Source organism: Flavobacterium salmonis (genome assembly GCF_903819435.1).
In the GTDB taxonomy this organism is placed as follows: domain Bacteria; phylum Bacteroidota; class Bacteroidia; order Flavobacteriales; family Flavobacteriaceae; genus Flavobacterium; species Flavobacterium chungangense.
Map to the genome: position 1 here is coordinate 1 of NZ_CAIJDP010000066.1, position 57671 is coordinate 57671.

Below are 57671 nucleotides of genomic sequence, written 5' to 3' on the forward strand. Positions count from 1 at the left end.
AAAAACAGACCGTATTAGAAAAAATTAATATTTAATGCAAATAAAAAGATTACCGTAGTTATAAATTAAAAATCATCAGTAATTATGAAAATAATAAAAAATGAAAGTTTAGGAAATATGGGTTACTTCTCAGACAAACATGGTTTATTAACGAATTTTATTTTTGAAATTCTGTCAGTCGAATACAGTGATAATCTGTATGGCTATTTCAGAATAAAGCTGACAAATGATAATTCAAAATTTGTGGTTATTAATAATCTTAGCATCTGTGGTTCATTTTCTGACACTTTTCCGGATCGGGTATTAGAAGAGGGTTTGTATTTATGCCATCCGGATTTAAACCATGAAATTGTGCTTGATATATTCAGCTTTGAATTTGATTTGTATAAAAGCAGATCCTTTAATTAAAACAAGAAAAGCAGATTTTTGGACTATCGCAAGATTTAATATATAAAAAAAGTTTATTTGATTTAACCCATGGTTCAATTAGCTTTTCCATAAGTGTGAAACCCTTTTTTTGGGGTAAGTATTGAGCTTTTTTTAATCTAAAAAAAAAATACGCGTTAATTTGTAATAATTGTGATCTGTTACTTAGGTACAGCATATTTAGAAAAAGAAACCCCGCCAAACTTAAAATGATTAAGTGAAGCGGTTCTGTACGATTTTAGTCGATAGGTACTATTATCGTCTTTTTCAGCATCTTTATTTTTTTAATGTTTGATAAAATGGATAATTATTTATTCAATCTGCATATATGGGCTTGTATAGTCATCCTCGGGTTTGTATTTTATCCCTTTATAAACTATTGTTTCTGTTTTTAGTGTTTTGTCGAGTTTATATAAAACCCCATCTTTGCGCAAATAATAATAAAAATCATTAGTAGCTTTTATTGCTCCTACAATCTCGTTGTTGAAAAGAAACTTTTTTCTTTTTAAATTACCATTGTTTGAGTCATATACCGCAATACAGGAAGAAGTATTTGCAACAACTTCTTCGTCTATTATTTGTAATGATTTCAGCACTCCCACTTGGTCATTCAATATACTATGGAGATCCTGATCTTCTCGTAAATTCTTTCTAACCTGAGCTACATCCTCTGGAGACTCCCAATTGATAATTGGTATGGTTGCTAACCATTTCATTTGTCCGGTTTTTTTATCAATACCAATAATATGTTCTGCATCTCCCAGTACAATTAGTTTTTCTCCTGCAGTAAGATTAGTTAAGGTGTTAATATTGGTATCTGTAGTCACATTAGTATTGGCGTTCTCATCGTATTGTGTGTCGGTTATATAATTATTTACTTCAAATTGCCACTTTGTGTTTAATTCCTGATCAAGACAAAAAGCATTTCCGTTTTCATCGATAACAAAAATTTCTCCATCACTTACCACTGGTTCATGCGGTAGCGGATGAACAAATTTCAGGTTGGTAATAAATTGCCCGTTTTTTGCATTTACAGCACAGAGATTATAGCCGGTGTTTACAATAATTTTATCTCCAATAGCAGTTGGCGATACAAACACTTTATTTTTTACATCATATACCCAATTTGGCTGCATTGTATTCGAATTAATAGATTTTACTTTTCCATTTAAATTAGAAAAAATAAAATTACTCTCATACACAAGTGGGTATTGCGAAAACATAAAAAGTGAGGGACTTTCAGGTATAGACTCATTTTCCTGATATTTTTTTATGATAGCACCTGTCTGTTTATTAAACACAATTATTTCTCCGTTTTCATAGGATTTTATTATGGTATTCTTGTCAATTTTAAAATAGGAGTCACTGCGGGTGTCTTCTATATTTTTTATGTTTTGCCAATTGCATTTTCCGGTTGCTAAATCTATGCTGTATAGGTTTCCGTTATTGGTTGTCAGAAATAATGTAGTGTTTTTTGAAACGTCTTTCTGTGTACAGGAAAACACAGACAGTGAAAGAATTATAAATATTGTTTTTAATAATAATTTGTTCATGATGTTTTAGGGGAATTAAAAATGATGTTTAAGTGTTTTTATAAATAAAAAGGGAAGAGATGTAATTTTCAAATATGTGTACAAAAAAATGGAAAGGATTATTAAAATCGAACAGTAATGTTGGTATTATTCTTCTGTACAAAAATGTACAATTAGATATGTGAGATAGTTTTTACTGCAGAATCATTAGGCATCTTCCCTGACTCTTTTATTAAACTTGTACAATTAATTACAATACGATAAAATCAAAAATTAACTTAGGATCATCTTCTATTTTTTATCCTGAGTTATACAATGATTTTTTATTATATCGTTAGTTACCTCTATATATTCTCCAATTCTCGCTGAGTTTTCATCAATTCCTAATCTTTTTTCATAGTTTTTAATTGCATTACTTAACATTTTATGATGTTCTTCAAAATATTCGGGAGAATAATTCCCAAGCCTTACCTCATATTTTTTATCTAATATCAATGTGCATGAATCAGAAAGAGCATAATGTGAATAGTTGAAATATTCACAAAACGAAATCTTTTTTTGATCTAAACTATCTAATAATGTATTAAAGACGACTAAAGTGTCTTTTTGTATGTGCACCTTAGAAAGTATTTCTTCTCTAAAAGCATCATTTACTTTGAATTCTTTTTTACAGCTTATTAATGCAAAAAAAGCAGCAAGTGCCAATAATTTATTTTTCATATCTATTCTAATAATTATATTACAGTTAATTTTTGTCCTTTTTCTTTTCTTTGAAAAAGAAAATCTAAATGTATATTTTCATCTGGATTGCTTTGTTTCGCATTCTAATAATTCCTTCTCGATCTGCTAAGTGTAGCAAAGTAACTAGTTTTCCGCATGCTTGATATTCCAATTTAAACGTTTCTTCAAACAAGAGCTCTATTTTCATAATCGTTATTATTAAGCCAATCTTCCGCCATTTTTATTTTTTCTTTATGGTTTTTTTCAGTAGATTACATTGTTTTTCCTATATTTTAATGTTAAATTGATCCATCTCTTTTATAAATTTCCTCTACAGTTCGATCATATCTATCATATAGAATTTTCCAAGGTAATCCCACGGATCTAATTGGTTTATAATACTCTTTTGTGATTGTTCTGTCTTCTTTTACCGTTACTTTTCTAGATATCAATTCTCCTTTGCTATTGTCTTCAGAATAGTTTATCTCTTCTTTTTTATGTAAATACTTTTCAACTAAATTAGGTAGCTCATAGAAATCTTTATTAACATCATCTCTTATCCGCTTTTTTTTATATTTTTTATAAGTTAAAAAAAATGTTATTCTCCCCAACCACCAAGCATTTGAGTTTAAACGCCATTCGGGAGCTTTGTTTAAATAAATAATCCATTGTGCAGAATCTTAATAATGATTATTTGGTGAAAAAATAATAGTTTCGATTGTTGACCACTTTATTAAGCAACTTGATTCTTGAGATGGATCTATAATTTTAAATCCTGTATAATCATGAGTAATTGTATCTTTACTTTTTTCGGAAATTAACATTAAAAATATATTTTATCTGATTTACTAATTGGTTTGTCTGGTTTTTCCATAAGGGTAAAATCTTTTTGAAACCTACGGATTGCTAAAAATAAACTCAAGATGATAAACGTAATAATACTTAATGCTGTCCATATCGAAACCACAATTAGCTTTATATAAATAAAATACAAACAAAACATTAAAAACAATTGCAGTAAAACAAAATGGGTCTTTAACATTATAAAAAATATTGCTTTTTTATTTTTCAATGGATATCCCAATGAATATGCTGTATATATTAATGAAGTAAAGCACAAAAATGTGGAAAATACAAATAAAATAAAGAAAATTAAATAATCAGAAAATTTATGTTCTTGCGTTCTTAATCCTCCTTTTGAGTACGAAATTTTCAATGTACTCCCAATAATTGGAACTGATGATGAAGTGTGGGCTGAAGACTCTACTCTAATTTTCTCATTATTAACAAAGAATTCAAACATAGGAACATTATAAGTAACCTCATATCGTCTTTTCATTCGAGAATCTGATTCTTGTTTCGTATAACTGCGATAAGAAACTATAGTTGCCTTATAAACATCTCCGTTATAATAATTTTTCACTATAGAAAAAATACCGAAAGTCATTCCTAATGTGAAAAGATACAGTATGAAACGACTAATAATTAAAAATAAGAATGCAATTAGTTTAGCTAGGAAATTACTTTCTTCTCTCAGGCTCTTAAATTGCGGAATTGACACAATAAAGCTAAACAATAAAATTCCTGAAAGAAAGTATTTGTCAGTAAAATCCATCTATCTAATTATTTCCAGTTCATCACTACCTTCATGCATATCTTTAATCTTTTTAGCAATCTTCGTATCAATTTTTAATGTTTCTAAATCTGTTTGAGAATTACATGATGTCATCACAAGGCTTATGATAATCAATAATATTAACCCCGTCATATTGCTTTTAAATAATTTCAGGTTCTGTTTTTCCTTTAGGAATATAAAACATTTGATCGATCATTAGTTCTTCTTTTGTTTCGTTATTATACAAATAAAAGGCAGGCTCTCCATTTAGTTTTTTGAATGTTGCTAATTTGCCATATCCATAAAATCTTAAGATTGTGTCTTTAGGAAAAGGCATTACTTTAAAACCATTTTTAGCATCGTCAATTAAACCATTAATTCGTGCATTAGATTCAGAACTGCTTAGATACATTGATGTTGCCATATTTTTTTCTCTAACCTTAATTTTTTCGGCAAATTCACTGTACTTTTCTTCTTTAAGAAGATCAGCCAATTTATCATATGCTGTAATAAGTTTTTCTTTAAAATCAGCTACATCTTCTAAATTTTCGCCATCAGTCCATTTGGTTAATGAGTATGTAATCTCAGCAGTAAATTCTGTTGAAGTGGTCAATAACGGAATTTTTTGATTTTCTTCCACTTTTTGAACCGCTGTTTCCGGCAAGTCTTTTATGTGTTTAAATTCATTATTTGCTACATCGTATAGCCTAACGTTAAATCTTAAAGAGGCTTCAGGATCTAGATTTTGTTGTCCGGAAAGAGGTTTTATAATCGCTTTTACAAATTGTTCTCCAGAATTATAAATAGCGTAATTTACCGGAACATTACTAGATATTTGACCTTCGGCTTCCATTGTTAGTACAGGAATATCGTTTATCAAAATTTCAAAATTTCAGGCTGCGACTGAAAAGTCTAAGGTGTAATAGGGCTCGTATATCATTTTTAGTTCAATTAATTGAAAACTTATTGTTTTTTATAGGGCTTAATTTGTCAGTTAATTATAACTGATTTTGTAGTTTGATTCCTCATGAGCATTTAATTTTTCTCTTTAGAAATTTTAAAATCTAATTTTTATAATACATATCCAAAGACCTGTATGAAACCCAATCTTTATATTTTTTATTGTCTTTGTCTATTGCGATTATTTGTAAACTACCTTCAACAGGTTTTGTGTCATAATTAACCTTATAAATGAGGAAAAAAGTAGCCTTTTCTTTTAAGTCTTCCCAGACTAAAATGCGTTGCTCCATTTTATCTTTTTTGAATTCTCCATTTTCATCTAAAAAAAGAGGATGCTCTTTTGTGGACAAAGAAATTTTTGAAAATGCAGGTTTTGCACCGTATTTGTTTTCAAAAATTTTAATTATTTTGAGCGCATCATCATTATCTAAAATATTTATTTCATAACACCAAACAAGCTTATCTTTTTTGTTATAAAAGAAGGAAGTTTCGTTTTTTTCAAAATCAATATTATTTCCAAATAAATTTATTTGACGAGGAGTAAATTTAAATTCGTCATAATCTCCTGAAATATTATATTCATTTAAAGCATTATCGTTTAATGTCAATCCAATTCTGCTTAGTATTTCGTCTATCCGGGTCTTAAATTTTAAATTTGTAAGATCAAGCAGTTTCTTAGAGTTATTTTTTTTTGTTTCCATTGGAGGTTTCGATATCAATGGTTTTTTCTCTTCTTCTTTTTTCGTAGTTTGTGAATTACAGCTTTGAATAAGAATGCAGAGAGTGATAAAAATTAATTTTCTCATAATTAAGCTAATTAATTGATTTAAGATTCCCACTATCAAAGCCTAATGATCCAATAAAATCTACCCATTCTTTATCATTTTTTTTGTAAACAAACAAGACCCTATAAAACTCATCATTATCTTTTGTAAAATAATAATAACAGATATTGTTATTTATCCATAGAGTAGTATTGATAGGACCTAGGCTATAAGTATTCTTTGGCTTTCCAAATAGCAGTTTAAGATTATTATATAGTTTATCAGATTCAATTTTTGTATATAAATTTATTTGGTACATTCCTAAAACATTATTTTTTTCATTGTTAAGGACTCCAATTTCGGGATCAATTTTACCGTAATGAAATATTATATTATTTATGTCTAAATTATTTTTCCCAGCAATTTTTATTTTATTGAAAACCAATAATTTTTCTGATGCAAATACAAGCTTTTCGTTACCTAATAAAGTAAGCTCATTATTTTTTATAGTATCTTTTTTTGAAAGATTTACAGATAACATGATATTTTCTATATCTTCCTTTAAAGTAAGATTTACTAAATCGAATGGCATTTGAATTTCTACTTTTTCTGATTTGTTTTTTGTTTGTGAATTGCAGCCTTGTATTACGATACACAGTAATGATAATATTATTGATCTGATATAACTAAGGTTTAACATATCTTTCAATATAATGCTCATCTCCTTCACTTTCCATAAGTTTTGCATATTGATAATAAGAAATTTGTTTACTCGTCTTATTTTTTTCTTCTAAATATTCCAAATAGTCACCATAATATTGGAAATTACCAGCTGATAACATTTGCTTTCGAATTGTTAAATCGGTTTTTTTAAAAGCGCTAAATTTAGAGTGATTTTGAGTAGCGCCAGTTAGAGTATAAAAACTCGTGTTATCTTCCCATAATAAAGCATCAGGATTAATGTTTTTTGGTTTAGATAAAAGCATTCTTATATAAACAGGTTTCCCTATTTTATTATTTAAGGTTTCAATTAATTGATTTATATTTTTAGTATAAAACAATTCTACAGAATAATAATTTAGTATTTTATCTTTTTTTGAAAATTCAAAACTTACATAATTAGTTCCAAATTCTCCTTTTTTATCACGATATCCACTTAAATCAACGCCGTTAAAATAAAGTGCTTTTTCGGATTCTGTATCGTAAACATTAAACAAATTAGAGTCTATTATGGAATTATTTTCCTTATATTCATTAGGTATATCACCAAAGAAAGTGTCGTATTTTTCAGTAAATGTGATTTTTGATAAATCTTTTTTTTGTGAATTACAGCCTTGTATTACAATACAAACGACTGCCAATAAAATTATTTTTTTCATATCGTTTTACGGTTTTCTATAATCATCGATATAGAAATTATTCCCTTCTTTTCTTTTGTAGTCAACAAAGTTTTTATAACTAAAAACGTTTTTTTGTAAATTGTTTTTTTCCAGATGATATAAATAATCACCATAATATTGAAAATTACCAGCTGATAACATTTTCTTTCGAATTGTTAAATCGGTTTTTTTAAAAACGATAAAATCAGCTTGATTTTGGGTAACTCCTGATAGAGTATAAAAACTCGTTTTGTCTTCCCACAAAAAAGCGTCTGGTAAAGTATCGCCTTCAGAAGGACTTGGGACATATGAAGGTTTGCCTACTTTTGAATTTATCGCTTCGATTAATTTGTTTATATTTTTATTGTGAAATAATGTAACATAGTAGTAAGTTAGTGTTCTGTCTTTTTTTGAAAATTCAAAACTTACAGAATTAGTACCAAATTCTCCTTTTTTATCACGGTAACCGCTTAAATCAACTCCATTAAAGTTAAGTGCTTTTTCAGATTCAGTATTATAGACATCATACAAATTATAATCTATCATAGAACTATTCTCGCTATATTCGTTAGGAATATCGCCAAAAAAAGTATCGTATTTTTCAGTAAATGTGATTTTTGATAAATCTTTTTTTTGTGAGTTACAGCTTTGTATTACAGTGCAAATGACTGCTAATAAAACTATTTTTTTCATATTAGTTTATGGTTTTCTATAATCTTCTATATAATGATTATTTCCTTCTTTAGTTTTGTAGTCTACAAAATTTTTATAAGTAAATTTTTCCTTTTTTAAACCTTTTTTATCTAAATAATCTAAATAGTCACCATAATATTGAAGATCTCCAGATATTTTTTGTTTACGAATTGTCGAATTATCTTTTTTGAACACGGCAAAATTTGGTGTGTTTTGATTTGCACCTGTCAACGAATAGTAATTTGTTTTATCTTCCCATAATAAAGAATATGGTATATCGTCGCTTTCATCAAGCATGGAAATATAAACGGGCTTTCCTATACTACGATTTAAATTACTAATTAATTCTTTCACATTCTTATTGTAGAATAATGTGATAGAGTAGAAATTTAGTATCTTATCTTTTTTTGAAAATTCAAAACTCGCAGTGTTAGTTCCAAATTCTCCTTTTTTATCACGGTATCCGCTTAAGTCTACTCCATTAAAGTTGAGTGCTTTTTCCGATTCTGTTTTGTAAACATCATATAATTTATAATCTATAATAGAACTATTTTCTCTAAATTCGTTAGGAATATTACCAAAAAAAGTATCGTATTTTTCAGTAAATGTGATTTTTGATAAATCTTTTTTTTGTGAATTACAGCTTTGCATTACAATACAAACGACTGTTAGTAAAATTGTTTTTTTCATGAATTAAATTAAATTTATATTGGCACTATATCCTGTTGTTTTTTCAATTTTTTTAATAACATCAAATCCTTCCCAAAATGTATAGGTATCATTAACGACAGTTGCATCATCTTTAAGATTTAGACCAAGTTTTTTTGAAGAAAGTCCAGCTTCTACTTTTATTAAAACTTTCCCTTCTACAGTATCAAACTTCATTTCTGGTCGGTAATATACACTTTTTGAGTTTTGGTTATAAGTTAAAGAATGTCCAAAAGTTATGGAAGCTTTAGCTATACCTGCTGCATAAGCAGTAACCTCAAGAAATACTGCTTTTGCTTTTAGTTCAACTTCTAGTTTTATTTCAGCAGAGAGTTTTGTTTTCAATTCTGCATTACCTTTATTATCATCAGATTCGGTATTAATAGTCATATCTGCACTGCCATCAATTTGTCCGGTTAATATTAAATCAAATAAAATTTTAAAAGTAATCCCAACCTTTCTGTCTTTTGCTGCCCACGCCTTAATTATATCTAATATTATTATTGCAACTTCATTACCGGCTGGACCTCCGGCAAGGGTACCTGCAGTTTGTACTGCCAAGTCAAGCAAGTCTATCGTTAGCACTAAGGCAATAAGGGGTTCAGCTTTAAAATAAAATTTATATTCCATGCCCAACACTTTAGTAGGAACTCCTTTTTTGGTTCCCCGTGCTAATTGCCATTCTGCACCTAAACAAAAATTAGGCGGTTTCATTTGAACATCGAAAGGTAAATTACTTTTTTTTGCAATTCCTTTTGTACCACCAGTAACTCCTTTTGAAAATTCTTTTAAGGATGAAAAGACAGAATATAATTGTTTAATTTTCGCTTCATGTTTGAAGGTAGCATCAAAATGACTACCATATTTATCGTCGGTAATTTTATTCCAATTTGCTTCTAAGACGACTCCAAAATCTATTTCTGTTTGTTTCCATCTTTTTTCCGCACCAATTTTACCCGCTTTACTTTGCATTTCTTTATGTTTTGCAGGAGATAAATTTTGCCATTTTACACTTGCCATATTACTGAGATTTAAAAAGAAATGAAAATCCCATTTGATATCAGGATAAGCTTTTACTTGTATAGTAGTATTAGCATCATTAGAAAAATAACGACAGGAATGCACATGAATATTATATTCGTTTGCAAAAACTTTTGACCAGATATATTGCATTGGCAAAGGATTCAGAACGGACAAATTAGATCTCACCGGAAAGTCTAATTTATCTGCAACCTGATTCTTAGTAGCAAACTCAGTTGATTTTATTGTAATATTTTTCTTGTGTACATTTTTACGACATGCCTTATTTTGATATTCTGTAATGTCTATTGTAAAATTCTCGTTTTTGCTGTAGTTTCATAAAGTATGATTCCCTCTTAAAATTTAATACATTAAAAAAGGTGTTAAAAAATCTCAAAATGAGTACTACCTTTTATACCGCAAAAGCGAACATCTAAAACGATTTCTTCATTTGTTTTAGAATTTTCTAAATACAAAGCCGGCATCCTATTTAATCTTTTTAAAGTTGCTAATCTGTTATATGCTGAATATTCAATATAAAAATTATTATCAATTGGCATTGCTTTGAAACCATCTTCCAGCTCGCCTAATATATTTGAGATTCTATTTTTAGATTCTTCTTGTGTTAAATACATTGCGATAGCATTATTTTTCTCTTTTTTTGAGAACTTATCTGTAAATAACTTATAATCTTTGTTATTCAACGCATTAATTATTTCTTCACATTCTTGAACTAAAGCTTTTTTTAAATCAAAGTTTACGTCTTTTAAGTCCACTCCATTTTGCCATGCATCTAACTTGTAGGAAACATCTGCCATAAAAACACTTTTATGTATAAGCAAAGGAATCTTTTCAACAGGAGCTGTTTGGAAATTTTCAAATTGCTGAACAAATTGAAAATCTCCAGAACTTACGTCATATTCTATAACTTTATATCTTACATAAGCTTCTTTATGAAGTTCTTTGCCTCCTGATAGAGGCAAGACTCTAATTTCTATATTTTGTTCGCCTTTTTCTAAAATCCCACTATTTATAGGAATATCCATTGATGCTTGTCCGTCTACATTTAAAGAAAAAACACAAACATCATTTATTAGTACTTCAAAATAACACATCAAAGCACTGCAGTCTAATTCGTAATATATCTGCTTCATAATTTTAATTAAAACGACTTTTTAATATCTCTAATACATCAAAAGCATTAGGATTCTCTTCTAATATTTTTTTTATTGTTTCAGGATTATTGCCCTGATCAGGATTTAGTTTAATTCCTTTTTTTAGAATAGTTACTTCTGTCGAAATGAATCTATTTTTATCATTATTGTAATATTCAGTATTTTGTGTTATGTAAACTAATTGATTCCCTTTTTTGTCATCCCACAAATATTGGGATTGAATATGATTGTCTTTATCATATATGTTTTCTAATAAAGGTTTCCCTAATTTAGTTTTTATATATTTTAATAAATTTCCCCCCTCATTTTCATTTTCAATTTTAATGATTAAGCCAGATAATTTATTGTTTTTAAAATTATCAACATAAAGGGACAAATTGCTAGTGTATTTGATTAAGCTATTTTTTGCATTATCTTTAATTGCTAATTTTGAGATATTTACATTGCCATATTTAAAATCATCAATATCTTTAGTTACATAAGCAACAAAACTATATCTGATGTTTTCATCTTTTTCAAATCTTGTTGTATCTTTAATTATTGATGAAATATCAGAACCGAATTTTAATGTTTCTAGATCCGTTTGAGAGTTGCAGGATGTGATCATTATAATAGTTGTAAGTAATAATATAAAATTTTTCATTGTTGTTTTAATTTTTAATTAATGGAATATTGGCACTTATATTAAATAATTCTTCTAATTCTTTTATGACATCAAACGGAGGAATAACATCTTTGATGGTTCCATCTGCGATGGTATATTCACCTTCTTTAGTTTCTTCAACAGACTTTTTGTCTTTGACGATTTTCATTGCAAGTGCGACACTTATTTTAACAATATATTTTGCATCCATTCCGTCAAAGCCTAATTTAGGTCTATAATAAAGTCCTTTATCATCATAAGTTATTCCGTGTCCAAAAGTTACAGATGCTTCCGCACTTGCAGAAGCCTCAAAGTAAGCTTTAACTTTAATGATTACAACAGCTGCTTCTCCTTTTATTTTTACACCTACTTTTAATTCTACCTTTAATTTATTTTCTGCCTTTAATTCAAATTTTGAATCTTTGGCTTTTCCTGCAGTATGAAATTTAAGATCAGCATCAATAGTAATGGTATTAGTGATTATTAAATCCATATAAATATCGACACTAGCACTTAATCCGTTTTTTTCATTACCTACTTTTATTCCTTCTTTTAGTTTACCTTGAATTGCATTATATAATTTAAGAACCCCAGGTCCTAAACCAAAAATCTCTCCTCCGATAAAAACAATTGCCCCCAATAAATCAATTGTAACTTCCAACCCAATAAGAGGTTTTGCGTGTAGTCCTATTGTTACATCTGTTCCTATTATTTTCTTGTTATCTTTAGGATGGCTTAAAAACCAGTTTCCTGTAAACGATAAATTGGGTGGTTTTACAATAAAACTTGCGGGAATACTCTTTGATACTTTATCGCTTATTGTGCCTTTTGTTTTATTGGTTATACCATCAGCTAGTGCACCTATAGAATTAAATACATCATAAAATTTTTTGAATTTAGTCTCGTATTTTTGTTTTAATTCTTTAGTTTGTTTGTCATTATCCCATTTTGCTTTTAAACTAAATCCAAAAGAAGCATCTTTTTGTTTCCATCTTCTTTCAGCACCTATTTTTCCTGATTTTTTTTGTAATTCTTTAACGTCAAATTCATTTTTTTTTTGCCATTTTACACTTAAATCATTAGTTAAATTTAAGAAAAATTCAAAAGTCCATTTTATATCCGGATATGCTTTTAATAGTATTGTGGTATTGGCATCATTTGAAAAATAGCGACAGGAATGAATATGAATAGAATAATTATTTGCTGAATCCATACTTTTTTCAGCACTTGTAATGTTAGTTAAATTGTACTTTGGCCAAATATATTGTAACGGAGCAGGGTTCAGCCACGATAAATCTGATTGAACAGGAAAATCCAATTTATTTGTAACTTTATTTACTGGGGTCCTGTACTCTGGGGAAGTTATTTTGATGTTTTTTTGATGTTTTACATGTTTAAGACATGCTTTGTTTTGATATTCTGTTATATCTATCGTAATATTTTGAGCATGACTTGGGGCAATAGTTTCATAAACTATGGTTTGGGCATCGTGCCCAATAGAGTCAAACGAAATATCCACGCGACGATTTTCAATATATTCTTTTTCGTTTTGGTGTTTTATATTATCACGTTCCTTTTTGTCATCTGTTGGATTTACTTCACCACGACCTCTAGATATTATTCGGCGCGAGTCTAAACCGCCATCAACAAAAATCTTTTTTACAGCATCGCTTCGCTGTTGTGATAATTTTTGGTTGTATTCTTCTTTACCAATTACGCAGGCATGACCATCAATTTTGATTGTTGAGTGCTCTGATCCTAATAAATATTGCAAAATATTATTGAGGGTAGTTTTGGCATCAGGAGTTATCTCATATTTTTCAAAGTCAAATAAAATAGTTTTATTAATTGGTGTTTTTGGGCTGGATACTATGCCTAGATTTTGACCATTATTAAAAAGCAGTGTTGTTTTAGTAGGCTCAGTTAAACTAATGGTTTCAAACTTGCACAATTCATGTCGTACTTTATTTGTTTCCGGCGCACCATTTTTTAAAGGAGATAAATTTGCAGGGGGTTTTACTTCATGAGAAACAGTTTGTTTCTTGATTCTTAAAAACGTAGCATGATCCTCAAGTTTTTTTTCATCGGTTATATAAACCTTTGCAACAGGGTCATAAATTTTCACATAAAATTGTTCTGTTTCTTTTATTCCTTTCATGGTTGTACTCCATGAATAGGTATTTTTAATTTCCAGATTTATTTCACCATCAATGACTTCTACCCCATGGATTGTACGTATTACAGGGTCAGTCTTGAAATCTACATGTCTGAAAATTTCAATTTTTATATTTTTATGTCCGTTGAGTCCTTCTGTATTAAGTTTAAGGAATACCTTTTCTCCGTATGAGAAAAAGTGTTTTTTGCGAACATCTTCCCCATCTTGTTTCTGAGACCATTTGCTCTCTACTAATTTTGCTGGCGTAGACCCCTGTATAAGCAGGCCAGTTACATTGTGAATATCTCTTTTTCCGGAAAGACTGGCTTCCAGATAATATTCAAACGGGCCACATAAATATTTTGGAATGTTTACCTCAAAAGGGGTATCGGCAGCCAAAGTCAACTGCCTCACAATTTTTTCTTTTTTTCGATCCTGAAGTATCCATGTCATACTCTTTTTTTTCTCTTCTTTCGTCGTGCCATCATGCCATAAATCTACTTCAAAGCTCACAACTCCATCAGGATGAACAGCTACTTTTTTATTAGGAACAGATTGGTCGCTTATTACTTTTCCTTTTCCTGTCCATTTTATTCTTTTAACACCTTTTGCCATTTAGTAAAAATTAATTGTTAAAAATTAGACCTTCATGTTTAGCCTCATTAGTATACATTTCCCTAACATCAACCATTGGGTTTACAAGATTGTGCACCATAGGCTCGGCATTTTTAAAATTTTGTTCGCCGGGCTCTGCTGTTTGTCCGTGGTCTGTAATTTCGATACAGTCCGGAGCTCCCATGGGGCAGGTTGCTTTGCTGTTTTCCAGGAGTATTTTGCCCTGATTGCTAAGGGTTACATTTTCATAAAAACCGCTCCATTTTGTTATTACAGCCTGACAAGGCAAAAAACTATTGCCCGCAGGTTGTTTTTTGCATTTTCCAAAGGTGTTTTTTTCTAAAGTCTGCCCAATTTCTTTAGTAGTAGCAATTAGTTTTTCTGATCCTTCCTTATCATTTCCAAAATGTTTTTTGTGTGATTTGACCTTAATTTTATCCGTTTTAGAAGGGTCTTCACTAAACTTGCATTTGCAGGTAGCCCCCTGGACTACAAAATGTTTTTCGCTCATAATTTAGGTTGTTTAAAATTGCCACCACTTTTTTTGAGGCTGGGTTTCTTCGATAAATAATTCCTGTTTCGGCGTTGCACTGATTTCTTTACGTTCGTTTAAGTTAGCAATCGAAACCGAGTATTTCTGCGGGACATCGAGTTCTAAATTGCAGGATATAAAAATGCTCTCGGGAATATAATCTTCAGGGTTTAAAAAATATTTTGCCCTGTAGCTGCCAACAGCTTGTTGCTCTGAATATTCTTTTACAGGTAAATTTAATTCGTTTTCAAAATCGGTTTTGGTTCGTTCATCATGAAGTTTTCCATTAACGTCGATCACTAAAAAATTATCAACATCCAGACGATCGTCTAATTTTTGATCGACCAGATATTTTATATTTTCAGTTTTGGCAATAAGAGGAAAATCAATTTCTTTCTGAATCGATAATGAAGGTGGGTATTCTGTATGGAGTCCGTTAAAAAAGGCATTTAAAAACCAGTCTTTTGAAAGGGAGAGATATAAGGTATCGCTGTCTTCTAAATTTCTGTCGTAAATAGAGAGGTATTTTTCGACATAATCTCCTTCATAATATTTGAGGATTTGTTTTTTGGTTTCCTGCCAGCGTTCTTCAATCTGGCTAAAGTTGTTAATGTAAACCCATTTTCCGTTTTGGTCCACTACAACCAATAAAGGGTATAGGGCAGCAGAAGCTTTTTCGGCAATTTCTTCGGCCATAGTGCTGGCGGCGGTATCGTTTATGTAGATATTTCCAATTCTGTCTACTTCAAAAAAATAAAAGCCATTTTCGTTTTTTGCTTTCCATTCAACGTTAATTTCCTGTTTTATAGTATGCGTTTCCGATCCGTTTTCTATGGTATACAATACACCATACGAGTTGCTGATTTGTGCATTATTCAAAGACATTTTGAAAGGAGCTTCATGAAAAACTACTTTTTTACGCTGTTTTTCTCTTTCTTCATCAGAAAGTTCTATTTCGGGAGGAGGTAAAATAAGGTATTCAAGCCGCGATGGAAAATCAGCTTCTATCAAATCCTGTAATGGGCAAAATCTATTATGATAAGCTCTAAGAGCATAAGTATCAAGGCCTAACTTATGAGCGACACTCACTAAGGTATCGCCTTTTTTAATGGTATAGGTTAAATAATCCTTATAAGAAGGCTCTGGAATATAGGACATATAGTTGTTGACATTTGGGTAGCCAAATATATGTTTTTTCTCTCAAATTATTTGCATGATGTAAAAAAAAGACTGCCTTTTAAAGGCAGTCTTTTTGGTAATTATTTAAACATGATTATTTTACCAGAACTTAACGTATAAAGCTACGATAACTAATAAAGTAATTACGATCAATACTGTAGTTTGTGGTTTTACAGAGAACATTCCAGGCTCTGTTTCGAAAGCTTTAGGGTTTACTTTTGGACCTGCAAAACTCATTGCTACCATTACAAGGGTTGTAAAGAAGAATGATAATCCCATACAGATGTGGAACGGAATTTCGTAGATACCTTTAGCATTTTTATAAGCTGTGTACAATAAAGTTTCGTTTCCAAACAATGCAGGAGCATATTCATTAAATAAAACAGATAATACAAATCCTAAAATTACACCTACAATAGCTGCCGCTCCTGTAGTTCTTTTCCAGAACATACCTAAAACGAACATTGCAAATACTCCAGGGCTAATGAATCCGGTATATTTTTGGATGTACGTGAATCCACCAACACCACCAATTCCAAGAACGTCATTCCATGTAAATAAAACAGCCAAGAGCATCGCTGCGAAAACGGCATATCTACCAATGTTTACCTGATGTCTGTCGCTGGCATTTTTTTGAATGTATTTTTTGTGAACGTCTAACGTATAAATTGTAGAAATACTGTTTACTTTTCCTGCTAACGAAGCAACGATAGCTGCTGTTAAAGCGGCAACAGATAATCCTTTAAGACCTGTTGGCAAGAATGTCAACATGGCTGAGTAAGCTCCGTCTTTTCCACCAACCAATTGTGGTAAATCACCATTTTGGTACAAAACATAAGCTGCAATACCCGGTAACATTACGATAACAGGCATTAATAATTTTAAGAAACCTGCGAACAAAATACCTGTACGGGCAGTTTGCAAATCAGCACCCAATGCTCTTTGCGTGATGTACTGGTTACATCCCCAATAGTTAAGGTTGATGATCCAGATACCTGCCAAATAGGACATCATTCCAGGGAAAGTCAGGTATTTGTCAATATCGTTTTGAGTAGAAGCAGCCGTTGGCTCAGGAATAATCATTTTGAAATGCTCAGGAGCTTTTTCCATCAATAAGTTGAAACCGGCAAGAGCGTCTTTTCCGAAACCAAAACTTTCTGCTACAACAGTCAAAGCAATATAAGAAGTAACCAAACCTCCAATAATTAAAACCGCTACCTGGATAACGTCTGTATAAGCTACCACTTTCATACCTCCCAAAGAGATAATTAAAGCAAAAACAGCCAAACCAATCATAATAGCATGCAGATATTCTCCACCTGCTAAACCGTTAATAGCAACGGCTCCTAAATATAAAATAGAAGTAAGGTTTACAAAAACATATAAAAACAACCAGAAAACGGCCATAATTAAAGCAGTAGATTCATTGTAACGTGTTTTTAAGAATTGTGGCATTGTATAGATCTTATTTTTCAGGTATACCGGGATAAACCAAACGGCAACAATAATAAGAGCAATAGCGGCAATCCACTCATAAGCAGCAACTGCAATCCCCAGAAAGAAACCCTCACCACTCATTCCGATAAATTGTTCTGCTGAAATGTTTGAAGCAATCAAAGAAGCTCCAATCGCCCACCATGTAAGAGTTCCTTCAGCAAGGAAGTAAGCCTTGGCATCGTGTTCGTTTTTTTCGCGTTTGCGATAGATGATGTATCCATAAATGGACACAACGAGAAAATAGATAATAAATACTGCATAATCTGCAAAAGCAAGTTTTGAGCTCATTTGTTAGTAATATTTGAAATTAATATAAAGTGATTTTTGATAGTTTTAAAGTTTGTTTTTAATGTGAAATGTCAAAAATAGTTTATTATACTTACGAAACTAATTAATTTATTCTTTTAATCCGAAAAAAATACGATATGTATTTTAATTTGGCGCTTTTTTTATAAAAATCGAAAATCAAAAGTAAAGTAAAAATAGTTACGGGCAACATAAATAAATGTGTTTTTTACATTTATAACAAAAAGATATAATATCGATTTTTATTTAAACTTTTTATTGTCTGATTTTTTGTTCCCATTTCCAGGCGCTGGCAATGGCATCATCAAGGCTCAATTGTGTTTTCCAGCCCAGAACATTATTGGCTTTGTCGGTATTGGCATACGCCTCGGTAACATCGCCTTCTCTTCTGTCTACAATTTTATAAGGCAATTTTTGACCGCTTGCTTTTTCGAATGCATGGATTACCTCAAGTACAGAGCTGCCTTTTCCGGTTCCTAAATTAAAAATCTCCAGTTTATCGGTATTCGTTTTGTTTACCAATCTTTGCATTGCAATTACGTGCGCCTTTGCCAGATCGACAACATGAATATAATCACGAACACAGGTTCCGTCTACAGTTGGATAATCGTTTCCGTAAACTGATAATTCTTTTCGTAAACCAGCTCCGGTTTGGGTAATAAACGGAACTAAATTTTGCGGAACGCCAAGTGGTAGTTCACCAATTTCGTTTGATTCATGTGCACCAACCGGATTAAAATAGCGCAATAAAATTGCATTCAGATTACTTACTTTAGTGACATCAGTAATAATTTCTTCGCCAATTTGTTTGGTGTTTCCGTATGGAGACATTGCCGGCTGGATTGCCGTAGATTCTGCAATTGGCATCTTTTCGGCCTGACCGTAAACGGTACAGGAAGAACTGAAAATAAAGTTTGCTTCGGGTTTTTTGTTTAATTCCTGCAGAATGTAAACCAGAGAATTGATATTGTTTTCATAATACAGCAATGGATTCTGAACACTTTCGCCAACAGCTTTTGAAGCTGCAAAATGAATAACGTCTGAAACATCATTATATTTTTTGAAGAAATCCTGAACGGCTGCTTTATCTCTTACATCAATTTGTTCAAAAAGTGGTTTTTTTCCTGTAATTCTTTCGATACCATCTAAAACTTCAATCGAAGAATTAGAAAGATTGTCTATAACAATTACTTCGAAATTTTCGTTTTGTAATTCTACAACTGTATGAGAACCAATAAAACCTAATCCTCCTGTAACAACTATTTTCATCTTATTTGTTTTTATAGTGTATATCTGATTGCTCTCTTAAAATGGCAGCACTTTTTTCAGGAGTGATATCTCGCTGAGATTCGCCTAACATTTCATATCCTACCATGAATTTTTTTACAGTTGCAGAACGCAATAATGGCGGATAAAAATGCATGTGAAATTGCCATTCTTCATGTTTTCCGCCGTCTGTAGGAGCCTGATGAATTCCTGAAGAATACGGGAATGAAGTGCTGAAAAGATTATCGTATTTTGTCGTAAGCTGTTTTAGGATAGTGGCATAAGCAGTAATTTCATCAGCTGTAAAATCAGTGATTTTGGTAATATGTCTTTTGCTGATAATCATCGTTTCGTATGGCCAGATTGCCCAAAACGGAACTAATGCTGCAAAATGATCATTTTCGATCACGATGCGTTCCTCTTTTTTTAATTCAGCCTGAAGATAATCCTGTAACAGGTTGCTATTGTTTTTAGTAAAATAACTTTTTAAATTATTCTGTGTTTTTTCAACCTGTGTTGGCAAAGACGACTGAGCCCAGATTTGTCCGTGTGGGTGCGGGTTGCTGCATCCCATAACGCTTCCTTTATTTTCAAAGATCTGAACGTGGTTGATATAGTCAATATTGCCTAAATCAGTATATTCTTTTTGCCACGTGCGGATAATATTTTCGATACCGGGAACTTCCATTTCAGGTAAAGTAAGGTCGTGTCTTGGTGAAAAACAAACTACTCTTGAAATTCCTCTTTCCGGCTGTGCTTTAAAAAAAGTTTGTCTGATGTCGTCTTCAAACATGATTTCGTCCTGCTTCATGGCTGCGAAATCATTTTCAAAAACAAACGAACTTTCATAATTTGGATTATTCACACCATTGGCGCGAATATTTCCGGGACATAAATAACAGGTTGGATCGTATTCCGGTAATTTTTCGGTAGAAATAGTTTCATTTTGACCCTGCCATGGTCTTTTTGCACGATGAGGTGAAACCAAAACCCATTCGTTTAGTAATGGATTGTAACGTCTGTGCGGATCTTCGTTAATATCAAAATTTCTCATTCTTAATTTGTGGTATAAAGTGATGTTCCGTTTGAGACCTTCACATCATAAATTTTTAAATCAATTCCAAATGTATCAAAATAAAGGCTTGTAAAAGCTTCTTTGACTCTGTTTTCATGTCCTTTTTTGATTAAAGTAATTGCACAGCCTCCAAAACCGCCTCCCATTAATCGGGAACCAACAACTGCGTCTTCTTTTTTGGCCTGTTCTACAATAAAATCCAGTTCGGCACAACTTACTTCATAATCCTTTGATAATCCGTCATGGGTATCAAAAAGCAATTGGCCTAAAAGCTCAATATTTCCGTTATCCAAAGCCTCGCAAGCCTCACTAACACGCAAAATTTCTTTAACTACAAAATGGACTCTTTTAAAAACCACTTCAGACATTTTATCCTTAAGGCTTAAAACCTGATCTTCAGTACAATCCCTAAACGTTTTGATTTCGGGAAAATGGTTTTTGATGATTGAAAGTCCTTCTTCACACTCCAGTCTTCTGTTGTTGTATTCAGATGTAAAAAGAGAGTGTTTTACATTACTGTCAAATAAAACCAGTGAATAATCTTTGAAATCAGCATTGTGATATTCAAATTCCAGCGTGTTGCAGTCTAATTTGATTACCTTATTTTCAAGTCCGTGAACGCTTGAAAACTGGTCCATAATACCACAATTAATACCTACCCAGTGCTCTGCTTTTTGTCCTAATAAGGCAATATCTACTTTCTCAATTTTTAAACCGAAAAGTTCTTTGATTCCGAAAATCATTCCGCATTCTAAAGCTGCAGATGACGATAATCCTGAACCAACCGGAATATTACTGCTGAAGACGCAGTTAAAACCTTCGAAAGAAAAACCATTATCCTGCAGTTGTTTGATAACGCCAAGGATATAATTGGTCCAGACAACATCACTTAATTCAATTTTTTGAGTTAGATCAACTTCAAATTCTTCATTTAAATCGATAGCGATAATTTTGGATGTTTTAGAATTGCTTTTTTCAAAAGCAAAACAGATAATTTTATCAATTGCTGCTGGTAAAACATAACCGTCATTATAATCGATATGTTCGCCGATAATATTGATTCTTCCCGGAGAAAGTACAATTTTTTGAGGGGCTGACCCGAATGATTTCTCAAAAAAAGCATTGGTATTCTGTATTAAAATCTCGTTCATTATTTTTAATTTTCTGAGTTGTTTTTGGTATAATTTCTACTTTATATTTTCAAATTTATAAATAGTTGTTTGCTGGTATTCGTCTCCCTTTTTTAAAACTGAATTAGGGAAATGATTGTGATTTGGAGCATCAGGGAAATTTTGGGTTTCAAAACAAATTCCGCTGACCGGAGTGTAATTTACGTTTTCTTTTCCTTTCAAAATATCAAAACAGTTTCCGCCTACATAAATATGAACGCTGGGCTGATCCGTATAAACGCTCATCTTTAAATTATTTTTTGGACTTAATAACTGAGCAGCAATTGCTACATCTGAATTAATAACAAACGAATTATCAATAGAAGCCGGACAGTTTTTTGCAGTTCTGAAATCGAAATCATGACCTTCAAGAGCAATGAATTTTCCGGTTGGAATACTCTCCTCATTTGTTTCCAGCATTTTATCTGCGTCAATAAACATTTCCTGATCCAGTACATCCGAATCATGTCCATTCAGATTAAAATAACTGTGATGGGTAAGATTTATAATGGTGTCTTCTGAAGAACTTGCTTTATATTCAAGTTGTAACTCATTTTCTTCCGTTAAAGTATAGGTTAAAAAAACCTGTAATTCTCCGGGATAATTTTCTTCTAAATTTTCGCTGATCAGATGAAAAGTAATCGACTGGTCTGTTAAATTCCTAACATCCCATATTTTTTGACCAAAACCGGTATTTCCTCCATGTAGAGCGTTTCCGTTATTGTTTCCCGCCAGTTCAAATGTTTTATTGTTTAAAGTAAAACATCCTTTATTTATACGCCCTGCATAACGTCCCACTGTTGTGCCAAAATAGGGCGCACTCGGTAAATTATACGATTCGATATAAGAATTAGCATTATCAAAACCCAAAACTACATCTGTCAGTTTTCCATCTAATGTAGGGACTTTTAGTGAAGTTACAGTTGCACCATAGTTGGTAAGCTGTACTTTCATTCCGTTTTTATTGGTCAGTTCAAAACAATGAATTTCTTCGTTATCGGAAGATAAACCAAATAATTTGCAATTAGAGTGATTATGGAAATGCGATATATGTTTTAATTTCATGTTATTTTTATCAAAAGTGAAAATTCAAAATTATATTTATTTTAGCTTCTTGTATACCAGTACCTACCAGTTTTTTGTATTATTGCAAAAAAAATATTTTTCATGAGTATAATTTCGATTCAAAATAATCTGGGTTTACCAAAATATAAACAGATAATTCTTTCAGTTGAAAAAGCAATTGATGAAGAGAAGCTAAAAAAAGGGGACAGGCTTCCTTCTGTCAACAAGGTCTGCCTAGCTTTTTCTTTATCGCGGGATACCGTGCTGCAGGCATATGATGAACTCAAAAAAAGAGGGATAATTTATGCAATTCCAGGCAAAGGCTATTACGTTAAAAGTGTTGAAACCAGTATCAAACAGAGGGTTTTTCTACTTTTTGACGAGCTTAATATATTCAAAGAAGACATCTATAATTCGTTTTTAAAAAATATTGGAAACAACGTTCAGGTCGATATTTTTTTCCATCATTTCAATGTTCCGGTCTTCAAAAAATTAATAAATGACGGAAACGGCAATTATACCAGATATATCATTATGCCCACCAATCTGACAGGGATAGTTGAGACCATAAAAACCCTACCAGTAAACGAAGTGATTATCCTGGATCAGACCAATCCGGATTTAAAATCGTATCCTGCCATTTATCAAAATCATCAAAAAGATATTTTTGAAGGACTTTTAAAAGGAAAATTACGACTGGGCAAATACAAAAAACTGATTTTAATTTTCCCTGGTTTCCGTGAGCCATTAGGAATGAAAACCGGATTTGAAAATTTTTGTACAGAACATCATTTTGATTACGAAATTATTACCCAGTTTACCGATCATGAAATCGCAATAGGAGATTTATATGTGATTCCAAATGATCGTGACCTGGTTGGGGTAATTGAAAATGCACGGAATCATAACCTTAAATTAGGAACTGATTTTGGAATTATTTCGTATAATGAAACTTCTTTGAAAAAAGTCGTTGCAAACGGAATTACCACCATTTCTACCCATTTTGAGGCCATGGGAAAAATACTGGCAGATATGGTTCTTAAAGGAAAAAACGAACAAATAGAAAACAAGTCTTCCCTAATTATGCGAAATTCACTTTAAGTTTTCAATCGATTTTGGATATATAGAATTTTTTAAATTATTGTACTCAATAATAGCTAGGAAAAAGACTAAAAATTAATATTTTTTATTGAATACAGACCCTAAACAAGACTTTAGTTAAGTTCAGAAAATAATCAAATTTTGTTTTTTACTATGATTGCTTTAGTTTTGGAAAAAAAACAATGAAAGTATTTGATGTAGCCATAATTGGAAGTGGTCCGGCCGGTGCTTCTGCTGCTTTTGAATTATCGAAAAGCGGAATTACGACTGTCATAATTGAGAAAGAAACGCTGCCAAGATATAAAACATGCGGTGGCGGTTTAGTTCACAGAGGAAGAAACAATATTCCTTTTGATATTTCATCTGTCATTGAAAAAGAATTCCATGAAGTCGATACTTATTTTTCAAATACAAACATCAAGCTTACAACAAAAAGAGACAGACCCATAATTAGCATGATTATGCGTGATGCTTTTGATAATCTGATAGTCGAAAAATCAAAAGAAAATGGTGTTACTCTTTTACAAAACCATAAAGTTACAGCTATTACTTTCGGTGAAATTCAAACCATTCATACTTCTGAAGGTGATGTACAGGCAAAATTTATTATTGCCGGAGATGGTGCATTAAGCCCGATAGCCAAAATGGCAGGATGGGAAGAAACCCGGACGGTTATCCCGGCTTTAGAATATGAGATTGAAGTTCCTTTGGCTGATTTTGAAAGATTATCAAAAAACGTCCGCTTTGACATAGATGCTATCCCGTATGGTTATGGATGGTGTTTTCCAAAAAAAAATCATTTATCTGTAGGGGTTTGTATTTTGACAAAAGCGAACCAGAAGATTGATTTGAAAAAATATTATGCAGACTATTTAAAAACATTAGGAATTACAGAAATTGTGAAAGAAGACGCCCACGGATTTGTCATTCCGGTTTCTCCACGAACAGATACTTTTGTTCGTAAAAATGTTTTTTTAATTGGCGACTCAGCAGGATTTGCAGACCCTGTACTTGCCGAAGGAATTTCAAACGCCATATTAAGCGGAGTTTTAGCAGCACAATCCATTATAGAAGGTAAACTTGATCCTGTAAAGTCATCAGAACTGTATCACGAAAAATTAAAAAATGGTATTTTACCCGAAATAAAAGCCGGAGTCACTTTGGCCAAAATTTTCTATGGCAAAAAAAGATTGCGCAATTTCGTTGCCAAAAATTATGGTGCTGTTCTATCCAATGCCATGACCGATATTTTTATGGGAGCCAGAACCTACCCTAAAGATTATAAAAAGACTATTCGGGAAAAAATTAAAGGGGCTATTTTTTAATTTAATATTTTTTATTTTTTCTCCAAAGTCATATGATTATATGTGGCTCCTGGAAATTCCATTCCAATAATCAATTTAATCGCATCATTGTATAATATTTTTATGGAATAAACATCGACATAATCGCTATCTTCTTTATCAACAATCTTTAAGACAGCAAGTTGCTTGTCGTTCGTGGTAGAAACAAAAATATTTTGGTAATTATTCGTCAATATTATTTCGTAATTATAATTTCCTTTCAAAATATTATTGTCAATGATTTCTAAAGTATTATTGGTTTTAAAATTATATAATATTTGTGATTTGCTATAATCTCCCGATTCAGCGTCGAAATTTAATTGAATCCATTCACCCAAAATCTTATTTGAGTATTCATTTTTATTAATTTCTTGTGCTGATATGTATGAAGAAAAGAAAAACACAATACATAATTTTATAAATATATTTTTCATTTTTGTTAGTTGTACTTTATTAAATTGCTCACACAAATTAAGATTGATAAAAGTCAAATGTAATGTTTTTCAAGATATAGATTATATTCAGCAAGTTTCATTAAATCAAATACTGACGTAAAGTATTTAAATTATTTTTTTGTTTAAAAGACAGCTTATTTCTTCAGTACTTAATAAATCCTCAAAAATTTAGTAAAAAAAATAAACAAAATATTTTTTGTTTTTGTGAAATTATTTTACATACATTTGTAAATGTAAATTTCACACTTATTATTTGATTTGTTTCTGCCCAATTATTTTTGAAATTATTTTGATTTCAAATCCGGTATTTGCAAGTCGAAAACTCTATTGAAAAAACCACAAAAACTTTACAAAAATAACCAAGAATGAACAACAAAATAGACCAGTTATCGGCAGATAATATACGTGCTTTAGCGATCTCAATGGTAGAAAAAGCAAATTCAGGCCATCCCGGAGGAGCTATGGGAGGTGCAGATTTTCTTCACATTTTATATACTGAATATTTAAAATACGATCCATTAGATATGCAATGGATTTTCAGGGACCGATTTTTTATGGATGCAGGACATCTTTCGGCTTTGATGTATGCACAGTACCATTTGCTGGGGAATTATGAAAAAACAGATTTAGAAAATTTCAGACAATGGGGATCTGTTACGCCTGGACATCCTGAAATTGATGTGAAACGTGGAATTGAAAATACTTCGGGACCTTTAGGACAGGGACATGTAATGGGAATAGGGGCAGCCATTGCAGCCAAATTTTTATCAGCACGATTTGATAATTTATTCGATCATAAAATATACGGATTCATCACTGACGGAGGTGTTCAGGAAGAAATTTCGCAAGGAGCAGGACGTATTGCAGGACATTTGGGATTGAACAATTTTATTATGTTTTATGACTCTAATGACGTACAGCTTTCGTCAATGACCGATGAGGTTACGACAGAAGATACAGCCATGAAATACGAATCATGGGGATGGAAGGTGACTACGATTGACGGACATGATCATGACCAGATTCGTAAAGCCCTGACAGATGCCACTAACGAAACTGAAAAACCAACCCTGATTATAGGAAGAACCATAATGGGTAAAGGATGTGTGACAGCAGACGGATCAATGTATGAAGGACAATGTGAACTGCACGGAAAACCAATTGGCGCCACAAAAGCTGATTTTAATAAAACACTACAGAATTTAGGTGCAAATATTGAAGATTCATTTGCGGTTTATGAAGAAGTTGCAGCACATTATTCTGCTATTTTAAAAAGTAAAACTACAGAATCAGCTGAAAGAAAATCAAAAATGGCAGCGTGGGAGAATCAAAATCCTGAACGGGCTCAAAAAATCCAACAGTTTTTCTCAGGAGATTTGCCAAATCTTGATTTTAGCAGTATTACCCAAAAAGCAAATGCAGCAACGCGTGATGCTTCTGCAGCAGTTTTGGGTTATCTGGCAGAAAACGTTGAGAATATGATTGTGTCTTCAGCAGATTTATCGAATAGTGACAAGACAGACGGTTTCTTAAAAAAATCATCGGTTTTGCAAAAGAATAATTTTCACGGAGGCTTTTTACAGGCTGGTGTTGCCGAATTAACAATGGCTGCAATTGCCAACGGAATCGCATTGCACGGAGGAGTAATTCCGGTTGTAGCTACATTTTTTGTGTTTTCAGATTATATGAAACCGGCAATTCGTCTGGCAGCGATTCAGGAATTACCGGTAAAATATGTTTGGACGCACGATTCTTTCCGCGTAGGCGAAGACGGGCCAACGCATCAGCCAATCGAACAGGAAGCACAAATTCGATTATTGGAAAAAATTAAAAACCATTCAGGAGATCAGAGTTTACTGGCTTTGCGTCCGGCAGATGCTGTTGAAACTTCTGTAGCCTGGCAAATGGCGTTGGAGAATAAAAAAACACCAACCGGTTTGATTCTTTCGAGACAGGATATTAAGGATCTTCCAACTAATGGAAATTCAAGATTTGAAGAAGCCTCTGAAGCCAAAAAAGGAGGTTATTTAGTAAAATCAGTTCAAAATCCGGATATCACTTTAATTGCTAATGGCTCAGAAGTGGCAACTTTAATTGATGCGGCATCTGAACTGGAAAGCACGATGCAGGTAAAAATAAATGTAGCCTCGATAATTTCTGAAGGATTATTCAGATCACAATCAAAAGAATATCAGGAAAGCGTGATTCCGAATGGTGGACTGGTATTCGGACTTACAGCAGGGCTTCCGGTTAATCTGGAAAATCTGGTTGGAAATAACGGAAGAGTATATGGCCTGGATCATTTCGGCTATTCTGCTCCTGCTTCAGTATTAGATCAGAAATTTGGATTTACTAGTAAAAATGCAGCAGAGGAAATCAGTAAATATTTAAAAGAAAACAATTTTTAATCCACTAAAAGCAAAAAGAAAACATGAAATTTTTTATAGATACAGCAAACTTAAAAGATATTAAAGAAGCCAATGATTTAGGAGTTTTGGATGGTGTTACCACGAATCCGTCATTGATGGCAAAAGAAGGAATCACCGGAGCTCAGAATATTCTGGACCATTATATAAAAATCTGCAAACTTGTTGACGGTGATGTAAGCGCCGAAGTAATTTCAACAGATTTTGAAGGAATGATTGCCGAGGGAGAAAAACTGGCAGCATTACACCCGCAAATCGTGGTGAAAATCCCAATGATAAAAGATGGTGTAAAAGCCATTAAATATTTTTCGAATAAAGGAATCAGAACCAATTGTACTCTTGTGTTTTCATCAGGACAGGCATTGCTGGCAGCAAAGGCCGGTGCAACTTATGTTTCTCCGTTTATTGGAAGGCTGGACGATGTTTCAACAGACGGTATGAATCTGATCGAAGAAATCAGGCTGATTTATGACAATTTTGGATTTGAGACCCAGATACTGGCAGCTTCTGTTCGAAATGTAATGCACATTATTAATTGTGCAAAAATAGGATCAGATGTTATCACAGGTCCTTTGAGCGCAATCGAAGGTTTATTGAAACATCCTTTAACCGATATTGGTTTAGCTACATTTCTGGCAGATTATCAAAAAGGTAATAGTTAAAAAAAGAGAATAATTAGTTTAGTTTTAATAGTAGTTTTATTTAATGCAAAACCCTGAAAGTTTGTGGGCTTTCAGGGTTTTATTTTTTTGATACTTGCGGTTTATGTAAAATTTGTGTTTCGTTTTTATAAATTTAAGACAAAATCGTTAAGTAATTTTTCTTCATATTTTTCTTTATTGAAAGTATACAAATAAGATCCTTTTCTGGAAGACTGCATGTCTTTTTCATCCAGTTTATTCAAAATTTCCAAAGAATTGATTTTACTGATAAAGTTACGTTTGTCGAGTTCTTTGCTTAAAATTGCTTCGTATAATTCTAATAATTGTCGCATGGTGAATTTTTCAGGAAGTAATTCAAATCCAATTGGTTTTATCGAAGTTCTGTAGCGCAATCTTCTAATGGCGTGTTGTACCATTTCATTGTGGTCAAAAATAAGATTTGGCGCATCAGCTATGCTAAACCATTCTGCATGATAATTTTTAATCAATTCCTCATTATGGTTTTCAATATTAATCAGGGCATAATAAGATACAGAAATAGTTCTGTCTACAGGGTCACGATCTATTTCACTATACGCGTGCAGCTGTTCCATATAAATATCGTGTAGTCCGGTATAGGTATTCAGAATTCTAATGGCTGCATTGTCTAATATCTCATCACGTTTTAAAAATCCTCCCATCAAGGACCACTTCCCCTTTTCAGGTTCAAAGTCTCTTTTAATCAAAAGTATTTTTAAACCCTGGTGGTCAAATCCAAAAATGATGCAATCTACTGCTAATAAAACCTTATCCGCAGAGCTATAACTGTTTAGCATATTTTATATTTTATCGGTAAATATATAAACTTCTCAATATGTTTCATAATTTATTAATGTCGATTTTACACTTAATAAAGTTATTTAGAAAATTTCTTGAAATTTTATGTTTAATTCAGATTAAAAATGTGTAAAAGTACAATTAAATCTATTTTGTACTAAAAAGAGATTGTTTTATTCCTTATAAAACACATTTTAAGTAAAAATTAACGCTATTAATTAAGTTTTTTATTACAAATATACTTGCTTAATTAATTTTTATTCTTTCAAAACACATTATTTATAACTTTTTCTTAACATCTGTTTTTTTGATTAAATGTTTGCTTTTTGATAAAAAGTGTAGTTTTTACACAAATAAAACGATTAAAAGACATTTTTTTTAAAAGACCATCAAATTTTAAATGTTGATTTAACACTTAAATTGCAATATGTATTTTTTTTATTCACTTTTTTTATTAGATTAATTTGTTTTTGCACTTTTTTTTTATTTAAATTTACAAATGTAAAATTAACACTTATAATTATACACTAACTAACTTAAAAACACCAGTATGATAACAAACAAAAAAATGTTTCTTTATTGCAATTTTTTATTGCCAAAAAGAGAATGGCTCGTAGCATTATTTATGCTAGTATTTTCTGTTAATCTTATGTCGGCTCAGGGCAAAGAGATTAGCGGGATTGTTACTTCAGGACAAGACAAATTGCCTTTGCCGGGAGTGAACATTATGATAAAAGGAACTCAAACATCAACCTCAACCGGATTTGATGGGCAGTACTCTATTAAAGCATCGCCAACTGATGTGTTGGTTTTTTCATTTATTGGATTTGAAAACCAACAAGTAACAGTAGGTAGTCAATCAAAAGTAAATATTGTATTAGGTGAAGATACCAATAAGTTAAATGAAGTAGTTGTAGTAGGATATGGTACTCAAAAGAAAGGAGACATTACAGGAGCCGTTGGTGTGGTAAATATGGAAAGCGCTAAAAAGGTAATAGCATATGATGTTGCTAAAGTTTTGCAAGGTCAGGTTGCGGGTGTTACAGTGCAGTCTTCTGGAGAACCTGGTAGTTTTGTAAATATAAAAATTAGAGGAATTGGTTCATTTACTAATAACAATCCTCTTTGGGTTATTGATGGAGTTATTGTTGATAGTCCTTATGATTTTGCGACAGGTGATATAGAGTCTATGCAAGTGCTTAAAGATGCCTCAACAGCTGCAATTTATGGAGTTCGAGGTGCAAATGGTGTAGTTATTATTACTACCAAAAAAGGAAAATCAGGAGCAATGAGCATCAAATACAAATCTATCCTGAGCATACAGGATATAACTAAAAGATGGTCGTTAACAGATAGAGTTGGATATCAGACTATTGCAAATGAAGCAGAAAAAAACAGAGATCTTCAAAATGGGGTGGCAATAAATATTGCACCTGGTAATGATCCAACTAGTCCCTATTATATAAATAATGTAGATACTAACTGGCAGGATGAAGCTTTTGATACAGGTGTAATTCAAAATCATTCAGTTGCAGTTTCGGGTGGAGCAGAGTCACTTTCATATAATCTGAATTTGGATTATTTTAAAAACGACAGCTATCTTAAATCTCCTCAGCAATACGAAAGATATGCTTATAATTTGAATTTAAGCGGTACAAAAGGAAAGTTTAAATATGGTACAAAAGTTAGTTATACACAGTCTGATAAAGAAAACTTCAACACTTATTTTGGTACAGCAGTATCCGGATTGGTAACAGCAATACCAACTATACCAGTATATGATGAAAATAGACTTGGAGGTTACGGAGGTGCAGACTCAAACACGCAGAGGGCAATTTCTTTAAACGTAATAGGATTTAATAATCTGTTGCAAAACGAAACCAGAAGAAATCGTTTTGTGGGAAATATTTGGGCACAATTAGAAATTCTTAAAGGTTTAAAATATAAAGTAAATGTAAGTGCAGACCGATTAGACTTCAAAAACAGATATTTTAATCCCCCAAGTGATTTAGGCTGGTATTTTGTTGTAAATGAGGAAAAAGCAATACTTGATGCCAGTAACGGTAGCGAAACCAGAACATTTTTGGATAATACACTTACATATGATTTAAACATAGATAAACATAAGATTGAGCTTTTAGCAGGTATAACACAGGAAAATTTTAACCATTACAATCATATCTCAAGTGGTTTAGGATTTGCAACAGGAGAGATTGTACATTTAGAAAATGCAGATGAGGTAACGACTCGTGAATATGAATCTAAAATAACAGCAAAATCGTACATAAGCAGAGTAAACTACAGTTATGATGATCGTTATTTTATTCAGGGTAATTTCAGACAGGATAAATCTTCTCTCTTTGCTGAAAAAAATAATACAGCAAATGCATATTCTTTTTCTGCTGGTTGGAAGTTAAGCAGTGAGAAATTTATAAAACTTCCTATTTGGGTAAATTTAGTTAAATTAAGAGGAGGTTATGGTATTTTAGGTAATAATACCCTTGGACCATATAGTTATGCTGAAACGGTTAATCCTTTTGTCCCTTATTCTTTTACTACCAGTGCAGGTGTTTCTACAATGGTACCAGGAACAACTGTTGTTTCGGCAAAGGATCCAAATATTAAATGGGAAACATCAAAATCCAGCTCTGTGGCTTTAGAATTAGGACTGTTTCAAAACAAATTACAATTCACAGGAGAATTTTATGAAAAAATAACATCTGATCTTTTAGCAGAAGGACCAACGCCTTTATCTTCAGGAACTTTCCCTGCATCTATTACAACAAACGTTGCGAAAGTAAAAAATTCAGGACTGGAGTTCTCTTTATCGTATGCTAATAATGATAATGTTTTCAAGTATAGTGTTGGAGCAAATTTTTCTACACTTAAAAATGAAGTACTGGAACTAAACAAAAACAATGATCCAATTTATGGCGCCGCTTCAAAGACAGTAGTAGGAAGATCAATAGGAGAATTATATGCTTTTGAAGCTATTGGTATTTTTCAGAGTGATGCAGAAGTTGCATCTTCTCCAACGCAAAATAATGCAAAAGCCGGCGATATTAAATTTAGAGATGTAGATGGAAACAACTTAATTACGAATGAAGACAGAACTTTTCAGGGATCTGCTATTCCAAAATATACTTATGGTTTAAATTTTAGCTGCTCTTACAAAAATTTCGATTTTTCTATGTTTTGGCAAGGTAACGCTGGAAATAAAATATTTAATTCAACATACCGTGACTTAATGGCTGGACAATATTCTAATGCCCATACCGATATGTTAAATTTTTGGACACCAACAAACACAGATACAAATGTACCAAGACCTATTATTGGTGATCCTAATTCTAACGGTAGAGATTCTAACCGATTTATCGAAAGCGGTGATTACATAAAACTGCAAAATTCTCAAATAGGATATAACATTTCTTTAGCAAATACTAAATTTATTAACAAAGCCAGAGTTTATCTTAGTGGTCAAAATTTATTAACTCTGACAAAATACAGAGGTTATGATCCGGATTTCATTAGTGACGGATTATTTTCCAGAGCCTACGAAGGAGGGTCGTTTCCAAACCCAAGAACAATTTCGATGGGTGTAGAGATTGAATTTTAATTTAGTTAATAAACAAAAATATAACAAGATGAAATATAAAATATTAAGTTACGCTACATTGTCACTTTCACTTTTTGTGTTGGCAACGAGTTGTGTAAACGACGAAGATTTAGTTCAGGCAGATCCTAATTTAGAAACAACAGGTTCATTTTGGAAAACAGATGCCGATGCAATGCAAGGTTTAAATGCAACTTATGCAGCTTTAGTTACAGATGGTGCGTATCAGCGAAGTACTCCATTATGTTTAGATCTTAAAGCAGATGATTCACGAAGTGAAAGTCCTTGGGGGGCAATGCTAAATGTAGGACGTTTTAATAGTGATGTTTATAATTTTGACATTTATGGATGGGCTTATGAAACTTATTATATAGGTATTAATCGTGCAAATCAAGTGCTCTCAAAAGTGCCTGGAATTGCAATGGAAGATGCTGAACTTAAAAAAAGAATACTGGGACAAGCTTATTTTTTGAGAGGATTATATTTGTTTCATGCAGTAAATATGTTTAAAAATGTACCTGTTCCAACAGAACCGGCCGCTTTTTATCCTCAAAAAACACAAGCAGAAGGCTGGGCACAAGTAATTGCCGATTTTAAAATGGCTACTGATTTATTGCCGACTTCATACAACAATGTAACAGGATTGGATGCAGGATTTAAAGGCCGTGCAACAAAAGGTGCTGCTTTAGGATATTTAGGAAAAGCTTATTTATTTACTAAAGATTTTGAAAATGCTAAAACAACTTTTAAGCAGGTAATAGATTTAGGTGTATATTCTTTAGTAGCAAACTATCGTGATAATTTTACCGAGGCTAACGAAAACAATTCTGAATCGTTATTTGAGGTTCAATTTGATTCTTCTTTAGGAGGGACAAATATTTTTCCTCACGGAGGTATACCTGGTCCTACATGGAATCTTGCAAGCGCAAGAGCTGTTACTTATGGTGCGAGAGGTTTTGGCTGGAGAGATGTTCAGCCTACCCGAACATTATTCAATGATTTTCAAATTGAAAAAACAGTTACCAATGAAGTAGATCCCCGCCTGATTGCCACAATAATGTATAATAAACCGGGTGGCGTTACATTGTACGGTGTTGATTTCGCTACTCATTATGCAAGTAGCCCAGGAGATTTAAATGATCTTTTTTGTAATAAATATGAAAACTCCGATACAAAAACAGATGAGTTTGGCTGGAAATCAGGAATTAATGAAAGAATATTACGATATGCAGATATTTTACTTATGTATGCAGAGTGTTTAAACGAAACAGGCGATACCCCTGGAGCCTATACTTATATTCAAAAAGTAAGAGATCGCGTTAATTTGCCAAATTTAGCAACTGCAAAACCAGGATTGACACAGACAACGATGAGAGAACAAATAGCTCATGAGCGTTTCTTGGAATTTGCTCTTGAAGGACACCGATTTGATGATATTCGTCGCTGGGGATGGTTAGAAGACCTTACAAAATTAGCATGGTTAAAATCCAGAGATGACGAATTCAATTCTTATGTAAAAGGAAGAGAATATTTTCCGATACCACAAAAAGAAAAAGATTACAATCCAGGGACTATCCAAAATGATGGTTATTAAATATTTATTGAATTAGTGAGATTACATAGTATCATATGGCAGCTTAAACTGCTATGTGATATTATGTTTTTTAAAAAGAATAGAATACCAGAGAAGTTAAATTCATTCAGTAACTAAATTATTATCACAATGAAAACAATTATAAGTTTGGTTTTATTAGCAATATTATTAGGAAGTTGTCAAAATGAAGACGTTGTTTCTCCAAACGAAGAAGCAGCTTCTGTGACTCAGGATTCTCAGATTACAAATTTAACAGCAAAAACAGTAGTAGGAAATGTTCCTTCACACGACCCAAGCACAATAGTAAAAAGCGGAGTTAATTATTATGTTTTTACGACAGGGGATAATATTCCGATGACATATTCAAGAGATTTGGCAAACTGGACATGGGGAACCTCTGTATTTACATCTACTCCAGGCTGGATAACAGGGTATGTACCTGGTTTTACCAAAACATTTTGGGCACCGGATGTTGCCTGGTTCAATAACAGATGGAACATGTATTACTCTTGTTCTACTTTCGGATCGGCTACTTCTGCTATTGGGTTAGTAACTGCTCCTTCAATTTCACAAAGTGGAGGGACAACGTGGACAGACAGAGGCGTTGTGGTTTCTTCTAATTCTTCATCAGATGTAAATGCAATTGATGCTTCTATTTTAGTTGATGGCAGTAATGTTTATATGGCCTATGGTTCCTGGCATGCCGGAATTGGGGTAGTTCAGATTAATCCTTCCACAGGAAAACCAACAGGAACAAGAACAGTTGTAGCAGGAGGAAACAATGCTTCATGGGAAGCACCTTGTTTAATTAAAGAAGGCAGCTATTACTATATGTTTGTAAACCGAGGTACTTGCTGCAATGGTGTAAACAGTACCTATTATATTGTTGTAGGCCGTTCAACAAGTCCGTTTGGAACTTTTGTTGACAAAAATGGGGTATCCCTAAAAAGCGGAGGGGGAACAACAGTTCTGGCTTCTCAGGGCGATTACATCGGACCAGGTCATTTATCCAGAATTACCGGAACCCAAAAAGGGGCTGTTCATTATTACAATAAAGCAGACAATGGAAATCCAAAAATGGAAATTGTATACTTTACATGGTCAGGAGGATGGCCAACGCTTTCGTATTAAAAAATTAATATAAAGAGGAAAATTGATTAATTTCCCTCTTTATAACTATCTATACCATAACATGAAAAAAACATTTTTAATTCTATTTGTATTTACATTTTGTAATCAAATTACTTTCGCACAAAAAGAAACTACGATTGTCACATTAAAAAATGATGACAAGGCTCCAACTATCAACAAAAATATCTACGGGCATTTTGCAGAACATTTAGGGCGCTGCATTTACGGAGGTTTTTTTGTGGGTGACACTTCAAAAATACCAAATACTAAAGGAGTTCGAAATGATATTATTGCGGCTTTAAAAGATTTGAAAATTCCAAATTTAAGATGGCCTGGCGGTTGTTTTGCCGATACTTACCACTGGAAAGACGGAATTGGACCTCAGGAACAAAGACCAACTATTGTAAACAAATGGTGGGGTGGAGTAACGGAAGACAACAGTTTTGGGACACATGATTTCTTAAATATGTGTGAGCTTTTAGGAACAGAGCCCTATTTATCAGGAAACGTGGGAAGCGGTACTGTTCAGGAATTAGCTGACTGGGTCCAGTACACCAACTTTAGCGGAAAAAGCCCTATGAGTGATTTGCGTAAAAAGAATGGCAGGATAGAACCATGGAAAGTTAAATTCTGGGGAATTGGTAATGAAGCATGGGGCTGCGGAGGAAATATGACTGCTGAATATTATGCCGGAGAATATAGAAAATTTGCAACTTTCATGTCGGACTGGGAAAATACTGGTGGAATCACACGCATCGCGTCAGGTTCAAACGGTGACGATTATAACTGGACAGAAGTTTTAATGAAAAACATTCCGCTTAATATGTTAGGCGGACTTGGTGTGCATCATTATGCGGTAATCAACTGGAATAAAAAAGGAGACGGAGTTGATTTTACAGAAGAACAATATTTCAAAACCATGCAATCTGCTCTAAAAATGGAAGAATTGGTTACCAAACACGGTGCTATAATGGATAAATATGATCCTGAGAAAAAAGTAGCCATGCTGGTTGACGAATGGGGAGGTTGGTATGAAGTAGAAAAAGGTACAAATCCGGGATTTTTATATCAGCAAAATACAATGCGTGACGCAGTTTTAGCTGGTTCAACATTGAATATTTTCAACAACCATGCAGACAGAGTTAAAATGGCAAACTTAGCGCAATGTGTAAATGTTTTGCAGGCTGTAATCTTAACTGACAAAGCAAAAATGATTACTACACCTACTTATCATGTAATGAAAATATACGCTGTTCATCAGGATGCAAAACTATTACCTGTAAGTTTTCAGTCGCCATTATATACGGTGAATGGAGAAACACTTCCTGCAGTATCGGCTTCGGCTTCAAAAGATAAAAATGGGGCAATTCATATTTCTTTAGTAAATGTGGATGCCAAAAATAAAAACAAAATTGAGATTGATGTTAAAGACCTTGGCGTAAAAAACTTCACTGGAACAATAATAACATCAGCAAAATTACAAGATTACAATTCATTCGATACACCTAATAAAATTGTACCAACAGTTTTTAAAGGTTTCGAAAATAAAAAAGGAAAATTAGAAATCATTATTCCTCCTTTCTCAGTAGTTGTTTTAGAAGGAAAATAAAAATACAAAAGATGAAAAAATCAAATTCCATTTTAAAAATGGCTTCGTACATCGGTTTTTTTTTGTTTGCTCTTGTTGTAGTAAGCTGCTCAAAAGATGACCCTGCAAATGAAGACACAGATCCGCCTGTAGTGGTAGATCCACCTGTGGTTACACCTACTTTTCCGGGGCCAACTTATGCTGACAATTATACTTCAATTTCTTCCTGGAATAGCAGAGCACAATGGAATTTAGCCAACGTTCACGATCCTTCAGTAGAAAAATCTGGAGAATATTATTATATGTACCAAACGGATGCTTCTTATGGAAATGCACACGAAGGAAACGGACATTTTTTCTACCGAAGATCAAAAGATTTGATCAATTGGGAATTCATGGGATCTTCAATGACTCAGGCTCCGGCATGGGTAAAAGATTCTTTGAACAACAAAAGAGCAAGAATGAATCCGGCTCTTCCTCCAATCACAAATCCGAGTTATGGATATTGGGCGCCTTGTGTTCGAAAAGTGGGAAATAAATTCAGAATGTATTACAGCATTGTCGTAACGAATCCAATTACAGGAACAGATACCAATACATCTTGGTCAGAACGTGCTTTTATCGGTCTAGCCGAAACAGATGATTTGGCTTCAAATAATTGGGTTGATAAAGGAATGGTAGTTTGCTCTGAACCAGATGGCGTAAAAAGTTACGTTCGAAACGGCGGAAACGATTGGGATGCTTATTTTAAATTCAACGCCATCGACCCGAGTTTTATTCAGACTCCAGAAGGCGATCAGTATTTAATTTATGGTTCTTGGCATTCTGGAATTGCAGCTTTAAAACTGGATCCGGCAACAGGAAAACCCTCTAAATTAAAAACCATTGACGATTACGGAGTAAGAATTGCAGGACGCGGAAATGTAAGTACAAATCGCTGGCAAGCACTCGAAGGCCCTGAAATTATCTACAATCCAGATACACAATATTATTATTTGTTCTTGGCATATGATGAATTGTCAGTTGCGTATAATACACGCGTGGCACGTTCTAAAAACATTTTAGGCCCGTATTTAACCATCAGCGGAAGCAGTATCACAACTGGAGCAGAATGTTATCCAATGGTTACGCATCCGTACCAATTTAAAAACCATACAGGCTGGGTTGGATTTTCGCATTGTGCTGTTTTTCAAAATCCAGATACGAAGCAATGGTATTATGCTTCTCAGGCGCGTTTGCCTGAAGGTGTTCCAGGAATTGCCGTTTCAAATGCCGTAATGATGGGACATGTTCGCGCCATTCAATGGACAGAAGACGGTTGGCCGGTTGTAGAAGCTGAACGTTATGCAGGAGTTCCGGCAACCACAATTACCGATGCAAATTTCGTGGGAACTTGGGAACAAATCACAATGAATTACCAATACAAAACCATGCAAAAAGCAGGAACAATTTATTTAACTGCCGATAAAAAAGTAAGCGGTGACGCAACAGGAACTTGGTCGTATGACAGCACTAAAAAAATCTTGACGGTAAACGGAGTAAAATGTAATGTATCCGATGCTTGGGATTGGGAACTAGCAACCAGAAAAGTGACTTTGAGTTATTCCGGATATACAGCTGCAGGATTACCTGTTTGGGGTAAAAAGATTAATTAGAAAATTAGAAAATTAGAAAATTAGAAAATTTCAATTTTTAAAATTCTAAAATAAGAATCTGCTCAATCTGCGAGAGAAAAAATAAGCCCCGGATTGCACAAATTTCCACAAATTAAAATTCGAGAAAATTTGTGCAATCTGGGGCAAAAAAAAACGATAATGAAAAATCTATTTACAAGCCTGTCGTTTTTAGCTTTAATTACGTCATGTAAAGTAGTTGCTCAAAGCGATCCATCAAAATTCAATAATCCAATTATAAAAGATCAATATACTGGTGATCCTGCAGCATTGGTTTACAAAGACAAAGTGTATTTATACGCCGGTCATGATGAAGCGCCAAACGATTTTAATTTTTATAAGATGAATGAATGGGTGGTGTATTCTTCTTCAGATATGAAAAAGTGGGAATCACATCAGGTGCCGTTAAAAGTGACTGATTTTGCTTGGGCAAAAGGAGATGCATGGGCTTCGCAGGTAATTGAAAGAAACGGAAAATTTTATTGGTATGTAACGGTAGAACACGGTTCAATACCCGGAAAATCGATTGGAGTAGCAGTTTCAGACAATCCAATTGGTCCTTTCAAAGATGCTTTAGGAAAAGCGCTAATTACAAATGATATGACAACGCACACCAAAATAAGCTGGGATGATATTGACCCGACAGTTTATATTGATGATGATGGCCAGGCTTATCTGATTTGGGGAAATACCGTTTGTCATTATGCTAAATTAAAAGCAAATATGATAGAATTAGACGGACCAATCCAAACAATCGATTTGCCAAGTTTCACCGAAGCGCCGTGGATTCACAAACATAAAAACTGGTATTATTTGTCGTATGCGTATCAGTTTCCGGAGAAAATCGCCTACGCCATGAGCAAATCAATTACAGGTCCTTGGGAATTTAAAGGAATTTTGAATGAATTAGCCGGAAACAGCAATACGAATCATCAGTCAATAATTGATTTTAAAGGACAATCGTATTTTATTTATCACAATGGAGCTTCCATTCCACACGGAGGAAGTTTCAGAAGATCAGTCTGCGTTGATAAATTATTTTATAACAAAGACGGAACAATGAAACGAGTTGTGATGACATCTGAAGGAATTCAGTAGTTTAGTCATTAGTGTTCAGGTTTTTAGTGTACAGTTTAGTTTTTCAGTTTTTATAGGCACTGCTTATATGATCTAACAAAGTTTACAGTTAACCAAAACTTAAATTTACTTATATCACATATATGGTTAACAAAAGAAATATTTTTAATAATTATATTTTAAACACATGGCTTTCTCCTATATTAAAGTGAGTTTGAAAAAAATAACGACTAAATCATTTTATTTAGTCGCAACTCTCTTAATTACTCTCCCTTCAATCGCACAGATGCAGGAATTTAAATTGCAAGAGATAAAACTAACTAGTGGTCCTTTCAAAAATGCACAAAACGTTGATCTTAAATATTTATTAGACCTAAATCCAGACCGACTACTAGCACCTTATTTGATAGCTGCCGGTTTACCTACAAAAGCGGATAGATATGGCAACTGGGAAAACATAGGTCTTGATGGACATATAGGAGGTCATTATTTAGCAGCATTATCAATGATGTATGCTTCTACGGGAAATAAAGAAATTAAAGACCGTTTGGATTATATGATTTCTGAATTGGATCGTTGCCAGCAAAAGGACGGAACTGGTTATGTTGGAGGTATTCCTGAAGGAAAAGTCTTTTGGGATAGAATTCATAAAGGAGATATAGACGGTAGTGGTTTTGGTTTAAATAATACCTGGGTTCCAATCTATAATATTCATAAACTTTTTGCAGGTTTAATTGATGCCTACAATTATACGGGTAATGAAAAGGCAAAAGAAATTGTAATAAAATTAGGAGATTGGTTTATCGAATTGATCCGACCTCTTTCTGATGAGCAAATTCAAAGAATCTTAAAAACAGAACATGGTGGTATAAACGAATCTTTTGCTGATTTATATAGCATTACAAAAAACAAAAAATATCTTGAAACGGCTGAAAAGCTTTCGCAAAAAGCCATTCTCGATCCATTAATTAAAAAGGAAGACAAACTAACGGGTTTACATGCTAATACACAAATACCAAAAGTTATTGGTTTTGAGAAAATTGGAAAGCTATCGGATAATAAACAATGGTCCGATGCCGCGCAGTTTTTTTGGAAAAATGTAACCGAAAAAAGAACTGTCGCTTTTGGAGGAAATAGTGTTGCGGAACATTTCAATCCTATAGATGATTTTAGCGGCATGCTAAAATCAAATCAAGGCCCCGAAACTTGTAATTCCTACAATATGGAACGTTTAAGTAAAGCGTTGTTTTTAGACAAAAACGATGTGAGTTACCTTGATTTTTATGAGCGTACACTTTACAATCACATTCTTTCCAGCCAGGAGCCTAACAGAGGTGGTTTTGTGTACTTTACTCCAATTCGGCCAAATCATTATCGCGTGTACTCGCAGCCAGAAACCAGTATGTGGTGTTGCGTTGGTACAGGTCTTGAAAATCATTCTAAATATGGAGAATTAATTTATAGCCATTCAGAGCATGATATTTTTGTAAATCTATTTATTCCATCCACTTTAAACTGGAAAGAAAAAGGAATAGAATTAGAGCAAACCACAAAATTTCCTTATAAAAATAACAGCGAGATTGTTTTAAAACTTAAGAATCCTAAATCTTTTGTTTTGAACATTCGTTATCCAAAATGGGCAACGAATTTCGAAATTTTAGTAAACGGGGAATTGCAAAAAATACAAGCCAAACCAGCTAATTATGTTAGTCTGGCAAGAAAATGGAAATCAGGAGATAAAATAACCATTGCATTTAAGACTTCAACGCATTTAGAAAAATTGCCAGATGGCTCCAATTGGGCAGCATTTGTAAATGGTCCTATTGTATTGGCCGCTAAAACTTCTACTGAAAATTTAGATGGCTTGTTCGCTGACGATAGCCGAATGGGGCATGTTGCTCAGGGAAAATACGTTTCGTTAGACAAAGCTTATGCACTGGTAGGAGACGAGGGAACTTATGTTTCAAAACTTAAAGATTTAGGCAATATGCGTTTTAAGTTAGATTCATTAGAATTACAACCCTTCTTTGAAATACACGATGCCCGTTATCAGATGTATTTTCAAACCTATAAACAAGAAGATTACAAAGAAAAGCAGGCATTGTTAAAGCAACAGGAAATCGAAGCTATGGCAATTGAAGCTAACACGGTCGATAAAATAAATTGTGGAGAACAACAGCCTGAGGTAGATCATCATTACAAAGGAGAAAAGAGTGACTCTGGTTATGAGGAAGATGGTTTTTGGAGAAATACCAGCTCGTATATTTCCTATCAAATGGTAAATAAAAATCTAGAGGGTAAATTTATTGAAATTAGTTTTTTAGGAGACTTTAAAACGGATAACCTCGATGTTTTTATTAATGAAAAACCTGCGGAGATTATCGCAAAAAAAGACAAAATACTTCAATTCAAATTAGACAATACTCAAATTATTAATTTAAAAATTAAGTCTAAAGACGGCAAAAAAACGTCTAAAATTTATCAAATAAGAATTGTAAAATAAAAAATAATCATGCAATTGTATACCAAAATAAAATCAATATTCACGCTCCTGTTTATTCTAATAGGATCCGCAGCAATAGCGCAAGACATTGTTGTTCACGATCCGGTTGTGATTAAACAAAAAGATACTTATTATTTATATTGTACCGGAAACGGAATTAGTGTCTTTAGTTCAAAAGATTTAAAAAAATGGGACAAACAGCCTCAGGTTTTCAAAGAAAAACCAGTTTGGGCAGACGGTGTTGCAGCCGATTTTAAAAACCATATCTGGGCACCGGACATCTCCTTTCATAACAATATGTACTACCTGTATTATTCGGTTTCGGCTTTCGCCAAAAATACTTCGGCGATTGGCGTTGCGACTAATACAACATTAGATCCATCTGATAAAAATTACAAATGGGTCGATCAGGGAATTGTAATTCAGTCACAGCCTAATCGTGACATGTGGAATGCCATTGATCCAAATTTGATTTTTGATAAAAATAATACACCCTGGCTTTCTTTTGGTTCTTTTTGGGAAGGACTGAAAATGGTAAAATTAAATCCAGATTTAAAATCAATTGCACAGCCTCAGGAATGGCATACCATTTCAAAGCGCAAAAGAACTTTTGAATTATCCGATTCTGATCCAGGCGACGGCGCGCTTGAAGCCCCGTTTATTTTTAAGAAAAACGGATATTATTATCAATTTCTTTCTTGGGATTTGTGTTGCCGCGGCGAAAAAAGCACTTATAAAGTTGTGGTTGGAAGATCTAAAAACGCAACCGGACCTTATGTCGATAAAGACGGAAAACCATTAAATGAAGGTGGAGGAAGTATTGTGGTTCAAGGCGATGAAAATTATTTTGGTGCTGGCCACAACAGCGCTTATACTTTTGATGGTAAAGATTATATTTTTTATCACGCTTACGAAAAGAAAACCAACGGAACACCAAGATTAGTTGTAAAAGAAATGAAATGGGACGCTGATTTATGGCCTCTTTTAAAATAGATAAATCAATTATAATTAAAATAAAGCCAAAGATTAAAGGAATAAAATCTGCTCCAATTTGCAATAATCTGCGGGAGAAAAAATTGAACACAAAGCGATGTATTTTTAGACAAATGAAATGCCTTTTTAATGAAAAGGAAACTATGAATCTATGTGTTAGAAAAATTAAATCAGCGCAAATTTGTTGAATCAGTAAAACTCATGGTTCAAAAACCGCAAAATATAAAATTAAAGACAATAAAAATGAACACTAAATTAATCACAAAAGCGACAATCTGCGGACTATTATTTAGCAGTATTCTCGCATCGGCACAAAAAAATAATCTTCAGGTAGATATTGCAAAAACAGTAACCAAAATTGAACCGACAATGTACGGTGTGTTTTTCGAAGACATCAACTTTGCTGCAGATGGAGGTTTATATGCAGAAATGATTAAAAACAGATCATTCGAATTCCTTTTTCCAATGATGGGATGGCAGGAACCGAACAGTGACCGTCATAAATTAAACCAACAATCCGGAATTGCAAATGTGATTCAGTATTCCCAAAAAGGAACCAACCATAATTATTGCCGCGTTACAATTAATGATGCAAATGGTTATGAACTGATTAACGAAGGTTTCAGAGGAATGGGAATCAAGAAAGATTTGAAATACAATCTTACTTTAAAAGCTTCAAAGATTTCAGGTACTATTTCGAAAATTAAATTCCAGTTTATTGACAAAAACAATAAAGTTTTAGGAGAAACTTCAATTGTTCCAACATCAAAAGACTGGTCAAATTATACGGCTCAATTAACATCAAATGCAACAGAAGCTAAAGCAAAATTAAAAATCACTTTTGAAGGAAACGGAGTAATTGATTTAGATAATATTTCATTATTTCCGGAAGATACCTGGGCGGGAAGAAAAAACGGACTTCGTAAAGATTTAGTACAATTATTATACGATTTGAAACCGGGATTTTTACGTTTCCCAGGAGGTTGTATTGTTGAAGGAAGAACTTTGGCAGAACGTTATCAATGGAAAAAATCGGTTGGAAAAATAGAAGACAGAGAAACGGCAGTAAACCGCTGGAACATGGAATTTGCGCACAGACCAGCACCGGATTATTTCCAAAGTTTTGGTTTAGGATTCTTTGAATATTTCCAGCTTTCAGAAGACATTGGTGCATCACCGCTTCCAATTTTGAGCTGTGGAATGGCTTGCCAGTTCAATACAGGACAATTAGTCCCGATGGATCAGATCGATCCGTATGTTCAGGATGCGTTAGATTTAATTGAATTTGCGAATGGCGGAACCGAAACCATTTGGGGAAAACTCAGGGCAGATATGGGACATCCAAAACCATTCAGTTTAAAATTCATCGGAGTTGGAAATGAGCAGTGGGGTCCGGATTATATTGAACGTTTCAAAGTGTTTCAAAAAGCGATTAAAGCCAAATATCCAAACATTACGATTGTTTCAGGAACAGGACCTTTCCCTGAAGGAGATTTCTTTGATTACGGCATGACCGAACTTAAAAAACTGAATGCTGAAATCGTTGACGAACACTATTACAAAGATCCGGCATGGTTCCGTAAAAATGTAACGCGTTATGATAGTTACGATCGAAAAGGACCAAAGATTTTTGCTGGAGAATATGCAGCACAAAGTGTTGCGATTGCGAGTCCGGACAATAAAAACAACTGGGAATGTGCTTTCTCTGAAGCAGCATTTATGACTGGAATGGAACGTAATGCTGAGGTCGTTCATTTAACTTCTTATGCACCTTTATTAGCACACGAAGAAGGGTGGCAGTGGACTCCGGACATGATTTGGTTCAACAATTTAGAATCATTTGGAACACCAAATTATTATGTTCAGAAATTGTTTTCTAACAATAAGGGAACCGATTTAATCAATATTACAAAAGATGGACAAGCCGTAACAGGTCAAAATGATTTGTTTGCATCGGCAGTGAAAGATGTGAATTTAAAAGAAGTAATTCTGAAAATAGTGAATACAGCTTCATCAGATCAAAATGCATCAATTGATTTAAAAGGAGCCAAATTAGATACAAAAGGAACAGCTGTAATTTTGAAAGGAGATGGGCTTAACGATGAGAACTCTTTTGCAGCGCCTACTAAAATTAGTCCTAAAGAGAGTGAATTTAAAGTAAAAGGAAACCAAATTCAATACAATTTTCCAGCGTATTCTGTAACTGTTTTGAAAATAAAGATGAAATAATCGCAACATAATAAATGTATAAGTTACGTTTGTTTTTTGTTTTAAACATAAATCATTGTTTTGATGCATTATCTGTAAAAAACAACAAGCTAATTTTTATTAAGTGTTTTTTGTACACTTATAAATTAATTATATTATATTTGTCATCATAAAATGAATTTCGAAATGAAAAATTACGTTATAGGATTAGATTACGGAACAGATTCTGTTCGTGCGGTGCTAATAGATACTGAAAATGGGCAGGAATTGGCATCCAATGTTTCTCATTACAAAAGATGGAAGAATAAGCAATATTGTGATGCATCGATTAATCAGTTCCGTCAGCATCCTTTGGATCATATTGAAGGATTGGAAATTACGATTCAAAATGTTGTTAAGGAAAGCAAAGTTGATCCTGCTGCAATAAAAGGAATCTGTATAGATACTACAGGATCTTCTCCTGTACCAGTTACAAAAGACGGAATTCCATTGGCTTTGACAAAAGGTTTTGAGGAGAATCCAAATGCGATGATGGTGTTATGGAAAGATCATACATCGATAAATGAAGCAAACGAAATCAACGAACTGGCAGTTAGCTGGGGCGGAGAGAACGTAACAAAATATGTAGGTGGAATTTATTCATCAGAATGGTTTTGGGCAAAAATCCTGCACATTGCGAGAGAAGATGAAGCCGTTCGAAATGCAGCGCACACCTGGATGGAACACTGCGATTTAATGACCTATTTGTTAATTGAAGACAAAGATTTAAAAACATTTAAAAGAAGCCGTTGTGCTGCGGGTCACAAAGCAATGTGGCACGAAGACTGGAACGGACTTCCTCCGGTTGAATTCTTAGAAAAATTACATCCGTATTTAGCACAGCTTCGTGGAAATTTATACGACGAAACCTATACTTCAGATTTAGTTGCCGGAAATTTAAGCAAAGGATGGGCAGATCGTTTAGGACTTTCTACAGATACAGTTGTAGCGGTAGGAACTTTCGATGCACATTCTGGAGCAGTTGGTGCAAAAATTGGCGAAAACACTTTGGTTCGTGTTATGGGAACTTCAACCTGCGATATTTTGGTGGGTTCTTATGAAGAAGTAGGTACCAAAACCGTTCGCGGAATCTGTGGTCAGGTTGACGGATCTGTGATTCCCGGATTTGTAGGTCTTGAAGCAGGACAATCTGCTTTTGGAGATTTACTGGCCTGGTACAAAGAATTATTAATGTGGCCAACAGAGCAATTATTAGCTTCTTCATCTCTTTTAAATGATGCCCAAAAAGAACAATTAAGAGAAGAATTCAGTGATAAATTAATTGTAGAATTAACCAAAGAAGCTGAAAAGATTCCATTGTCTGAAAGTGTACCAACCGCTTTAGACTGGATCAACGGACGCAGAACTCCGGATGCTAATCAGGAAGTAAAAAGCGCCATTTCAAACTTATCTTTAGGATCAAAAGCACCTCATATTTTTAAAGCTTTAGTAAACGCAATCTGTTTTGGATCTAAAAAAATCGTCGATCGTTTTGAAGAAGAAGGTTTAAAAATTGACAGCGTGATCGGTATCGGTGGTGTTGCCCGTAAATCGCCTTTTATCATGCAGACTTTGGCAAACGTTTTAAACAAGCCAATAAAAGTTGCTCTATCAGATCAGGCGCCTGCTTTGGGAGCTGCAATTTATGCTGCTGTAGCTTCAGGAATTTATCCAAATGTGATTGAAGCCAGTCAAAAAATGGGAAGCCCTTTTGAAAGTGAATACACGCCACAACTTGACAAAGTGGCTGCTTACAACAAATTACTTTTAGCTTACGACCAATTAAGTGCTTTTGCAGATCCATCTATTAAAATTACAGAAAATGAGTTCTCTCTATAAAGATTTAAAACAAGAATGTTACGAAGCCAACATGCAGTTAAATGCATTGAATTTGGTGGTTTATACTTTTGGAAATGTAAGCGCAGTCGACAGAAAAAATGGTGTTTTTGCCATTAAACCAAGCGGTGTTCCTTACGAAGATTTAAAACCCGAAGATATTGTTATTGTCGATTTTGACAATAATATTATCGAAGGAACTATGCGTCCGTCATCAGACACAAAAACGCATGCTTACTTATACAAAAACTGGCCGAATATTGGAGGTGTTGCGCATACACATGCGACCTATTCGGTGGCTTGGGCGCAGTCGCAACGTGATATTCCAATTTTTGGGACAACACATGCAGATCATTTAACGGCTGATATTCCGTGCGCCCCGCCAATGGCAGATTCGCTTATCGAAGGAAACTACGAACACAATACCGGAATTCAGATTTTGGATTGTTTCAAAGAAAAAAATCTTTCCTACGAAGAAGTAGAAATGGTTCTAATTGGAAACCACGGTCCGTTTGCCTGGGGAAAAAATGCAGCAAAAGCGGTTTACAATAGTAAAGTTTTAGAAGTCGTAGCCGAAATGGCGTACCTGACTTTACAAATAAATCCGAATGCGCCAAGATTGAAAGATTCCTTAATAAAGAAACATTACAATCGTAAACACGGAAAAGATTCGTATTACGGACAGTAAAAATTTAGTTTCAGGTTTCAGGTTTTTTTGTTTCAAGTTGTTGGAATGCTGAACTTGGAATCTGAAACTTAAAAGAAATAAAACAAATAATAAATAACAAAGATTTTCAGCATTTCAAAAACTTGAATAGAGAGTCCTGATCGAACAGGAGAAGCAAACTTGAAACCTGAAACTTGAAACAAAAAATAACAAAATGATTGACATTTCTCAAAAAGAAGTATGGTTTGTAGTAGGAAGCCAGGAATTATACGGTGAAGAAACATTAAGAAAAGTAGCAGAACATTCTCAGATAATTGCAAAAGGGTTAGGAGAATCGTCTCAAATTCCTGTAAAAGTAGTTTATAAGGATGTGGTAAAATCTCCAGCTCAGATTTTAGATGTATGTCTGGCAGCAAACACTACTAAAAACTGTATCGGATTGATTACCTGGATGCATACTTTCTCACCTGCAAAAATGTGGATTGGCGGATTAAGCATCTTGAAAAAACCATTATGCCACTTGCATACCCAATACAATGCTGAAATTCCGTGGGGATCTATCGACATGGATTTCATGAATCTTAATCAATCAGCTCATGGAGATCGTGAATTTGGTTTTATCATGTCCAGAATGCGTAAAAAACGCAAAGTGGTTGTAGGACACTGGGAAGACGAAAGAGTTCAGAAAAAATTAGGAATCTGGACAAGAGTAGCTTTAGGATGGGACGAACTTCAAAACCTGAAAGTAGCCCGTATTGGAGACAATATGCGTGAAGTTGCCGTTACGGAAGGTGATAAAGTTGAAGCTCAAATCCGTTTCGGAATGTCGGTTAACGGTTTTGATTCTTCTGATGTGACCAAACATATCGAGAAAGTTACAGAGCAGCAATTAAACGATTTATTAGCGGTTTATGAAGCTTCTTATAATTTGACTGATTCTTTAAAAGAAGGCGGAGCACAAAGAAGTTCATTAGTAGAGGCAGCAAAAATTGAATTAGGTTTAAGAGCTTTCCTTGAAGAAGGAGGTTTTGGAGCTTTTACAGATACATTTGAAAATCTGGGAGCATGGAAACAATTACCGGGAATCGCTACACAAAGATTAATGGCCGATGGTTATGGTTTTGGTGGAGAAGGCGACTGGAAAACAGCTGCAATGGTTCGTGCATTAAAAGTAATGAACATTGGTCTTGAAGGAGGAACTTCGTTCATGGAAGATTACACATACCACTTTACACCACAAAAATCATACGTTTTAGGATCACATATGTTGGAAATCTGTCCATCTATCGCTGACGGAAAAGCTTCCTGCGAGGTTCACCCGTTAGGGATTGGCGGAAAAGAAGATCCAGCACGTTTGGTATTCAACTCACCTGCAGGAGAAGCAATCAATGTTTCATTAGTGGATATGGGGAACCGTTTCCGTTTAATCGTAAACGAAGTTGTTGCGGTTAAACCAATGGCTGAATTGCCAAAATTACCGGTTGCAAGAGTTTTATGGGATTGTAAACCAAACCTGGATATTGCAGCTACAGCATGGATTTTGGCTGGAGGAGCACACCATACAGTGTACAGCCAGTCAGTTACAACTGAGTTTATGGAAGATTTTGCAGACATTGCCGGAATTGAATTGTTGGTGATTGATGAAAAAACTACTATCAGAGATTTTAAAGATAAAATTAATGCCAACGAAGCGTACTACCATACGTTTCAACACGGATTGTAATATAAACTAAGTCAAAAGTCTAATGTCGAAAGTCTAAAAGTGCCAATGTAACGAATGAAACCTTGGTAAATTTTGTAACTTCGACCTTAGATTTTTGACTTTAAGACTTTTGACTTTACAACTTTAAACCAAAAAAATTATGAATGTATTAAAACGTTGTGTTTTCGGAATTGCGATAATCGGTTTGACAACACTTTCTGTTCAATGTAAAAGCGATAAAAAAATGGATGCAACCACAACTCAAGACACAAAAGATTCTGTAACAATTGTAAAATCTGATTACGGAACAACTCCAAAAGGAGAAAAAATTGAAAGCTATAAGCTGAAAAACCAAAATGGGATGGAAGTGGATATCATCACTTTTGGAGGTATTATCACTGATTTGAAAGTGCCAAATAAAGACGGTGTTTCTGAAAATGTAGTAACCGGATTTAATTCTCTGGAACAATACATGAAGCCAAACCCGTTCTTTGGTGCATTGATCGGACGTTTCGGAAACCGAATTGCAAAAGGTAAATTTACATTAGACGGTAAAGAATATACACTGGCTACAAACAACGGACCTAATGCGCTGCACGGAGGACCGGAAGGTTTTTTTAGAGCAGTATGGAAAGCAGAAGAAACAAAATCAGGAGAAGCTGCTGTTTTGAAATTATCTTACTTAAGCAAAGATATGGAAGAAGGCTATCCTGGAAATCTAAAAGTTGTAGTGACTTATACGTTAACTAAAAACAACGAACTTGAGGTACTTTACGAAGCTACTACTGATAAAAAGACAGTTGTAAATTTAACACAGCATACGTATTTTAACTTATCGGGGGATTTCTCTAAAACAATTTTAGATCACGAGATTACTTTAAATGCCGATAAAATTGTTCCGGTAGATGCTACTTTAATTCCAACAGGAGAATTACAGGATGTAGCCAATACGCCATTCGATTTCAGAAAACCAAAATTAATTGGAAAAGAAATCGATGCTAAAGATGAACAATTGATAAGAGGAAAAGGTTACGATCACTGCTGGGTACTAAATAATACAGAAAAAGGCAAAACAGTTATTGCAACAGCTTACCACCCTGCAAGCGGAAGAGTTTTAGAAATGACCACAGACGAACCTGGAATTCAGTTCTATTCTGGAAATTTCCTTGACGGAACTTTACCAATGCGTAACGGCGGAACTTATGCACAAAGAACAGGTTTCTGTTTAGAAACAGAACATTATCCGGATTCTCCAAACCAGAAAAACTTTCCAACGACAGTTTTAAATCCTGGCGAAAATTATAAAACGAAAACAACATTTAAGTTTTCTGTAAAAAAATAAATTCTTTTGAATTTTGTTTAGTTAGTTTAATTCTCAAAGAACCTCGAAAGTTGTGATTTCGAGGTTTTTTTTATGTCAATACTTAAAATGCAAAGAAATTGAAATTTTAAGACAGAGTTTTTTATATTTAGAACAACTTTCTTATTCAACATAAAACCTAATATAAATGGAGACATCATATATAAAAGAAATTTTCAGTAATTATTTAATTACAAAAAACACAAATGATGCTTTATTAATAAATGGTTCTTGGGGGAGTGGAAAAACTCATTTTTGGAAATCGGATTTAGTTAAAATATGCAATGACAATGGTTATGAAGCAATATATTTATCTCTTAATGGGTTGAGTAAAATTGAAACTCTTGAATATCAGTTTTTAGTTAGATTAATTCCTTATGTGAATAAATTTGAGAATAAGAAAGCAACAAGTACCATAACATTCGGAAAAAACGTCATATCTCTTTTGTCAAATAAATTTTTAGGAGTAAGGATTGAAGATGTTTTAAAGGATGTTGAATTAGATTTGGCAACATTATCAAAATACATAGTTTGTTTTGATGATTTAGAACGTTGCAAAATCTCCTTATCGGAAGTGTTAGGTTTTATAAATAATTATGTAGAACATAAAAATCTCAAAGTAATTATTTTATCAGATGAAACTAAAATCAATGAAGATATAGCGTATAATAATATTAAAGAAAAAGTAATTGGAAGAATTTTAAATTTTAAAAATAATCTTTCCAAAACTTTACCATTATTATTTTCTAAACATGAGAAAGAAAATATAGAATTTTATACATTTCTTAAATCTCGTGAAATATTTATTTTGGATATTTTAACTGAATATAAGCAAGATAATTTGAGAATAATAAATTTTTATATTCAAGCTCTTGAAACTCTTTATCCAGTAATAAAAAATTTTAATAAACAGTTCGTTGACGAGGTGCTGTTATTTACACTTATTATATCAATAGAATTTAAATTAGGAAAGCTTACATCAATTGATTATAAAAATTCTCGAGGCTACGAGGATTTAAATGCTAGTTATGCAATTTTCAATTTTTCTTCTGCTGTTGGGAGTAATTATTGGAAAAAACAAAAGGAAGGTGAACCAGAAGAAAAAAGTGATTTAGAGAAATTCTATGATATATATTTAGTTAATTATATTGATAAGTATCATTTTTATAATACTGTTTATGTTTTTATTTTGACAGGTTATTTAAATAAGGAACAATTAACGTTAGAACTAAATTTAAGAACCCCTCCTGTTGTTCCGCCAGAAGTTTCTTCCTTTAGATCTTTAATGCAATATGGTTTTAGAGATTTGACAAATGAAGAATTTTCTAATTTGACGAAAAAAGTTTTAGAATTTGCTGAAGAAGGGAAATATACAATTTATGAATATTCAAAAATATCTGAATTTTACTATTTTTTTAAAGAAAATGAACTTATAGATTTAGATAATGAAATCTTAGATAGAATTTTATTGACTGGAATTTCGTTAGCAAAATTAAAAAATGAAAGTGATTTAAGAATATTTGATACATTAAATCATTTTCAAAAGGAAAGAAAAGATCAAATTATTGTAGATGCTATAATTAAAGCTCACAATGATATTGAAAGTAAAAAGGACAACAAAAAAATTAATAAATTAATTACTTATTTGAAAGAGAATAATATTGAAGGAATTAATGAAGTTTTTTTAGAATATGTATTCAAAATTGAATTATTTGAGCATTTAGACCCCGATATTTTTTTTGATACTATTTTGAAAGTAGATAATAAAACAATAAAAGAATTATCTCAATTATTAGATGATCGATATGGTTCAACAAATATTGGAGAATATTTAAGTGAAGACTATAAATTTGTAAATGCAATTTCCACTAAGCTAAAATCTTATTTATCTAAGCCAAATCATATTTCATTACAAATATACATGTTAAAAGAATTGAATATTTCAATTGATTCGGTAATTCAAAAACTAATACCATACATTCTAAAATAAATGCTTGAAAATCTTAGTTATCTTGTGACTTTAAGAGATCATTTTAATCAAATATAAAAGCCTAATTTAAAATAAAATCAAAAAATGCCATTCAAACATCTTTTCAAAGCAGTAATAAACTGGACTTCCAGGCAAAATACTTCAGAAAACACTTCAAGATTTTATAGTAAAAGCCACAAAATTTTGATAGAAGGAAAACCAATTTTAGACGTTTCAGCCGCAAAAGCTTTCAAAGGCGATCCCGAATTATACAATCCTGAGGATTTACTCTTAAGCAGTTTGGTTTCCTGCCACATGATGTCGTATTTATATGTGTGTTCCCAAAACGGAATTGAAGTTTTAGAATATACCGATAATGCCGAAGCAACACTCGAAGTTACTGCCGATGGAAGTGGTCGCTTTACAGAAGTTCGTTTACATCCGAAAGTGAAGATTGCAAATGTAGATAAAATGCAGGAAGCTTTAGAGCTGCATATAAAAGCGAATCAATTGTGTTTTATAGCCAATTCATGTAATTTTCCGGTTCTGCACAATGCTACTTGCGAAACGGCATAAAAAAAGAGACTGTATGAACAGTCTCTTCGTATATTGTCTTTTTTTTTATTTTTTTTTTGATTGGGGTTTTGGCAAAACAAATTAATTTTTTAAGTCTTTGATTACTTTAAAAGCAACATCAACTTGTTCTTCTCCTACCAGAATTGTAAATTCGTTTGAAGTAGAAATTACTTCATTAATAATGATTCCTTCCCAGGCTAAACGCTGAAAAATGAAATAATAAATCCCGGGAACTACAATATTTTCTTTTGGTAATTTTACGGTAATTGAAGCCAGGTTATCCAATTTTTGAATCAGTTTTTCGCGGATAAAATGTTTTTCAACTAAATGGTTGATACTGCTGCTTACTACGATATTGGTTTCGTTTACGCCACGTGATGAGGTATAAAAAATATCAGATAGTACATTAATATCAGAAATCAAATCAGCTTGTTTGTTTAAAACAGTGTCAGAAGCTGCAAAAGTGTAATCTGTCAATTCAGAACGAACTGTGATTTCTCCAATGTTTTTAATGACCTTGTTGATTTTGTGGTTTAGTTTAAAATCTAACTCTTCTGTCAGTCTTTTTAGGGACATTACTACAGCACCTTGTTTTACTTCTTTACCAAATTCACTTTCCAGTTCGGTCATGATGTTGCGCGACAAAGAAGTCAGATTAATAATTCCAAGAGAAAGAGCATTGAGTAAAAATGGCTTGGTCTTGATGTAATTTTCTACAATAGAAGAAACGGTTTTCATAATCTTTAATTGTTTTTTGAACGTAATTGTGTTAGTTTGGTTGTTTTTGATGTTATAAATCTTCGCAAAGATAAATAAAAAAACAATTTGTTACAAATATAACAATAAAAAAATATGTTAAAAATGATAAAATGCGTCAGTAAGATGCTCAATAGCAAATGTTTCCTCGGTTTTATGGATGGCAATAATGTCAAAACGAATTTCTAAATCATTATCAAAATCCTTTTCCCTATCGTTTATGTAGGCATTTACTGCTTTTATGAGAAGCTGAATCTTTTTTGGTTTCACAAAATCCTGAGGAGAACCATAATCTAAACTCGATCTGGTCTTTACTTCTATCACGGCCAAAAAATGATCTTTTTTAGCAATAATATCAATTTCGGCTTTTTGAAAAATCCAGTTTCGTTCTAAAATTTTATAATCATTTTGAAGCAGATATTCTACGGCAAGATCTTCACCTTTTTTCCCAAGTTCGTTGTGTTCTGCCATTTTTTGGAGTTATGAGTTAAAATTTGTGAGATATAAGTGATAATAAAGTGTTGTAAAAAAATATAGGCCATGAAATTATTTGTTAACCTCATAACCTATAATTATTAACTCATAAATTTTTTACTTAAAAACAACATTACTTCCGGAAGCATTCACTTCAATTGAAATCGTACTTCCCATAACTAGTGCACGATTGTCCTGAATATGTCCGGCCGGGAAATTAAAAATCACCGGAATATTGTATTTTTTAGTCACATCGTCAATAATTTCAAGTGCATTTTTTCCCCAAGGAACTTCATTGTCTTTCATTTTGGTCATACCGCCAATAATAATTCCTTTCAGATTTTCGATACAGCCATTTCGACGTAAATTCATCATCATACGATCAATATGATAGAGGTATTCGTCTAAATCTTCAATAAAAAGAATCTTGTCCTTGCAGTCAATTGCCGATGGTGATCCTAATAAACTGTATAAGATAGAAAGATTTCCACCCACCAATTCACCTGTTCCCTGACCAAAACGGTTCATAGTATGAGGCGCAACCGAATAAGACAAAGGCTCACCAAACAAAGCCGATTTCATCGAACTGATGGCTGCCGGAGTCGCACGCGGAATCGTAACCGGCATTACGCCGTGAATCGATTTGTATCCCATCGTATTCAAATGATTGTGTAAAACTGTCACATCGCTAAAACCAACAACCCATTTTGGATGTTGTTTAAATTTGGTAAAATCCAGTAAATCCAGCATTCTGACAGTTCCGTAACCGCCTCGCACACACCAAATCGCCTTAATATTCGGATTATCAAGTTGTTTTTGAAAATCGGCAGCGCGCTGTTCATCTGTTCCTGCCAGTTGATGGTAATCCAGACCAATTGAACTTCCGATTACAGCTTCTAATCCCCAGCTTTTTAGTAAATCTATGGTAGGTTTTAAATTATCGTCGATGTTTTTTCGGGCTGTTGCCAAAAGAGCTACAGTATCTCCTTTTTGTAAATAAGGTGGTGTTATCATATTTTGTTGTGATTGACAGGTAAAGGATTGTAAAGCAAAAATAAGGAATACGAATTTACAAAAAGCAAAAGGGCTGTTTATAGGAAGGAATCTGCTTGTATTCATTTTCTTTTTGGCTTTTGATTTATTGATAACAAAGATAGAGATTAAAAAAAATAAAATTAATTGAAATTTCTTACAAATGTAAAAATTCATTAATTTCAGCGATTTAAAAACCCCATTTTTATGCAAATAACAATACTTAGAATTTTTTTGATTTTCTTTTTTTCAATTACGTCTTTTGGTCAGGCTAAAAAATATGTAATCCATACAGTAGCTTTTTACAATTTCGAAAATCTTTTTGACACAATTGATGATGTTTACACCAATGATGATGAATGGACACCTTTGGGAAGTCAAAACTGGACAACAGAAAAATACAATCAGAAACTACAAAACCTTTCAAAAGTCCTATCAGAAATTGGCAAACCGGAAAACCCAAATGCGCCTGTTTTTGTTGGAGCTTCAGAAATTGAGAACAGAGGTGTTCTGGAAGATTTAGTGAAACAGCCCGGATTATCGCCCTTTGATTACGGAATCATCCATTTTGATTCGCCGGACAAACGCGGAATAGATGTGGCTTTATTGTATCAGAAGAAATTTTTCAAGCCCACTACTTTTTCAAACATACCTTTATATATATTAAAAAATAAAGAGAAAGAAGAAGAAAAAAACGAAGAATCACCTGATGAAGAGACAGCAATAAAAAAGGAAAACAACCGTGTTTTTACCCGTGACCAGCTTTTGATAACGGGTTTTTTAGAAGGAGAAGAAATCAGTATTATAGTTAATCACTGGCCTTCGCGTTCCGGAGGTGAAAAAGCTACAAGTGAATATCGGGAAGCAGCCGGAAAATTAAACCGCAAAATAATGGATTCGTTACAGCAAATCAATCCAAATGCAAAAGTGATTACAATGGGCGATTTAAATGACGGTCCTTATAACAAAAGTATAAAAGTTGCCTTGGGAGCAAAAGACAAAAAGTCGGAAGTTCCGGAATTAGGTACATATAATCCTTTTGAAGAAATGGCAAAACGCGGCATGGGAACAACAGCGTTTCGTGATTCCTGGGATATTTTTGACCAGATCATCATTACACAATCGCTCATAAAACCTGATTTTTCATCGTTTAAATTCTGGAAAGCCGGAATTTTCAATAAACCCTATCTCATCCAAACTTCAGGAAAATACAAAGGGTATCCGCTACGGCACAGTACAAACGAAGTGGGTTTCAGCGACCATTTTCCGGTTTATATTTATCTGATAAAAGAAATGTAACCGTAGAGGCGCACAGCAGTGCGTCTTTGGCTATAATTAATTTTATCATATCATACAGACGCACTGCTGTGCGTCTCTACAAATTTTCCTTAACTTAGCCTCTTATAAACTTAGAATCTCAAAAAATGGCAATAGCAAAACCTTTCAACCTGACTAAATGGGTAGACGAAAACCGTCATTTACTAAAACCGCCTGTTGGAAATAAAAATTTATATGTAGACTCCGGTGACTATATTGTGATGATTGTAGCAGGTCCAAATGCCCGAAAAGATTATCATTAT

Annotated in this window: 48 protein-coding genes (1 of these 48 running past the window's edge); 22 read left to right on the forward strand and 26 right to left on the reverse strand. The window is 33.2% G+C overall.

Annotated elements, in window-relative coordinates; all coding sequences use genetic code 11:
* The first annotated feature begins 84 nt into the window (after positions 1-84).
* The gene (locus tag FLACHUCJ7_RS09305) at positions 85-408 is read left to right on the forward strand and encodes a hypothetical protein (protein ID WP_078226828.1); all 324 of its coding nucleotides are present in this window, start codon (positions 85-87) and stop codon (positions 406-408) included.
* Positions 409-737: 329 nt separating this feature from the next.
* Here FLACHUCJ7_RS09305 and FLACHUCJ7_RS09310 read toward each other — a convergent pair whose 3' ends face one another.
* The 21 genes from FLACHUCJ7_RS09310 to FLACHUCJ7_RS09410 form a co-directional block, all read right to left on the reverse strand.
* Positions 738-1979 (reverse strand): outer membrane protein assembly factor BamB family protein, encoded by a 1242-nt coding sequence (locus tag FLACHUCJ7_RS09310; RefSeq protein ID WP_180908700.1) that lies wholly within the window; start codon positions 1977-1979, stop codon positions 738-740.
* 270 nt (positions 1980-2249) lie between these two features.
* Complete coding sequence (locus FLACHUCJ7_RS09315) at positions 2250-2678, reverse strand: hypothetical protein (RefSeq protein ID WP_180908701.1); 429 nt, start codon at positions 2676-2678, stop codon at positions 2250-2252.
* Positions 2679-2977: 299 nt separating this feature from the next.
* On the reverse strand, positions 2978-3289 hold the full coding sequence (locus FLACHUCJ7_RS09320) for a hypothetical protein (RefSeq protein ID WP_180908702.1): 312 nt from the start codon (positions 3287-3289) through the stop codon (positions 2978-2980).
* Positions 3290-3501: 212 nt separating this feature from the next.
* Positions 3502-4293, reverse strand: a complete 792-nt coding sequence (locus FLACHUCJ7_RS09325; RefSeq protein WP_180908703.1) for a hypothetical protein — start codon at positions 4291-4293, stop codon at positions 3502-3504.
* Positions 4294-4453: 160 nt separating this feature from the next.
* The gene (locus FLACHUCJ7_RS09330; RefSeq protein ID WP_180908704.1) at positions 4454-5173 is read right to left on the reverse strand and encodes a hypothetical protein; all 720 of its coding nucleotides are present in this window, start codon (positions 5171-5173) and stop codon (positions 4454-4456) included.
* Positions 5174-5357: 184 nt separating this feature from the next.
* Complete coding sequence (locus tag FLACHUCJ7_RS09335) at positions 5358-6059, reverse strand: hypothetical protein (RefSeq protein WP_180908705.1); 702 nt, start codon at positions 6057-6059, stop codon at positions 5358-5360.
* Between the two features lie 7 nt (positions 6060-6066).
* Positions 6067-6738: a hypothetical protein gene (locus tag FLACHUCJ7_RS09340; protein WP_180908706.1), complete on the reverse strand. Its 672-nt coding sequence runs from the start codon at positions 6736-6738 to the stop codon at positions 6067-6069.
* On the reverse strand, positions 6704-7396 hold the full coding sequence (locus tag FLACHUCJ7_RS09345; protein ID WP_180908707.1) for a hypothetical protein: 693 nt from the start codon (positions 7394-7396) through the stop codon (positions 6704-6706). The genes FLACHUCJ7_RS09340 and FLACHUCJ7_RS09345 overlap by 35 nt, the downstream gene beginning before the upstream one ends.
* Before the next feature lie 6 nt (positions 7397-7402).
* A complete protein-coding gene (locus tag FLACHUCJ7_RS09350; protein WP_180908708.1) occupies positions 7403-8089 on the reverse strand; it encodes a hypothetical protein in 687 nt (228 codons plus the stop codon).
* 6 nt (positions 8090-8095) lie between these two features.
* On the reverse strand, positions 8096-8779 hold the full coding sequence (locus FLACHUCJ7_RS09355; protein WP_180908709.1) for a hypothetical protein: 684 nt from the start codon (positions 8777-8779) through the stop codon (positions 8096-8098).
* A gap of 3 nt (positions 8780-8782) precedes the next feature.
* Positions 8783-9817: a hypothetical protein gene (locus tag FLACHUCJ7_RS09360; RefSeq protein WP_180908710.1), complete on the reverse strand. Its 1035-nt coding sequence runs from the start codon at positions 9815-9817 to the stop codon at positions 8783-8785.
* A gap of 383 nt (positions 9818-10200) precedes the next feature.
* The gene (locus FLACHUCJ7_RS09365; protein WP_180908711.1) at positions 10201-10971 is read right to left on the reverse strand and encodes a hypothetical protein; all 771 of its coding nucleotides are present in this window, start codon (positions 10969-10971) and stop codon (positions 10201-10203) included.
* Positions 10972-10975: 4 nt separating this feature from the next.
* Positions 10976-11635, reverse strand: coding sequence for a hypothetical protein (locus FLACHUCJ7_RS09370; RefSeq protein WP_180908712.1), 660 nt, complete (start codon positions 11633-11635; stop codon positions 10976-10978).
* 7 nt (positions 11636-11642) lie between these two features.
* Positions 11643-14405, reverse strand: coding sequence for an OmpA family protein (locus FLACHUCJ7_RS09375; RefSeq protein WP_180908713.1), 2763 nt, complete (start codon positions 14403-14405; stop codon positions 11643-11645).
* A 10-nt stretch (positions 14406-14415) separates the two neighbouring features.
* Positions 14416-14916, reverse strand: a complete 501-nt coding sequence (locus tag FLACHUCJ7_RS09380; RefSeq protein ID WP_180908714.1) for a DUF4280 domain-containing protein — start codon at positions 14914-14916, stop codon at positions 14416-14418.
* A 12-nt stretch (positions 14917-14928) separates the two neighbouring features.
* Positions 14929-16095, reverse strand: a complete 1167-nt coding sequence (locus tag FLACHUCJ7_RS09385; RefSeq protein WP_180908715.1) for a peptidoglycan-binding protein LysM — start codon at positions 16093-16095, stop codon at positions 14929-14931.
* Positions 16096-16215: 120 nt separating this feature from the next.
* Positions 16216-17901: a sodium/sugar symporter gene (locus tag FLACHUCJ7_RS09390; RefSeq protein ID WP_031453954.1), complete on the reverse strand. Its 1686-nt coding sequence runs from the start codon at positions 17899-17901 to the stop codon at positions 16216-16218.
* A gap of 273 nt (positions 17902-18174) precedes the next feature.
* Positions 18175-19188 carry a UDP-glucose 4-epimerase GalE gene (gene galE / locus FLACHUCJ7_RS09395; RefSeq protein ID WP_078226840.1) on the reverse strand — a complete coding sequence of 338 codons (1014 nt, stop codon included), beginning with the start codon at positions 19186-19188 and terminating at the stop codon, positions 18175-18177.
* 1 nt (position 19189) lies between these two features.
* The gene (locus tag FLACHUCJ7_RS09400) at positions 19190-20239 is read right to left on the reverse strand and encodes a UDP-glucose--hexose-1-phosphate uridylyltransferase (RefSeq protein ID WP_180908716.1); all 1050 of its coding nucleotides are present in this window, start codon (positions 20237-20239) and stop codon (positions 19190-19192) included.
* 2 nt (positions 20240-20241) lie between these two features.
* Positions 20242-21411 carry a galactokinase gene (galK, locus tag FLACHUCJ7_RS09405; protein WP_180908717.1) on the reverse strand — a complete coding sequence of 390 codons (1170 nt, stop codon included), beginning with the start codon at positions 21409-21411 and terminating at the stop codon, positions 20242-20244.
* Between the two features lie 36 nt (positions 21412-21447).
* Entirely contained in the window at positions 21448-22494 is a 1047-nt protein-coding gene (locus FLACHUCJ7_RS09410; protein WP_180908718.1) for an aldose epimerase family protein, read from the reverse strand.
* A 102-nt stretch (positions 22495-22596) separates the two neighbouring features.
* Here FLACHUCJ7_RS09410 and FLACHUCJ7_RS09415 point away from each other — a divergent pair, with 102 nt between their 5' ends.
* Together FLACHUCJ7_RS09415 and FLACHUCJ7_RS09420 are read left to right on the forward strand one after the other, a co-directional pair.
* Positions 22597-23595 carry a GntR family transcriptional regulator gene (locus FLACHUCJ7_RS09415; protein WP_180908719.1) on the forward strand — a complete coding sequence of 333 codons (999 nt, stop codon included), beginning with the start codon at positions 22597-22599 and terminating at the stop codon, positions 23593-23595.
* Positions 23596-23777: 182 nt separating this feature from the next.
* Entirely contained in the window at positions 23778-24920 is a 1143-nt protein-coding gene (locus FLACHUCJ7_RS09420) for a geranylgeranyl reductase family protein (RefSeq protein WP_180908720.1), read from the forward strand.
* An 11-nt stretch (positions 24921-24931) separates the two neighbouring features.
* Here the strand turns inward: FLACHUCJ7_RS09420 and FLACHUCJ7_RS09425 are convergent, their stop codons facing one another.
* Positions 24932-25372, reverse strand: coding sequence for a hypothetical protein (locus tag FLACHUCJ7_RS09425; protein WP_180908721.1), 441 nt, complete (start codon positions 25370-25372; stop codon positions 24932-24934).
* A gap of 386 nt (positions 25373-25758) precedes the next feature.
* On the opposite strand from FLACHUCJ7_RS09425, the gene FLACHUCJ7_RS09430 reads away from it, so the two are divergent.
* Together FLACHUCJ7_RS09430 and fsa are read left to right on the forward strand one after the other, a co-directional pair.
* Positions 25759-27801 carry a transketolase family protein gene (locus tag FLACHUCJ7_RS09430; RefSeq protein ID WP_180908722.1) on the forward strand — a complete coding sequence of 681 codons (2043 nt, stop codon included), beginning with the start codon at positions 25759-25761 and terminating at the stop codon, positions 27799-27801.
* Between the two features lie 23 nt (positions 27802-27824).
* Positions 27825-28481 (forward strand): fructose-6-phosphate aldolase, encoded by a 657-nt coding sequence (fsa, locus tag FLACHUCJ7_RS09435; RefSeq protein ID WP_180908723.1) that lies wholly within the window; start codon positions 27825-27827, stop codon positions 28479-28481.
* A gap of 125 nt (positions 28482-28606) precedes the next feature.
* Here fsa and FLACHUCJ7_RS09440 read toward each other — a convergent pair whose 3' ends face one another.
* On the reverse strand, positions 28607-29296 hold the full coding sequence (locus FLACHUCJ7_RS09440; protein ID WP_031453963.1) for an NUDIX hydrolase: 690 nt from the start codon (positions 29294-29296) through the stop codon (positions 28607-28609).
* Positions 29297-29847: 551 nt separating this feature from the next.
* On the opposite strand from FLACHUCJ7_RS09440, the gene FLACHUCJ7_RS09445 reads away from it, so the two are divergent.
* The 15 genes from FLACHUCJ7_RS09445 (at position 29848) to FLACHUCJ7_RS09515 (ending at position 53829) form a co-directional block, all read left to right on the forward strand.
* Positions 29848-32916 carry a SusC/RagA family TonB-linked outer membrane protein gene (locus FLACHUCJ7_RS09445; protein WP_180908724.1) on the forward strand — a complete coding sequence of 1023 codons (3069 nt, stop codon included), beginning with the start codon at positions 29848-29850 and terminating at the stop codon, positions 32914-32916.
* 28 nt (positions 32917-32944) lie between these two features.
* The gene (locus FLACHUCJ7_RS09450; RefSeq protein WP_078226849.1) at positions 32945-34507 is read left to right on the forward strand and encodes a RagB/SusD family nutrient uptake outer membrane protein; all 1563 of its coding nucleotides are present in this window, start codon (positions 32945-32947) and stop codon (positions 34505-34507) included.
* A 129-nt stretch (positions 34508-34636) separates the two neighbouring features.
* Positions 34637-35638 (forward strand): arabinan endo-1,5-alpha-L-arabinosidase, encoded by a 1002-nt coding sequence (locus FLACHUCJ7_RS09455; RefSeq protein WP_180908725.1) that lies wholly within the window; start codon positions 34637-34639, stop codon positions 35636-35638.
* 61 nt (positions 35639-35699) lie between these two features.
* Entirely contained in the window at positions 35700-37247 is a 1548-nt protein-coding gene (locus FLACHUCJ7_RS09460; RefSeq protein ID WP_180908726.1) for an alpha-N-arabinofuranosidase, read from the forward strand.
* A gap of 11 nt (positions 37248-37258) precedes the next feature.
* Positions 37259-38881 (forward strand): arabinan endo-1,5-alpha-L-arabinosidase, encoded by a 1623-nt coding sequence (locus FLACHUCJ7_RS09465; RefSeq protein WP_180908727.1) that lies wholly within the window; start codon positions 37259-37261, stop codon positions 38879-38881.
* Positions 38882-39040: 159 nt separating this feature from the next.
* Positions 39041-39997 carry a glycoside hydrolase family 43 protein gene (locus FLACHUCJ7_RS09470; protein WP_180908728.1) on the forward strand — a complete coding sequence of 319 codons (957 nt, stop codon included), beginning with the start codon at positions 39041-39043 and terminating at the stop codon, positions 39995-39997.
* A 166-nt stretch (positions 39998-40163) separates the two neighbouring features.
* Positions 40164-42479 carry a glycoside hydrolase family 127 protein gene (locus FLACHUCJ7_RS09475; protein ID WP_180908729.1) on the forward strand — a complete coding sequence of 772 codons (2316 nt, stop codon included), beginning with the start codon at positions 40164-40166 and terminating at the stop codon, positions 42477-42479.
* Between the two features lie 9 nt (positions 42480-42488).
* Positions 42489-43472 carry an arabinan endo-1,5-alpha-L-arabinosidase gene (locus tag FLACHUCJ7_RS09480; RefSeq protein ID WP_180908730.1) on the forward strand — a complete coding sequence of 328 codons (984 nt, stop codon included), beginning with the start codon at positions 42489-42491 and terminating at the stop codon, positions 43470-43472.
* A 243-nt stretch (positions 43473-43715) separates the two neighbouring features.
* A complete protein-coding gene (locus FLACHUCJ7_RS09485) occupies positions 43716-45701 on the forward strand; it encodes an alpha-L-arabinofuranosidase C-terminal domain-containing protein (protein ID WP_180908731.1) in 1986 nt (661 codons plus the stop codon).
* 165 nt (positions 45702-45866) lie between these two features.
* Positions 45867-47558 carry a ribulokinase gene (locus FLACHUCJ7_RS09490; protein WP_180908732.1) on the forward strand — a complete coding sequence of 564 codons (1692 nt, stop codon included), beginning with the start codon at positions 45867-45869 and terminating at the stop codon, positions 47556-47558.
* Positions 47542-48243, forward strand: coding sequence for an L-ribulose-5-phosphate 4-epimerase (locus FLACHUCJ7_RS09495; protein WP_025570946.1), 702 nt, complete (start codon positions 47542-47544; stop codon positions 48241-48243). The genes FLACHUCJ7_RS09490 and FLACHUCJ7_RS09495 overlap by 17 nt, the downstream gene beginning before the upstream one ends.
* Before the next feature lie 193 nt (positions 48244-48436).
* A complete protein-coding gene (gene araA, locus FLACHUCJ7_RS09500; protein WP_078226859.1) occupies positions 48437-49945 on the forward strand; it encodes an L-arabinose isomerase in 1509 nt (502 codons plus the stop codon).
* Positions 49946-50084: 139 nt separating this feature from the next.
* Complete coding sequence (locus FLACHUCJ7_RS09505) at positions 50085-51266, forward strand: aldose epimerase family protein (protein WP_180908733.1); 1182 nt, start codon at positions 50085-50087, stop codon at positions 51264-51266.
* A gap of 166 nt (positions 51267-51432) precedes the next feature.
* Positions 51433-53274, forward strand: a complete 1842-nt coding sequence (locus tag FLACHUCJ7_RS09510; RefSeq protein WP_180908734.1) for a P-loop NTPase fold protein — start codon at positions 51433-51435, stop codon at positions 53272-53274.
* Positions 53275-53358: 84 nt separating this feature from the next.
* Positions 53359-53829, forward strand: coding sequence for an OsmC family protein (locus FLACHUCJ7_RS09515; RefSeq protein WP_180908735.1), 471 nt, complete (start codon positions 53359-53361; stop codon positions 53827-53829).
* Between the two features lie 81 nt (positions 53830-53910).
* Here FLACHUCJ7_RS09515 and FLACHUCJ7_RS09520 read toward each other — a convergent pair whose 3' ends face one another.
* The 3 genes from FLACHUCJ7_RS09520 to FLACHUCJ7_RS09530 form a co-directional block, all read right to left on the reverse strand.
* On the reverse strand, positions 53911-54567 hold the full coding sequence (locus FLACHUCJ7_RS09520) for an aspartate kinase (protein ID WP_025570960.1): 657 nt from the start codon (positions 54565-54567) through the stop codon (positions 53911-53913).
* Positions 54568-54684: 117 nt separating this feature from the next.
* Positions 54685-55056 (reverse strand): YraN family protein, encoded by a 372-nt coding sequence (locus tag FLACHUCJ7_RS09525; protein WP_078226866.1) that lies wholly within the window; start codon positions 55054-55056, stop codon positions 54685-54687.
* Between the two features lie 120 nt (positions 55057-55176).
* Positions 55177-56073, reverse strand: coding sequence for a S66 peptidase family protein (locus FLACHUCJ7_RS09530; protein WP_078227941.1), 897 nt, complete (start codon positions 56071-56073; stop codon positions 55177-55179).
* Between the two features lie 225 nt (positions 56074-56298).
* Here FLACHUCJ7_RS09530 and FLACHUCJ7_RS09535 point away from each other — a divergent pair, with 225 nt between their 5' ends.
* Positions 56299-57390, forward strand: a complete 1092-nt coding sequence (locus FLACHUCJ7_RS09535) for an endonuclease/exonuclease/phosphatase family protein (protein ID WP_180908736.1) — start codon at positions 56299-56301, stop codon at positions 57388-57390.
* A 125-nt stretch (positions 57391-57515) separates the two neighbouring features.
* Positions 57516-57671, forward strand: the beginning of a protein-coding gene (locus FLACHUCJ7_RS09540) for a 3-hydroxyanthranilate 3,4-dioxygenase (protein WP_180908737.1). The gene runs 384 nt beyond the window's last position; 156 of the gene's 540 nt are visible here — the first part of the coding sequence; it begins with the start codon at positions 57516-57518; its stop codon lies beyond the right edge, outside the window.

Excerpts from the sequence above, each read along its gene's own strand:
- FLACHUCJ7_RS09410 (WP_180908718.1), bottom strand. The coding sequence starts at position 22,494 with ATGAAATTAAAACATATATCGCATTTCCATAATCACTCTAATTGCAAA.
- galE (WP_078226840.1), bottom strand. The coding sequence starts at position 19,188 with ATGAAAATAGTTGTTACAGGAGGATTAGGTTTTATTGGTTCTCATACA.
- FLACHUCJ7_RS09535 (WP_180908736.1), top strand. The coding sequence starts at position 56,299 with ATGCAAATAACAATACTTAGAATTTTTTTGATTTTCTTTTTTTCAATT.
- FLACHUCJ7_RS09360 (WP_180908710.1), bottom strand. The coding sequence starts at position 9,817 with ATGGCAAGTGTAAAATGGCAAAATTTATCTCCTGCAAAACATAAAGAA.
- FLACHUCJ7_RS09345 (WP_180908707.1), bottom strand. The coding sequence starts at position 7,396 with ATGAAAAAAATAATTTTATTGGCAGTCGTTTGTATTGTAATACAAGGC.
- FLACHUCJ7_RS09530 (WP_078227941.1), bottom strand. The coding sequence starts at position 56,073 with ATGATAACACCACCTTATTTACAAAAAGGAGATACTGTAGCTCTTTTG.
- FLACHUCJ7_RS09325 (WP_180908703.1), bottom strand. The coding sequence starts at position 4,293 with ATGGATTTTACTGACAAATACTTTCTTTCAGGAATTTTATTGTTTAGC.
- FLACHUCJ7_RS09510 (WP_180908734.1), top strand. The coding sequence starts at position 51,433 with ATGGAGACATCATATATAAAAGAAATTTTCAGTAATTATTTAATTACA.
- FLACHUCJ7_RS09390 (WP_031453954.1), bottom strand. The coding sequence starts at position 17,901 with ATGAGCTCAAAACTTGCTTTTGCAGATTATGCAGTATTTATTATCTAT.
- FLACHUCJ7_RS09335 (WP_180908705.1), bottom strand. The coding sequence starts at position 6,059 with ATGAGAAAATTAATTTTTATCACTCTCTGCATTCTTATTCAAAGCTGT.
- FLACHUCJ7_RS09485 (WP_180908731.1), top strand. The coding sequence starts at position 43,716 with ATGAACACTAAATTAATCACAAAAGCGACAATCTGCGGACTATTATTT.
- galK (WP_180908717.1), bottom strand. The coding sequence starts at position 21,411 with ATGAACGAGATTTTAATACAGAATACCAATGCTTTTTTTGAGAAATCA.
- FLACHUCJ7_RS09365 (WP_180908711.1), bottom strand. The coding sequence starts at position 10,971 with ATGAAGCAGATATATTACGAATTAGACTGCAGTGCTTTGATGTGTTAT.
- FLACHUCJ7_RS09490 (WP_180908732.1), top strand. The coding sequence starts at position 45,867 with ATGAAAAATTACGTTATAGGATTAGATTACGGAACAGATTCTGTTCGT.
- FLACHUCJ7_RS09380 (WP_180908714.1), bottom strand. The coding sequence starts at position 14,916 with ATGAGCGAAAAACATTTTGTAGTCCAGGGGGCTACCTGCAAATGCAAG.
- FLACHUCJ7_RS09375 (WP_180908713.1), bottom strand. The coding sequence starts at position 14,405 with ATGGCAAAAGGTGTTAAAAGAATAAAATGGACAGGAAAAGGAAAAGTA.
- FLACHUCJ7_RS09400 (WP_180908716.1), bottom strand. The coding sequence starts at position 20,239 with ATGAGAAATTTTGATATTAACGAAGATCCGCACAGACGTTACAATCCA.
- FLACHUCJ7_RS09480 (WP_180908730.1), top strand. The coding sequence starts at position 42,489 with ATGCAATTGTATACCAAAATAAAATCAATATTCACGCTCCTGTTTATT.
- FLACHUCJ7_RS09520 (WP_025570960.1), bottom strand. The coding sequence starts at position 54,567 with ATGAAAACCGTTTCTTCTATTGTAGAAAATTACATCAAGACCAAGCCA.
- fsa (WP_180908723.1), top strand. The coding sequence starts at position 27,825 with ATGAAATTTTTTATAGATACAGCAAACTTAAAAGATATTAAAGAAGCC.
- FLACHUCJ7_RS09455 (WP_180908725.1), top strand. The coding sequence starts at position 34,637 with ATGAAAACAATTATAAGTTTGGTTTTATTAGCAATATTATTAGGAAGT.
- FLACHUCJ7_RS09305 (WP_078226828.1), top strand. The coding sequence starts at position 85 with ATGAAAATAATAAAAAATGAAAGTTTAGGAAATATGGGTTACTTCTCA.
- FLACHUCJ7_RS09515 (WP_180908735.1), top strand. The coding sequence starts at position 53,359 with ATGCCATTCAAACATCTTTTCAAAGCAGTAATAAACTGGACTTCCAGG.
- FLACHUCJ7_RS09420 (WP_180908720.1), top strand. The coding sequence starts at position 23,778 with ATGAAAGTATTTGATGTAGCCATAATTGGAAGTGGTCCGGCCGGTGCT.
- FLACHUCJ7_RS09370 (WP_180908712.1), bottom strand. The coding sequence starts at position 11,635 with ATGAAAAATTTTATATTATTACTTACAACTATTATAATGATCACATCC.
- FLACHUCJ7_RS09355 (WP_180908709.1), bottom strand. The coding sequence starts at position 8,779 with ATGAAAAAAACAATTTTACTAACAGTCGTTTGTATTGTAATGCAAAGC.
- FLACHUCJ7_RS09340 (WP_180908706.1), bottom strand. The coding sequence starts at position 6,738 with ATGAGCATTATATTGAAAGATATGTTAAACCTTAGTTATATCAGATCA.
- FLACHUCJ7_RS09475 (WP_180908729.1), top strand. The coding sequence starts at position 40,164 with ATGGCTTTCTCCTATATTAAAGTGAGTTTGAAAAAAATAACGACTAAA.
- FLACHUCJ7_RS09425 (WP_180908721.1), bottom strand. The coding sequence starts at position 25,372 with ATGAAAAATATATTTATAAAATTATGTATTGTGTTTTTCTTTTCTTCA.
- FLACHUCJ7_RS09460 (WP_180908726.1), top strand. The coding sequence starts at position 35,700 with ATGAAAAAAACATTTTTAATTCTATTTGTATTTACATTTTGTAATCAA.
- araA (WP_078226859.1), top strand. The coding sequence starts at position 48,437 with ATGATTGACATTTCTCAAAAAGAAGTATGGTTTGTAGTAGGAAGCCAG.
- FLACHUCJ7_RS09315 (WP_180908701.1), bottom strand. The coding sequence starts at position 2,678 with ATGAAAAATAAATTATTGGCACTTGCTGCTTTTTTTGCATTAATAAGC.
- FLACHUCJ7_RS09310 (WP_180908700.1), bottom strand. The coding sequence starts at position 1,979 with ATGAACAAATTATTATTAAAAACAATATTTATAATTCTTTCACTGTCT.
- FLACHUCJ7_RS09495 (WP_025570946.1), top strand. The coding sequence starts at position 47,542 with ATGAGTTCTCTCTATAAAGATTTAAAACAAGAATGTTACGAAGCCAAC.
- FLACHUCJ7_RS09525 (WP_078226866.1), bottom strand. The coding sequence starts at position 55,056 with ATGGCAGAACACAACGAACTTGGGAAAAAAGGTGAAGATCTTGCCGTA.
- FLACHUCJ7_RS09465 (WP_180908727.1), top strand. The coding sequence starts at position 37,259 with ATGAAAAAATCAAATTCCATTTTAAAAATGGCTTCGTACATCGGTTTT.
- FLACHUCJ7_RS09440 (WP_031453963.1), bottom strand. The coding sequence starts at position 29,296 with ATGCTAAACAGTTATAGCTCTGCGGATAAGGTTTTATTAGCAGTAGAT.
- FLACHUCJ7_RS09470 (WP_180908728.1), top strand. The coding sequence starts at position 39,041 with ATGAAAAATCTATTTACAAGCCTGTCGTTTTTAGCTTTAATTACGTCA.
- FLACHUCJ7_RS09415 (WP_180908719.1), top strand. The coding sequence starts at position 22,597 with ATGAGTATAATTTCGATTCAAAATAATCTGGGTTTACCAAAATATAAA.
- FLACHUCJ7_RS09505 (WP_180908733.1), top strand. The coding sequence starts at position 50,085 with ATGAATGTATTAAAACGTTGTGTTTTCGGAATTGCGATAATCGGTTTG.
- FLACHUCJ7_RS09450 (WP_078226849.1), top strand. The coding sequence starts at position 32,945 with ATGAAATATAAAATATTAAGTTACGCTACATTGTCACTTTCACTTTTT.
- FLACHUCJ7_RS09350 (WP_180908708.1), bottom strand. The coding sequence starts at position 8,089 with ATGAAAAAAATAGTTTTATTAGCAGTCATTTGCACTGTAATACAAAGC.
- FLACHUCJ7_RS09385 (WP_180908715.1), bottom strand. The coding sequence starts at position 16,095 with ATGTCCTATATTCCAGAGCCTTCTTATAAGGATTATTTAACCTATACC.
- FLACHUCJ7_RS09445 (WP_180908724.1), top strand. The coding sequence starts at position 29,848 with ATGATAACAAACAAAAAAATGTTTCTTTATTGCAATTTTTTATTGCCA.
- FLACHUCJ7_RS09430 (WP_180908722.1), top strand. The coding sequence starts at position 25,759 with ATGAACAACAAAATAGACCAGTTATCGGCAGATAATATACGTGCTTTA.